The sequence below is a fragment of the Flavobacterium gossypii genome (assembly GCF_014138495.1).
GTDB lineage: Bacteria > Bacteroidota > Bacteroidia > Flavobacteriales > Flavobacteriaceae > Flavobacterium > Flavobacterium endophyticum.
Genome location: NZ_JACJIS010000001.1, coordinates 1,776,920 through 1,834,590, shown reverse-complemented (window position 1 = coordinate 1,834,590; position 57,671 = coordinate 1,776,920). Strand labels below are relative to the sequence as shown.

The window sequence follows — 57,671 nt, the reverse complement described above, 5'->3', positions numbered from 1 at the left end:
ATACGTTTGGCTGGCGCTTGTAGAGGCATTATCCAACAAGCTTACCGTGTTTCCTTTTAAGTTAAGAACAAGTGTTTTTTCTTCAACGCCATCATCAACTTCTTCACCGTTTACAATTTTTATTTTCTTATCTTCATACGTCATGGTGATGGTTCCTTTTGAAAAATCCAACAAAGCCAAAGCGCTGCCTGAAATTTCTTCTACTTGGAAATACAATCCTTTAAAATGGTTTTTAAAAACGTTATTGTTTACCAAGTTGCCGCTAGACGCAATCAATTTATTATAGAAAAAATCTTTGTTTAAGTTCAGCTTCATGCTTGGAAGCTCTCTTACTATATCACCGCCTTCTTCTTCTGGCTGGATCACATGTTCTAACGGACTGAAAGCAAATTGATCGTTCTGGCTTAAATCTGAAGAATCGTTTAATCTTGCTCCTTTGACACTGTTAAAAACAGCATTTTGATCAGAATAGAATTTCTGCGCATCAACAAAACCGCCATTTGGATCAAAATCTCTTAAATAATAGCCATTTTCATAAACGCCCAGTTTTATTTTATTGGCGATGTTTCCGTAAACAGAATCAAGCTCATACTTGTTGCTACCATCAGTTTCTGTCTTAAGGAAAGTAGTATAATAAGGTATGTTCAAGACTACTGATTTTATCTTTGCCGAGGAAGGTACATCCCTAAATTTAGGGTTTTCGCTTTTTAGCTCTACTTGCGTAACAAAATTTGCTGTAGTTTTTCCGAAAATACCACTATCAAATACGCCTAATGGATTTACAGAAAGATTATTTGTTTGGACAGCGCCTGTTTTTTGATTGAATGCAACAATTGAAGAAGCGTCATTTTTTATGAATCCAAAATGATCATTATCATCCACAATGTCCGCACCTATGGAATTGTATTCGCTGTCGCAAGAAAGCAGAAATCCAAGGCCCATGACAAGAAAAAGAACCTTCTTAAAGATTGAATTATTAAGCATATTTTTAGTAATGTTTTTTATAAAACTTGATTTCTATAGAAATTAGTATAAGCTTCTGCAAACTTATCTTTCGGGGCGAAAGGTAAAAAAGGTTTTCCCGATGATTCTATAAATTTTGTTAAACTTGGAGACAGGTCATCCGAAGCAATAATGACAGCGTCTGAGTGCATAACAGAAGCCTTGATTATGTTCTCGTAATTTGGCTCCGCCAAGTGCTCGATCGATTCATTTGGAATACCGTCAAAAGCTACTTTTTTCATCATTTCCATATCCAAGTTTCCTTCAAAACCTTGGCTGTAAACCGATGTGACTATTTTTGTTTCAGAAAACAAAGCCTCATCTTTATAATAATGCTTCATATAAATTGGAAGCATGCCAGCCAGCCAGCCATGAACGTGGATAATATCCGGAACCCAGTTTAGTTTTTTTACCGTCTCAACCACTCCTTTTGCAAAAAAGATCGCTCTTTCGTCGTTATCCGGATACAAAACTCCTTCTTCGTCCGTAAAAGTAGCTTTGCGCTTGAAATACTCGTCATTATCGATAAAATAAACCTGGATTCTTTCTTTCGGTATAGAAGCTACCTTAATAATCAGCGGCATGTCCAAATCATTTACCACCAGATTCATTCCAGAAAGACGTATAACTTCATGCAGCTGATGCCTTCTTTCATTTATGTTTCCATATCGTGGCATAAAAATCCTAATCTGCCCCCCTTGATCATTGATCATTTTCGGAACGTCATATGACATTATAGATACTTCATTTTCAGCCAAGTAAGGTACTACCTCAGATGATACATACAATATCCTCTTATCCTCCATATTGTTTTGAACTTTATTTATTGCATATAAAAACATGCAAAATTACAAAAATTTATGCAGTTATTAACAAAAATGGTAAGTTTGCACTCAATTTAATCTTAAGCTGATGCTCATTTTCAACAGACAAGAAGATCTCAAAAACCATTTAAAGTCGGTTGCCAAAGAAAATACGACAATCGGGTTTGTTCCAACAATGGGCGCACTGCACCAAGGACACTTGTCACTGATTGAAAAATCACTTGGCGAAAACCCAGTAACGGTGGTCAGTATTTTTGTAAATCCTACCCAATTCAATAATGCTGAAGATTTAGAAAAATATCCTAGGACTTTAGAAAAAGACACTCAAAAAATCGAAAACGTCAGCAAAGAGGTTTTGGTTTTTGCTCCTAGCGTTGAGGATATCTACAACGGGAATACCGTATCTGCCTCTTTCAATTTCGACGGATTAGAAAACCAGATGGAAGGCGAGCACCGACCAGGACATTTTGACGGTGTCGGCACAATTGTCAAGCGCCTTTTTGAAATCGTACATCCTACCAATGCCTATTTTGGAGAAAAAGATTTTCAGCAACTGCAGATCGTAAAAAAAATGGTCGAAAAGCATCAAATGCCCGTGAATGTTATAGGCTGCCCTATATTCAGAGAACAAAACGGACTAGCCATGAGCTCTCGAAATGAAAGACTTTCTGCACAACAAAGAGAAGATGCTTCCCTGATATACAAGACCTTAAAAACTGCCAAAGAAAAGTTTGGCACGGAAAGTGCAAAAGAAGTTACTAACTGGGTTGAAAGCGTTTTTAAAAAAAATCCAGAGTTCAAGCTGGAGTATTTTCAGATTGCAGACGAAGACCAATTACTGCCGATACAAGAAAAAGATAACAGTAAAAAATACCGCGCTTTCATTGCTGTTTTTATTAACAGCATCCGCTTGATAGATAATATTTCATTAAATTAAAAAATAATTACCTTTGCACCATGCAAATTCAAGTTGTTAAGTCCAAGATTCACCGTGTTACGGTAACTGGAGCAGATTTAAACTACATTGGAAGTATCACGATCGACGAAGCGTTGATGGAAGCCTCCAATATTGTTGAAGGAGAAAAAGTTTCTATTGTAAACATCAATAATGGCGCGCGACTAGAAACTTACGCGATCAAAGGAAACAGAAACAGCGGCGAGATTACCCTAAATGGCCCTGCGGCGAGAATGGTACAAAAAGGCGACATCATCATCATCATTTCCTACGGAATTTTAGATTTTGAAGAAGCCAAGACTTTCAAACCGACGCTCGTTTTCCCTAATGAAAAGGATAACTCCTTAACCTAAAAGTCTTTTGAAGAAAAAAATCAGCAAAATACTATCCATCCTGCTCCCAATTCTATTGGGAGTTTTTTTGACTATATATACCTATAATTCATTTACTCCCGAACAATTGGAGGAAATGAAGAGCTACTTCCGAAATGCCGATTACACTTATATTTTTATCGCCCTGATTTTCGGATTCATCAGCCATGCTGCCAGAGCCTATCGCTGGAGATTTATGCTAGAACACATGGGATACCATTCTCCGTTCAAGAATAATTTCATGGCCGTTTGGATTGCTTACTTTATGAACATGACGATACCAAGATCAGGAGAAGTTTCCAGAGCTTTGGTATTAAAAAAATACGAAGACATTCCCTTTGACAAGGCTTTCGGGAGCATTATTGCCGAAAGAGTCGTCGACTTTATTATCCTTTTGTTATTCATCGCGACGGCCGTCTTATTGCAGTTTGAAGTCTTAAAAACCTTCCTTTTAAATACGATTCCTGTAGAAAAATTATTGATTTACGGAATTGTGGCTTTTGTGATTTTCCTTTCCGCCATTCTTCTTTTTGTCTACTCAAAATCCAAATGGATCCTGATGATCAAAGGAAAAATTTCTGGATTGACAGAAGGCCTCTTGAGTGTTTGGAGAATGGAGAAAAAGTGGTCCTTCTTGTTTTATACCGCTATCATCTGGATTGGCTATGTATTAACGTTCTATACTGCTATTTTTGCTTTACAAGAAACAAGCGGCATCAGTTTTGGCGTTGTGGTAACCGCTTTCGTAATCGGAAGCTTGGCTATTTCTTTCTCAAACGGAGGTTTTGGCGTTTTTCCTGTACTAATTGCTGGTATTTTAGCGTTATACGGAATTCCAAAAGAAGCGGGAACTGCTTTCGGTTGGATTATCTGGACGTCGCAAACCGTACAAATAATTATTTTAGGCGGACTTTCGTTTTTGCTTTTGCCGATCCTCAATAGGAAAAAATAAATTATTATCTTGCTTTCCTATTTAGAGACCTCTTGTCTCTATGCTAACTAACCAAAAACCCTCGCAATGAAAAACTTCATAACTGCTGCTTTTTGCATTTTTTCTTTTAGCCTATTCGCCCAAAAAAGTGTTGAAGAAGTAAAATCTGAAAAACTAAACGGTACGCGCCAGATCATGATTTCCCTTCCGCCTGCCTATGAAAAAGAACCCGATAGAAAATTTCCGCTCTTAATACTCCTCGATGGAGAATATCTTTTTGATGCCTTCTCAGGCGCTTTGTCCTATGCTAATTATTGGGACGATCTGCCGCCGGTAATCATCGTCGGAATCAGCCAAAACAAAAACGGCGAACGTTTCAACGACAGTCAATTCGATAAAGAAACTGGATTGCCAGAAGAAGGCGGTTCCCGTTTCTACGAATTTATTGGCTCTGAATTGATTCCTGCATTAGAAAAAAAATACAGGATCGCTCCTTTCAGGGTTATTGCCGGACATGACACTACCGCTGGATTTTTGAATTTTTATCTTTACAAAGACCAGCCTGTTTTTAATGCCTATATTTCCTTAAGCCCTGAATTTGCTCCAGAAATGGAAACCCGAATTGCGGAGCGCCTTGCTACATTCAAACAGCCGATTTTCTATTACCAAGCAACAGCCGATGGCGATTTGAAAAAAATGCAGAAAAAAATCAAAGAACTTGATGAAAACATCAGAAAGATGAGCAACCCGAACGTCAATTATCGCTTTGACGAATTCAAAAATGCTACGCATTATTCTTTAGTGCTTCCTGCAGTTCCAAATGCGCTGTACCAGATATTCTCTGCCTACCAACCTATTTCTACTGTAGAATTCCAAGAAAAAATTGCAACGCTTCCAAGCGGTTATGCTGATTATTTGGCTAATAAATATGAAATCATCGAAAAATCTTTAGGAATAAAGATGCCGATTCGTGTTAATGACTTTAAGGCAATTGAAGCCGCTATTCTAAAAAACAAAGCCTATGCTGAGTTTGAAAAATTATCTGCCATGGCTAGAAAAAGCTACCCAAAAGCAATGCTTGCCGATTATGAGATGGGCATGATGTATGAGCACACTGGAGATTTCAAACGTGCTTTCAAATCGTACCAAAACGCTTACACAAAAAATGAAATTGGCGACTTGACAAAAGACATGATGCTTGAAAAAGCAGATGAAATGAAGAGCAAATAAATATATGTCAAAAATAAAAACGACTTTTTTCTGCCAAAACTGCGGCGCCCAATATTCAAAGTGGCAAGGCCAATGCAATTCCTGCAAGGAATGGAATACGATTGCCGAAGAAATAATCCAAAAAGAAGACAAGAAAGATTGGAAAAGCACGCCTTCGCCTGATTCAAAAAGAGTTACGAAGCCGTTAAAAATCCATGAAATCGACAGCACCGAAGAAGTCCGCATGGACACTAGAGACGGAGAACTAAACCGTGTTCTAGGTGGCGGTATTGTTCCTGGTTCTTTAATTCTTTTAGGAGGCGAACCTGGAATCGGAAAAAGTACGTTGCTTTTGCAAATTTCTCTAAAATTACCCTATCGAACATTGTACGTTTCCGGAGAAGAAAGCCAGAAGCAGATAAAAATGCGTGCCGAAAGAATCAATCCGTTGAGTGATAACTGCTATATCCTTACCGAAACAAAAACGCAAAATATTTTCAAGCAGATTGAAGCCATCGAGCCAGAAATCGTCATTATCGATTCCATACAAACGCTTCATACCGATTATATTGAGTCTTCTGCCGGAAGCATTTCACAGATTCGGGAAACCACTGCCGAACTGATCAAATTTGCCAAAGAAACCAATATTCCGGTCATCTTGATCGGACATATTACGAAAGACGGAAACATTGCGGGACCAAAAATCCTAGAACATATGGTTGATACTGTCTTGCAGTTTGAAGGCGACAGGAATCATATCTACAGAATCTTGCGTTCGCTAAAAAACCGTTTCGGTTCTACGGCAGAATTAGGAATCTACGAAATGCAAGGCTCCGGCTTAAGGGAGGTCTCAAATCCGTCTGAAATCTTGATTTCCCATAAAGAAGAAGAACTTTCGGGAACTGCAATCGCGACAACGCTTGAAGGCATGCGTCCATTGATGATTGAAATCCAAGCCCTAGTCAGCACCGCCGTTTATGGAACGCCACAACGAAGCACCACGGGCTACAATGCCAAGCGACTGAACATGATTTTGGCCGTATTGGAAAAAAGAGCTGGCTTCCGCTTAGGCGCCAAAGATGTTTTCTTGAACGTTACCGGAGGTATTTCTGTAGATGATCCTGCTATTGACTTGGCTGTCGTGGCCGCGATTCTTTCTTCCAATGAAGATATTCCTGTCGGAAAAGATTTCTGTTTTGCTGGCGAAGTCGGGCTTTCAGGAGAAATTCGTCCCGTCAATCGCGTTGACCAAAGAATCCAAGAAGCAGAAAAATTAGGCTTTTCTACCATTTTCGTTTCAAAATACAATAAGATTACGCTCAAAAATACGTTTATAAAAATCCGTCTAGTTTCAAAAATCGAAGACGTAGTAAGCGAATTATTTGGCTAGCGTAGTAGTGAGGAATGCTGTTAATTACCGCTATTTAACTATTGGTTTTCCATTAATCGTTATATTTGTTTTTTAAACCAACCACAAATCCTCAATGAGATCCAGAAAACAAAAAGCAATCCTCGCTGCAAAAATCATAGGCGTGCTTTTTGTGCTTTCCATAGGCACATTTTTTATTTTTAGAAATTCCATACTGCAAAAAGCTGTCGCAAAAGTTTCTGACAAGATGGAACGAGATTACGACAGCAATTTTTCCATTAAAAAAGCATCGTTCGAAGGTTTTTCGGGAGTTGCTCTAGAGAATGTACTTCTGGTTCCGAAAAACGCGGACACTTTGCTGAATGTCGAAAGCATCAAGACCAATATCAACTTTTGGCGCCTACTGACTGGCGATGTGCAATTAGGAACGCTTCATGTCAAAAACGGTTTTGTTCAGCTGGTTAAAAACGAAAAAGGCCGCAATTTCGACGCTTTCTTGAAACGAAAATCCAACGAAGACACCACGAATGTAGAGACAAATTATGCCGAAAAAGCCTACCGACTCTTAAACCAAGCCTTGAATCTGATTCCCACCGACATGAATCTGGAAAACATTTCGCTCCGCATGGACGACATGGGCAGAAAGGTAAAACTAGATTTGAAAAAACTACATCTGGAAGACAAAGAACTAGAGACTACTATCGGCGTCACGGCAGATAATTTTAAGCAGAACTGGAAAATCAAGGGCTTTGCCGATCCAAGGAATAAAAAGACTGACTTGCGATTTTTTAATGTAGATACGGGCAAAATCCGAATTCCTTATGTCGATGAACGTTTCAACATGAAAGCGGGCTTCGATTCGATTCGCCTTAATGTTTCTAATATCGAAATGGACGGTGGCGAATTGCATATTGACGGCTTTACTTCTATCGCAAACTTTACCGTAAATCATCCAAAAATTGCCAATAAGGATGTTGTCATTAAAAAGGCAAATTTCAATTACAACCTGCTTTTTGGAGAAGATTTTATTGCGATTGACAGCACTTCTTCGGTTACGCTGAACAAGATGAAATTCACGCCATATGTTTTTTATCAGAAAGTAAAAGAAGACAAAAATCAGATTTATGCCCTGAAAGTGAAAATTCCGAAAATGAAGGCACAAGATTTTATCGTTTCCCTGCCTGAAGGACTTTTTTCCAATTTTGAAGGTATGGAAGCTGAAGGAAACTTCAGTTACAACCTAGAATTCCTGTACAACAAAAACAAGCCAAGAGAATTGGTTTTTGACAGCCAGCTGAAAAAAGAAGATTTGAAAATCACCAAATACGGCGAAGCCAACCTCAACAAGTTGAATAGCGATTTTGCGTATCGCGCCATCATAAATGGAGTTCGTCAGCGACAGATAGAAGTTGGAATGTCAAACCCAAACTACACACCTTTGGACCAGATTTCGCCTTATATCCGAAAAGCAGTGCTGACTTCAGAAGATCCGTCCTTTTTCTCGCATCGCGGTTTTATCAATGAAGCGTTCAAACAGTCGATTATCAAAAACATCAAGACCAAACGTTTTTCGCGCGGGGCAAGTACCATCAGCATGCAGTTAATCAAGAACGTTTTCTTGACAAGAGAAAAAACGCTTTCGCGCAAGCTGGAAGAAATTCTGTTGGTGTATATCTTGGAAAACAATCGAATTGCCAGCAAAGAAAGAATGCTGGAAGTTTATTTCAACATTATCGAATGGGGACCAAATGTATATGGAATCGGAGAAGCCGCCTATTTCTATTTCGGAAAACATCCGTCGCAATTGAACTTGAACGAATCCTTGTTTTTGGCAAGCATCGTTCCAAGGCCACGAGGATTTATGTGGCAATTTGACAACCAAGGAAAACTGAAATCTTTTGCCGAAAAGCGAAACGAATACATGACCAACCTGATGATTCGCCGTGGATTGCTGACGCAAGACGATACGCTCCAAAAACATTTCCCTGTAGAAATTACTGGTCCGGCTCGTTCCTTTTTGAGAATAAAAGCACCCGATTCGACCGCTGTAGATTCTATGGCCATTGATGAGGAATTTGATTTTTAGCTATTTAAAAGCTTTTAGAAATTCTTCTTTATAATTAGGAGAGATTTCGATTTCCGAGCCGTCTTCCAGCGTCACATAACCGCCTGTCCCTTTATGATAGGATTTTACAGCGTTGATGTTGATGATGTGCGACTTATGGACACGTACAAACGGAAAAGGAAGGATTTCGGTAAAATGCTTTAAAAAGCGACAGACCATTTTTTTCTGTCCGTTTGCCAGATACAAATCGGTAAAATTTCCGTTGCCGCGAAGCCTTACGATTTCTTCCATCTTCACGACTTCAAAGCCTTCTAAGGTAGGAAGAATCACTTGCTGTTTCTCGGGTTTGGTTTCTTTGAAATTTTCAACGATAATCTTATTTCGGTTAAAAATTTCATGGTTTACGATATGTTGCTGTACTTTGTTTACCGCGGTAATCAATTCTTCAATGCTGATGGGCTTTAACAGATAATAAGCCGCGCTTTGGTTCAAAGCTTTTAGGGAATATTCTGAAAAAGCGGTCACAAAAATCGTCTCGAACTGTAAGTCTTTACAGGCTTCTAAAACATCAAACGCATTTCCAAACGGCATTTCCACATCGAGAAAAACCAATTGCGGCTGCACTTCATGAAGCAACGGAACGGCTTCCTTAAAATTTTGGGCTTCACCAACAACCTCAATCTGCGGACAATATTTCTGCAGGTAGTTTTTCAACACTTCCCGTGCCGCCGTTTCATCTTCGACTATGACGCTTTTTATTTTTTGCAATACCATCAGATTCTGTCTATTAATGGAAAATTGATTTCGACTCGTGTTCCTGTCTCTGGGCTTTCTTTCTCTGAAATTTCGAAAGTGATGTTCTTTTTATACAGCTCGTTCAAAAGGCTGATTCGTTCTCGCGTATTGGTCACGCCACGGGATTCATGCACTTTTTGATTTGTAGTTTTTAATTCCTGGCTTTTCTTGAGTCCGATTCCGTTATCGTCAATCGTTACTTTGATCAAATTGTTCTTGAGCTTGAAATCTAGTTTTAAAAATCCTTTTCCTTCCTTATAGCGGAGGCCATGCCAAATTGCATTTTCCAGGTGTGGCTGCAACAGCATGTTGGGAACAAAAACCGCATCGCCATCTAACGCTTCATCAATGGTAATCTCATAATCAAATTTTTCATTGAAACGCAAATGTTCTAAGTCTAAATATTTTTTTAGTTGCTCTACCTCGTTATTCAGCGAAACAAAATCTTTGTTGGAATTCTCCATCATATTTCGCATCAGATTGGAATACGATGTCAGATATTTATTGGCTTCGAGCTCGTTATTTTCAGAAATAAATTGGTTTACAGAATTAAGACTGTTAAAAATAAAATGTGGATTCATTTCTCTTCGTAACGACTGCAAGGCAATTTTCTTGTTTTTGGTCTTGATGGAATACAAGGCTTTTACGATAAAAACAAAAAGCAAAATCATTAGCAAAACAGAACCCAAGAGAAAATAATTAAACGTATTTTTCTTGCTGATTAATTCATCTTTCAAAGCCTTTTCTTTTTCCAAATGTTTGATCCGGTCTTCTGTTACCTGAAAAACTTTAGAATCAACTAAGGAATTATCTGATTTAATGAGGGTTTCAAAGTTCTCAAAAAAATTCTCATACAATTCGATACTTTTATCGCCATTCCCTTTGGCATTGTATTCTTTTATCAACTGTTCCAAGCTGTTTTTAGCCAAGAGCGTCTTGCCATTTTGGATCGCAAGTTCATATGCATTTTTTAATACCGAAATTCCTTTTTCGGCATCCTGCTGCTTAAAATAGACTGTCGCCAGTTCTTGCATCTGAAGAATCTGGGTTTCGGAATCGTTCTTTTCTTTCGCTTCGTTGATAAGCTTTTTATTGATTTCAATGGCTTTGTCAAATTCATTTTCCGAAGCATATACCTTGGCGATTTCACTCTTAATCTTGATGGCTTCTTCTGGCTTATGTCTTACATTTTCTAGCGCTTTCTTATAATTTTCAACCGCTGCTTTGGCATCATTCCTGTCAATACTATTTTTGGCCATCTGCTGATAGGCTTCGGCCGTTTCTTCTTTTTTACCTTCTTTTTCTAACAAATCAATATTAGATAAAATATAATCTGATTTTTGCTCTGGAGTACTGTTTTTTAACCGTTCCGCATCATTATAATTTATCCTTTCTGCAACCTTGTCTGTAGCAGTCTGGCTTGCCGATTCATAACTTACAATAGCATCTTCAGTTTTGTTTTGCGATTCTTGAGCTTTGGCGATACCACGGCTGATATTGGCCGTTTCTTTTTTCTTATTGCGTTTGGCATAAATATCACGGGCTTTTTTCAGATATTCTTCTGCCTTTGCATATTCTCCTTTTGCCGAAAGCTGCTTCGCTAAAGCCTCATATTTTTGAGCTGTCAGCAAGTCATTTTCATCTTGCGACAAGGATTTTTTCACCTCAGCTGCTGCCTGATTGACACTGTACTTTTTAACGTCCATTTTGCCTTTCTTTTTAATAGTGTCTTGAGCCGTAACGATTTGGATACCGAACAGCAAAACAAAAAAGAACAAAGCATTTCTTATTTTCATCATTACGTATTTTCTGCAATGTAAAGTAAAATAATTCTAACCTCTTATCCTATTCCTTTCACCAATTGAAAAGCCCGTTTCACCATTTGTGGAAAAACTGAATTGACGTACGAGATAATTTTACCCTACAAATCAATAAAACCTTTATTATGAAAACAAGAATTATTTCCGTTGCAGTCTTTCTCGCAGGATGTTATATCTCTGTGGGAATTATAAATAACCGTTCTATAGTAGAGAACGATAAAACTCCTGAGACTAAAAAACTCGCTTCACTTCCAGAAGGTAAAGAAGAAGAAAAACCGTGTGTCTTTATGACGGTTATGGGCGAACAGCCGTCGGAAGGGTATGCAAAAGTAAAACGAGATGCGAAAATCGACGACAAAATTGTCCAAGGCGAATTGTGGCTTATCAAAGCTCAAAACAAAGACGGTGGCTGGGGCGCAGGTTCGCATGCAAGACAAAATGTAATGGATCCACATGCCGTGAGTTCTGATCCGGCAACAACGGCAATGACGGCTATGGCATTGTATCGTTGCGGCTACAACTTAGAATCTGGAAAATACAGCGAGACCTTAAGAAAGAGCCTGAATTATCTTCTTTCAGAAATCGAAAAGACGAAAAACAATCCCAATTTCATAACCGAAGTCCGCGGCACACAAATACAAAACAAGTTAGGAGAAAACATTGATGCTGTCCTGACACTTCAATTTCTGAATCAGGTGTATCCTTTGCTAAAAGAGGAAGCTTTAAAAACTCAGGTAAAAGAGGCCATCCAAATCTGCGTGAACAAAATTGAGAAGTCGTATGACGAGAACGGAAAAGTAAAAGGAGCGGGTTGGGCTGGCGTATTACAGTCATCTTTTGCCAGCTCGAGCCTTGAAAATGCGGCAAAAAATAAAGATGTGAAAGTCGATTCTGAAAAGCTGAAAAAATCTCGCGAATACCAAAAAAGCAATTACAACGCAGAAAGCGAAAGCGTAAAAACGGAAGACGGAGCTGGAGTTATGTTATATGCAGTGAGTAGTTCGGTACGTGGCAGCGCCAAAGAATCACAGGAAGCCAATGCCATTATCAATAAAGCCAAAAGCGAAGGAAAACTAGACCGTAATGCTGTATTGAATAAAGAAAATCTCAAAAAAGCAGGCGTTTCTGAAGAACAAGCCGAAGTATATGACGTGGCTGATAAAGTATACAAATCCGCAAAAGTAAAAGCGATGGACAAAAACGTGATAAGCGGTTTTGGAAATAACGGCGGCGAAGAATTCTTGAGCTTCTTACAAACCGGAGAATCCATGATTGTCAATCAAGATGACGAATGGAAAAAATGGTACGATGACGTGAGCGGCAGAATCATCAGCATCCAAAACAGCGACGGAAGCTGGAACGGGCATCACTGCATCACCAGTCCTGTATTCTGCACGGCAGCCTGCCTGATGATTCTTACTATTGAAAACGATATCAAAAACTTACAATAATCTAAAAAATAACAAATTATGAAAACGAAAATCCTATTTGCATCGCTCCTTTTGGCTTCAACATTCTGTTTTGGAAGCTGTGATTTCTTTAAAAAAAATCCGAAAGAGCAAGACCCGGAAACCGGACCTGAACCTGGACCTGAATTGGCTATGGCCGCTCCAGAAGACGACGGCAATACAAAAATTCAAGTGGCCTTGCTGCTAGATACTTCCAACAGCATGGACGGTTTGATTGACCAAGCAAAATCAAGGCTTTGGAATATCGTCAATACCTTGACAACGCTAAAATATGAAGGCAAAAATCCAAAAATAGAAATTGCGCTGTATGAATACGGAAACGACGGATTGTCTTCATCTTCAAATTATATCCGCCAAGTAACACCGCTTTCTACCGATTTAGACCTTATCTCGGAAAAATTATTTTCATTGCGAACTAACGGAGGTTCTGAATATTGCGGTGCCGTAATTCAAGATGCTACCAAGCAGTTGGAATGGGGAAAAGGAAAAGTAAACATGAAATTGCTTTATATTGCCGGAAACGAACCTTTCAACCAAGGCGATATTAGCTATAAGGAAGCCATCAGCGACGCTTTGAAGAATGACATTTATGTCAATACGATTTTCTGCGGCGGATCGATGGAAGGCATCAACACCATGTGGAAAGACGGAGCCGAGCGAGGACAAGGCAAATACTTCAATATTGATTCTGACGAGAAAGTACGCTATATCGTGACTCCTTATGACGACAGGATTTACAAATGCAACGAACGCTTGAATTCGACATACGTCGGCTACGGAAAGCAAGGCTATGAAAAGAAAGAAATGCAGGCTATGCAAGATAAAAATGCTGAATCTGTTTCTTCTTCCAACTATGCAGAACGTGCTGTCAGCAAATCAAAAGCCGTTTATAAAAACGACTCTTGGGATTTGGTCGACCGCGTAAAAGAAGACAAAACGGCTTTGCAGAAAATCAAAAAAGAAGAACTTCCGAAAGAATTGCAGAATAAATCTCAAGAAGAGATAAAAGCCATCGTAGATCAGAAAACCAAAGAGAGAGAAACGATACAGAAAGAGATAGCACAGCTGGCAAAACAGCGCCAGGACTATATCGATACCGAAAATAAAAAAGGAAAAAAACAAGATGATTTAGGAAATGCTATTGCTTCATCGATTTTAGATTTTGCAAAAATAAAAGGCTATACATCTGAAAAATAAGCTTTAATCCCAATAAGCCTCATAGAAATTTCTCTGTGAGGCTTATTTATTTTCCTTTCGTCCCAACCTTTTGCTTCTTTTCGCTCTCTTATAAAGAAAAGACTAATCTTTAAATTTCTATTATGAAAAAGTTTCTCATTTTGTTATTGATGTTCCAAGCATCATTATACGCCCAAAAGCCTGTGTTCACGACAGCAAAAGTAAAAGCGGCAACGGTTTACTTCAATGCGGCAGAAATCTCCCAAACAGCCAGTGTAAACCTTCCGGCTGGAACTCATGAAATCGTGGTGAAAAACGTGGCCAACTGGGTCAATGAAAATTCAATCCAAATTGGAACGTCGCCTACATTAACGGTGCTGTCTGTTCAATTCACAGACAATTATATCTCTGAATATGAAATCGACACCAATTCTCCTTCGGTAAAAAAAGTAAAAGACAGCATCCTTATCGTTAAAAAAGAAATTGTGAAAATTGTTAATGCTAAAGTCTCCGAAGGAAAAACCATCGACCTATTGGACAAAAACCAGCAGGTTTCTGGACAAAATTCTGGACTAAATGTAACGGAATTGATGAAAATGGTAGACTACTACAAAGCAAAAAGAACAGAACTGAGCAACAGCATCAATCTCTTGTCAGAAAAAGAACAGAAACTTAACGAAACACTCCAGAAATTGAATGACAAACTGGAAATCAACAACAAAAATGAAGAAAAAATATCCTCTGGAAAATTAGTCTTGCAGGTCATGAACGAAGTTGCAGGAAATGTGCCTTTAGAAATTTCGTATCTGACCAACAGTGCGACTTGGTCTCCTTTTTATGACTTGAGAGCTAATAGCGTTGCATCGCCGATTGAAATGATGTACAAAGCACAAGTCGTACAAAATACAGGAATCGATTGGAAAAATGTAAAACTGACTTTATCATCGGGAGTTCCGAATCAAAACAATCAAGCTCCTTTATTGCAAGCCTGGTTCTTGAGATATGGATATGAGCAAGAATATAAACAAAATGATGACGTTAGGAGCAATGAATTGCAGGAAGTAGTCGTACAAGCTATTAATACCCGAAAAGATAAAGCATTAGCTAAAGCATCTATCTCAAACTTTACGACCATTTCAGAAAATCAATTAAATATTTCATTTGATATTGACATTCCATACGATATCTTATCCAATGGCAAAAAACACAGCGTTGCCTTGAAAGAAATAAAACTGCCAGCAACGTATAAATATTATGCGGCTCCGACAGTGGACAAAGAAGCTTTTTTGCTGGCAGAAATCAGCGACTATTCAAAATACAACCTGCTGAAAGGCGAGGCGAATATTATTTTTGAAGGAATGTATGTCGGAAAAACTTTTGTCGATCCAAACCAGACTTCAGACACCTTGAACTTGAGCATGGGAAGAGATAAAAAGATTTCTATCAAACGTGAAAAGGTAGTAGACAAATCGGGGACAAAATTTCTGTCTTCAAACAAGATGCAGACCTTTACGTTTGAAACGACCGTAAGAAACAACAAAAAAGAAGCTGTCCAATTGATGCTCAAGGATCAATATCCGTTAAGCACCGACAAGGAAATCGAAATCGAATTAAAACAGAGCGACAATGCAAAAGTCAATGCCGAAACCGGAATTCTTACTTGGGATTTAAATCTGAAGCCAAACGAAACCAAGAAAATACGAATCAGCTATACCGTCAAATACCCTAAAAATAAAATCATCGATAATCTTTAAAAAAGGAAGCCTCATTACAATAATGAGGCTTTTTTATTAAAAAAATACTTATAATTCAAAAATGTAAACATTTCATTATGAGTATTTTCAAAAATTATTTTATAAATTTACTTCCTAACCTAATTGCTATAGAAATGAAAACAACTTTACAATCATTAGTATTACTATTCTCAAGCCTAGCATTTTCGCAGACTATAGGAATAGTTCCTTTTGCAACGGGATTCACGAATCCTATTGAAATTGCCCATGCTGGAGATTCCAGATTGTTTGTGGTAGAACAGGCCGGAATTATCAAAATCGTCAGTTCAAGCGGAACCATAAACGCTACTCCTTTTCTTAATATTTCGAGCCTAGTGAGCTGTTGCGGAGAAAGAGGCCTTTTAGGCTTGGCCTTCCACCCTAATTATGCTACCAACGGCTTTTTTTATGTCAATTATACCAATACTGGCGGAAGTACCGTAATCGCCAGATATTCTGTAAGTGCTAATCCTGATGTCGCGAATACGACAGGCACTATCTTGATGACAATTGCTCAGCCTTTTTCCAATCATAACGGAGGTACCATAAAATTTGGTCCTGATGGCTATTTGTATATCGGTATGGGTGATGGCGGAAGCGGTGGCGATCCTGGAAACAGAGCACAAAACATCAACGAACTTTTAGGAAAAATGTTGAGAATCGATGTGAATTCTGGTTCCCCTTACGGAATCCCTCCTACAAATCCTTATGCCGGAGCGACAGCTGGAGCAGATGAAATCTGGGCCATCGGACTTCGTAATCCTTGGAAATTTTCGTTCAACAGACTTAACGGTGATTTATGGATTGCCGATGTAGGACAGGATCAAGTTGAGGAAATAAACAAAGTAAGTCCTACAGCTGCTGGACTAAACTACGGCTGGAGATGCTATGAAGGCAACAATGTGTACAACAATGCTGGCTGCGCTCCCATGTCAACAATGACTTTTCCTGTGGCTCAATATACGCATGCATCAACTGGAGGCTGTTCGATTACTGGTGGTTATGTCTATACTGGAAGCACCTATCCTGCCATGCAGAACAAATATTTCTTTGCTGATTACTGTGTAAATAGAATTGGAATGGTGAGTACCACAGGAACAATAACCTATTCTGCCAATTTTTCTGGATCGAACTCTTTTACTTCTTTCGGAGAAAATTCAAGCGGCGAATTGTTCGTGACCGGAACGTCTCAAGACATTGTATATAGAGTTATAGATACGGCATTAGGAACTGATGATTTTGCACAAAATGGATTCTCAATGTATCCAAATCCTGCAGATTCAGAGCTTTTCTTGTCTAGTGCTAACGAAAACATCCTTCAGAAAATCTCTATTATTGATTTATCAGGAAAGCTTTTGTTGGAACAGAAATTAGAAAACACGCCTATCAATACGATCAATATAGCTTCGCTAAAAACAGGTATTTATGTTGTTACTATAGAAGATGTTTCTGGAAACCGATTCACTTCAAAATTGGGAAAAAAATAATCTGTGACTTAACCTATATTAGCAAAATCGTGGCTTCTTCTTAAAAACAAGAAGCCACGATTTTATTTTTGCCTAAGGTGCTGGATTCGGCCGAATGGCTTGGATTTCGTCAATAGCTTTTAGCACTTCCTCAGAAAGTACGGTAGTTGCAGAATTAATATTTTCTTCCAGCTGTTTTAAATTAGTCGCTCCGATAATTGTAGCGGTCACAAACTGCTGCTGACGGATAAACGCCAAAGACATTTCCGTCAAGGTCAGTCCAAATCGTGTGGCAGTTTCTTGATAGAGTTTTGTAGCTTCTTTTGTTTGTTGTGAATTGTATCGCGTAAAATTCGGAAATAGGTTCAGTCTTGCTTGCGGATGTTCTTCTCCTCTAAGGAATTTTCCAGACAGGGTACCAAAAGCCAACGGCGAATAGGCCAAAAGACCGACATTTTCACGGTAAGCGGTTTCAGAAAGTCCGACCTCAAAAGTACGGTTCAGCAAAGAATACGGATTTTGGATCGTCGAAATTCTCGGCAGGTTATGTTTTTTGCTTTCTTCCAAAAAACGCATTACGCCCCAAGGCGTCTCGTTGGAAACACCAATCGCTCGAATTTTTCCATCTTGAATTAATTCTTGTAACGTTTCTAAAACAAACTGTATGTTATCTTCCCAGGCATCTTCTTGAATCTTGAATCCGCGCTGTCCGAACATATTTGATTTGCGCTCCGGCCAATGCAATTGGTACAAATCGATATAATCCGTATGGAGTCGTTTTAGGCTTTTTTCAACAGAGAGCTTTAAGGTTTCAGGCGTATAGGCCATGTCTTCTCGCACATAAGGCATTCCTCTATTCGGGCCTGCAATTTTTGTAGCCAGAACTATATCGTTTCTTCTTCCTGATTTCTGCAGCCAGCTCCCGATAATTCGTTCTGTCTCGCCTGTCGTTTTTTCGCGTGCAGGAACAGGATACATTTCGGCTGTATCAATAAAATTAATGCCTTTGTCAAGCGCAAAATCCAATTGAGAATGTCCCTGTGCTTCTGTATTTTGTTGCCCGAAAGTCATCGTTCCGAGGCAGATTTCGCTGACTTTTAGGTCGGTATTGGGAAGAGTATTATAGTTCATTGAAAGTACTAAGTTGCTCGTTTTTGAGGCGCTAAGGTACAAAGTTTTGAGGGATTAAGAGATTGAGGCACTAAGGTTCTGAAGTGCTAAGGTTTGGGCTGTCCGTTAAATTAAAAAAGACCCAAAACAAATGTCCTGAGTCTTTATATTATAAACAAAAAGCTTTATCACTTAAATATCTAAGGCTTTAGCGCCTTAGTACCTCAGCAACTTAGCTCCTTATTTCTACAATTCATTCAACATCTTAGAAATCTCGTCCAATTTTGGAGTCAAGATAATCTCGATTCTTCTGTTCTTCGCTTTTCCTTCTGCTGTTTCATTTGAAGCTAACGGAGCATATTCACCACGTCCTGCAGCTGTAAGGTTCTTTTTGTCGATGGCTTTGTTTTCTGCCAAGATGTTTACGATAGCCGTAGCACGTTTTGTAGACAAGTCCCAGTTGTCTGTAATTTGTCCGGTTCCGCCATAAGGAACGTTATCGGTGTGACCTTCAATCAAGACAGAAATGTCTGGATTTACGCCCAACACTTTACCTACTTCTACAACAGCTCTTCTACCTTCAGTTCCAACAGACCAACTTCCTGAACCAAAAAGGAGTTTGTTTTCCATAGAAACATATACTTTTCCGTTTTTTTGTTCCACAGTCAAGCCTTTTCCTTCAAAGCTGTTCAATGCTTTCGAAAGCGTTTCTTTCAGCTTTCTCATGCTTTCTTCTTTGGCAGCAATCATTCCTTCTAATTCATCAACTCTAGAAGAACGTTCCTGCAATTCGGCTTGCAATTTGTTTAATCTTTCTTGCTCGGCTGCCAATGCTTTTTCTTTAGCTTCCAGCTGCGCCAATAGCTCGCGATTTTTCTTCATGTTGGTATCTAAGGCATCACCGCTGTTTTTTTCAAGAGCAGCGTATGATGATTTCAACGTATTCAAGTTTGCGCTGGCTGCCGCATAATCTGCTGCAAGTTTGTCTCTTTCTGCTTTCAGCTTTTCTAATTGCGACTTCAAGTCTTTGCTTTCGATGTCTAGCTGGTTTTTCGCTTTCGTAAGATCTTGGTTCTCGTCAGAAAGATTTCGGTTTTCTTTTTTCAGGTTGGCGTATTTGTCTTCCAGTTCTTTGTAAACTTTCGACGAAACACACGAAGTGGTTAATGCCAGGGCTAATACTCCTAACGTTACTTTTTTAATCATGATTTTGAATTGGTTTTTATTTATTTCTAGTTTTTAGGGAATCTACTCTATTTCTACTAAAACAGGACAGTGGTCCGAATGTTTGGCATCGGGCAAGATTACAGATCGCTTTAGCCTGTTTTCTATAGCACGGCTGGCAAGAATATAATCGATTCTCCAACCTTTGTTATTGTTTCTGGCATTGGCCCTGTAGCTCCACCACGTGTAATGATGCGGATCTTTATTGAAGTGGCGGAACGAATCGATGAATCCGTTTTTCATAAAAAGATCCAACCAAGAACGCTCTTCTGGAAGAAATCCTGACACTTTTGCATTTCGAATCGGATCATGGATATCAATGGCTTCGTGGCAGATATTATAATCGCCACAAATCAAAAGATTGGGAACTTCTTTTTTGAGCTCATTGATATAATTCTGGAAATCATCCATATACATAAATTTATGATCGAGCCTCAAAATATTCGTGCCCGAAGGAAGATACAGGCTCATCACCGAAAAATCGTCATAGTCAACGCGAAGGTTCCTGCCTTCAAAATCCATGTGCTCGATTCCCGTGCCAAAAACTACATTGTTCGGCTTTGTCTTGCATAAAACGGCTACGCCGCTATAGCCTTTCTTTTGTGCCGGAAACCAATAATTATAAGGATAGCCTGCTTTTTCAAATTCGTCTAACGGAATCTGGTCTGGCGTTGCTTTAATTTCTTGAAGACAAATAATGTCCGGACTCGCATGTTCCAGCCATTCTAGGAAGCCTTTTGCAATGGCTGCCCTTATTCCATTGACATTGTAGGAGATAATTCTCATGGTTGCTTTATGTTTTGACTTTTTCAAAAGTAAGTAAAAAAGATTATATCCGTGGGCAAAATCTCTGCGATAGTATGGCGAAAAAAATGACCGTGTTAAAGCAATTTTGCTATCTTTGTTTTTTTACGCACAAAAACAAACAATAAATGGGTTTAGTTACCGCTAAAGAAGTTGCAAAAGCAATAAACACTGATAAATATGGGGTTTTGGGAACTTTTTCAGGCTGGCTGCTAATGAAAATACTCAAGATTTCCACTTTAAATAAAATTTACGACAGGAACAAGCATTTAAGAGATGTAGAGTTCCTGAATGCTATATTGGACGAGTTTCAGATTAAGTTTGAGATTCCTGAAGAAGATTTGAAACGCCTTCCGAAAGACGGCGCCTACATTACGATTTCAAACCATCCGCTTGGCGGCATCGACGGCATCCTGCTTTTGAAACTGATGCTCGAAAGAGAACCCAACTTCAAGATCATTGCGAATTTCCTTTTGCACAGAATCGATCCGATGAAACCGTATATTATGCCCGTTAATCCTTTTGAAACGCATAAGGATGCCAAATCGAGCGTAATCGGAATCAAGGAAACCTTGCGCCATTTAAGCGACGGAAAGCCGTTGGGAATGTTTCCTGCCGGAGAAGTTTCTACATATAAAGACGGAAAATTAGTCGTCGACAAACCTTGGGAAGAAGGCGCAATCAAGCTGATCAAAAAAGCGAAAGTTCCTGTAATCCCGATTTATTTTCATGCCAAAAACAGCAAGCTTTTTTACTTCCTGTCCAAGCTTGATGATACGTTGCGAACGGCAAAGCTTCCCTCCGAATTGCTTACGCAGAAAGACCGCGTAATCAAGGTTAGAATCGGAAAGCCAATTTCAGTAACCGAGCAGAACGAATACGAAAAAATAGAAGAATACTCAGAGTTCTTGAGAAAAAAGACCTATATGCTGGCCAATCCTTTTGAAAAGGAAACTAAGTTGCTGGATACGTCAAACTTAAAGATTCCGAGAAGCCCGAAACAGATTGCGATGCCTGCCAACCACGAGCAGATTGTCAATGAAGTAAATGCTTTAAGAAAGACTGACTGCCGATTGCTGCAAAGCAAAAACTATGAAGTATTTTTTACCGAAGCCAATAACATCCCAAATATTCTGCATGAGTTAGGACGTTTGAGAGAAATTACCTTTCGGGAAGTAGGAGAAGGAACCAATCAGTCCTTAGACTTAGACCAATTCGACAAATACTACCACCACATGTTTTTGTGGGATGATGAGACCAAGCAGATTGCTGGTGCCTATCGAATGGGATTGGGTGCTGAAATCTTTCCGAAGTACGGCATTGACGGTTTCTACCTTCAGGAGCTTTTTAGATTTGAACCAGAATTGTACGACATGATGAGCAAGTCCATTGAAATGGGCCGTGCTTTCATCACCAAAGAATACCAACAAAAACCAATGCCTTTGTTCTTATTGTGGAAAGGGATTGTTCATACGACCTTACGTTATCCGGAACATAAATTCTTGATTGGAGGCGTGAGCATCAGCAACCAGTTTTCTGATTTCTCAAAATCGCTAATGATCGAATTCATGAAGTCGCATTATTACGATCCGTATATTGCGCAATACGTACATCCTAAAAAAGAATTTAAGGTAAAGCTGAAAGATGCCGACAAAGATTTTATCTTCGACGAAGCCGAAGCCGACCTAATCAAATTCGATAAGATAATTGATGAATTAGAACCAGGAAGCCTTCGCTTGCCGGTATTGATCAAAAAATACATCAAGCAGAATGCACGCGTAGTTGCTTTTAATGTGGATCCGCTGTTTAACAATGCTGTCGACGGATTAATGTACATCCGAATTGCCGATATACCGGAAAGCACCATGAAACCGGTCATGGAAGAATTTCAGGCAGAGCTCGAAAGGAAACTCGCTGAAAAAGGAGAAAACATATAAAAACAAAAAACCAAGACAGTGTCTTGGTTTTTTTATCTTGTAAAAACTGGAATTATCTTAAAACCAAGGTCTTCTTCCTACTTGGTATGTATTGTAAAAATCAGCATCTGATTTTGTCAAGTAGATGATTCCTTCGATAAAAGGAATAATACCTGCAATACCGCAAGTTACGATTGAGATTACGATTTGGATGATTCCCTCTTTGGTGTATCCTAAAATAAATTTATGGATTCCTAAAGAGCCTATAAGCAAAGCCAAAATGCCCGCAACGATTTTTTTATTATCTTGTCCTAAAGCGTCTTGAGCTCCTTGAGAAAATTCTCTAGCAGTTTCTTTAAATTCATTTTCAATTTCTGACATGTTTTTTTGGTATTTGTTGGTTTATGTAGTAAAATTAACAAAATAATTGAAATAGAAGTACAAATTTTTAAAATTTACAAAACCGTCTCGTCCATAGGCTCCCACAACTCAATCTTGTTCCCTTCCAAGTCCAAAATCCAGCCAAAATTTCCATAATCATAGCTTTCCATCTCGCCAATTACTTGAACGCCTTCTTCTTTTAATTTTGCCAATAATTCTTGTAGCTTCTCTACCCTGAAATTCTGCATAAACTGCTTTTCAGAAGGGCTAAAATAGTTGGTATCGCTTTTAAACGGCGACCATTGTGTCGAACAATCTTCCCCTTTTTCGTTTTTCCATCGGAAGGTACAGCCATAATCGTTCGTGTCTAATCCCAAGTGTTTTCTATACCAATCTCTTAGTGCTTTCGGGTCTTCTGATTTAAAGAAAAAACCTCCAATTCCCGTAACGCGCTTCTGCTCTTTTACTTCTGGAGTTTCGCCAAAATACAGCTGCTTGATTTTGTCTACGATAGTCTGCGCCAGCTTTTCATGGCTTTCAAAAGTCCATCCGGCGATGTGAGGCGACAAGATAACTTTATCCGATTCCAAAAGATACTGGAACGCATCTGGAACTTTATCTTCTTCAAACAGCGTCTCAAAAGACAGCTTTTCATATTCCAATACATCGAGTCCGGCACCTAATATTTTTCCTGACTTCAACGCTTCGACCAAATCGGCTGTGACAACATTTTTCCCTCTTGAGGTATTAATCAGCCAAAATGGCTTTGCAAAAGCGTTGATAAAGGCTGCATTGACCAACTTATCCGTTTCTGGAGTCCACGGAATGTGCAGGCTCAAGACATCTGCTTTTTCTTGGAGTTCTTGCAGAGAAACTTGCCTTGCGTTGGCATCGCCTACATTTTCCAAGATATCATAACATAATACTTCCGCATCAAAGCCGCGTAGCTTTTTGGCGAAGGATTTGCCCATGTTTCCGTAACCGATGATTCCAACGGTTTTTCCGTCTAGCTCATGTCCGCGATTTTTCTCGCGGTTCCAATGTCCGGAACGAATTTCTTGATCGGCTTGGTTCAGCTTATTAAAAAGCGACAATAGCATCCCTAAAGAATGTTCTGCTACGGCATTGCGGTTTCCTTCGGGAGCAGCGATTAGGCGTATGTTTTTTGTTGCGGCATAATCGCAGTCGATGCTTTCGAGTCCGGCCCCGACTCTGGCAATAAATTGCAGGTTGGGTGCTTTGTTTAAAAAGTTCTTATCAATCTTAAACCGGCTTCGGATTACGATGCCGTGGTAGTCTTGAATCTTGGCTTCGATTTCTTCTTTTGAGGATTTGAAATCTTCATGGTTGGTGAAGCCTGCTTCTTGAAGCTGGTTCATGAGCAATGGATTATTGCTATCGATGTGCAGTATTTTTATGTCTTTCGGTATCATGCTTTGATGGAATTTCTTTCAAAGTTAAAAAATAATTCGCGACCCGACGCTCGCATTAGCGATTGAAGCGGCATCCTTTTCAAACTCTTTGAGTTTGGAAAGATAGAGCGGAAAGCGCGACCCTTGGGGAATGCCCAAATCTAAAATCCGAGGATAAGTTTTGCTATGGAAAAATAAATCAATATTCCGCAAATATCGTTGCTGGTGGTAATAAAAGGGCCTGTTGCCAAAGCGGGATCGATTCCGAATTTGTTCAGCAATAAAGGGATAAATGTTCCGATAAGCGAAGCGATAATGATTACGGAAATCAGCGCAATCGTCACGATAATACCGATGATGAATTCTACGTTTAAGAGAAAGTGGCTTCCGATGAATAGTATCGAAGCGAGAATAACACCGTTCAAAAGGCTCAAGGAAATTTCTTTGATAAGTCGGTTGAAAAGCGAACCGCTCAAGGTGTTATTGGCAAGACCCTGTACGATAATCGCAGAGGATTGTACGCCAACGTTTCCTGCCATCGCGGCAATCAGCGGCGTAAAGAAAAAGAGGTTGCCGTGTTCCAGCATCGCGCCTTCAAAAAGACCGAGCACCCTTACGGTTATAAAACCGCCCAAAAGTGCCAGGACAAGCCACGGAAGTCGGGCTTTGGTCAGTTCTATGATGCTGTCATCCGCTTCAACGTCTTGTGAGATACCGGCCGCCAACTGGTAATCTTTGTCGGCTTCGTCCTTGATGACGTCGACGATATCGTCGATGGTAATTCTTCCGACCAAGCGCCCCAGCTCATCGACTACAGGAATGGCTTCCAAGTCATATTTTTGCATGATACGGGCCACCTCAACGTCTTCAGTATCAACACGGACGTAATCTACCTTAGGGATGTATACTTCACTGATCGGTGTTTTGGTAGAGGTCGTCAAAAGATCTTTGAGCGACAGTCTTCCTTTCAGTCGGTTTTCGTCGTCAACGACATAAATAGAGTGTACTCTGGAAATATTTTCTGCCTGGATGCGCATTTCTTTGACGCAGGTGAGTACGTTCCAGTTTTCGTTTACTTTTACGAGCTCTTTTCCCATCAAACCTCCAGCAGTATCTTCATCATAGCGCAAAAGGTCGACGATGTCTTTGGCATGCTCGACATCGATAAGTTCTGAGATTACCTCGTTTTTGATGTCAGTAGAAAGCTCAGCGATGATGTCTGCCGCGTCATCGGTATCCAGCTCATCGAGCTCTTCGGCAATTTCTTTAGGCGAAAGCCTGCTTAGGATATTTTCTCGCAGGTCGTCTTCCAGTTCCAGAAGAATCTCTGCGGTTTTTTCACTATCAAGAATCTTGAAGATATAGGTAGCCTCATCAAAATCCAATTCGTCAAGGATTTCGGCAATATCAGCGTGGTGCATATCGTTGAGCAGGGTTTCCAGTTGCTGGTCGTTTTTGCTCAAGATTAATTCTTCAATCTGAAGAATAAGCTCCTTACTGATTTTAAACTGCATCGGCTTCTATTTTTTGGGTTATTGCTATGAATTGCTGTACATCCAGCTGTTCCGGACGGAGGTCAAAGATAGTATCTTCTCTCAAATTATCCGAAAGATTTAGAGATTTTAAGCTGTTTCGCAATGTTTTTCTTCGCTGCTGAAAACCTGTTTTTACTACATTAAAAAAGAGCTTTTCGCTGCACGGCAAAGTGAAGTTTTCTTTTCTTTTTAATCGTAACACGCCTGATTTGACTTTCGGAGGCGGATTGAATACGTTTTCATGTACCGTAAAAAGGTATTCGGCATCATAAAACGCTTGTACCAAAACAGACAGTATGCCATAGGTTTTCGAGCCTTTTTTCTCGCAGATTCTTTCGGCTACTTCTTTTTGGAACATGCCTGAAAACTCGGGAATCTGGTTGCGCAGCTCCAAAGCCCTAAACACAATCTGCGATGAGATATTATACGGAAAGTTCCCGATTATCGCGAACTGCTTTCCTTCAAAAACCTCATTGATATTGTATTTCAGAAAGTCTTTAGAAATGATATGGTTGTGGAGCTTCGGGTAATTCGCATTAAGATAGTCTACCGATTCGGTATCTATTTCAATTACGTACGTATTTATCGGCTTTTCGAGCAGGTATTTGGTCAGCACGCCCATTCCCGGACCGATTTCCAAAACATCTTCATAGCCTTCAAAATGGAGGGTGTCTGCAATTTTCTTTGCTATATTTTCATCCGTAAGGAAATGTTGTCCAAGATGTTTCTTGGCTTTTACTTTATCCATTTTGATTTGTGATTTATGATTTATGATTTAGGCCGACTAAACGGTCTTGTGCTCGCTGATGAATTCCAGCTCGGTTCTGAAAGAAAGCATCTTGTCGCCGAATAGTTTTTGGCTTTCTTGGCGCAGTATGGGCGCATCTTCCAGATAGTATTTTTCTAGTTTTTCTCGTGAGTCTGTCCAAAACTGAACCGAATAGGTCTTCCCGCCCATTTCTTCTTCCACCAAGACTTTCACAAGATGAGCCGACACAAATTTGCCTGTCGCCAAAACGGCCGGAATATGAGTGCGCTGCATCCAGTTCAGCCATTCGTCATGAACTGATTCATGAATATTTGTAGTTACGTTGTATATGATCATTTCTTTGGAGTATTAGATTTTAGACTTCTTATTCGACGAATAGATTAGATAATTCGTAATTCAACAATTACAAATTAGCATCACCGCGCAGCTGCCTGAATTTTTTCCTTGCTTCTACAAAATAAATGCTGTCTTCATGATTAAAGAGCACCTGCTCATAAAGTGCTTTGGCTTTTTCTATGTCTTTTAGCTGCTTGTTATAGATTTCAGCCGAGAAATAAAGCGCCTCGTCAATATAGATTCCGTCCTTATAATTGTCGATTATAATCTGGTATTGGCTTAGGGCGGCATTAAAGTCTCCTAGCTTTTCATACGTCTGGCCGATGCGGAGCAAGGTTTCATCCTCAATATCTTGGCCTTTGTATTCTTTTAAGATGGATTGGAATTGCTCCAACGCTTCTTTGTTTTTGTTTTGGTACAGCAGATAATCGCCTCTCGCAAATTTCTTTAATCCTACTTGGGTCGAATCGGCTACGGTATTATCATTAATCAAAAGAAATAGTTCTAAAGCATCGTTTGCAATCAATTGTGTCGAAGCTGATTTCAGCTCTCGAAACTGCTTTAAGGCCCATTCAAAATCAGTCTTGAAATAGCTGGTCTTGGCGGCTTTTAAGCTGGCTTCGTGTCCGACCGCGTCGTTTTTCAAGTCTTCTTCGATTTGCGAATAGTAGATCAGCGCTTGGTTGAATTTTTCTTCATACAATAAAATATCCGCCAGTTCCATCTTTACGTCGGCCGTCTGGTATTTGCTCAAGGGCAGTTCGAGCGTACGTTTCAATATGGCTTTTCCTTCTTCTGGGTTTTTCAGATTAAAGGTTGCGAAATGCGCCTGCAGCAATTGCAGCGACAGCGTATAAGGACTCACGCCGTATTTTTTTACGAGCAAATCCAATTCGCTTTTCAAGGCAGGATAGTCTTTTTCGGGAGCCTTTTTTATCTTCGCTTCCATCAGGTAATAGTGCGCCGTAATCTGCAAATCTAGATCCTGCGTATTTTCCAAAACAAAGGCAAAAATCTCCCTTGCGGTTTCTTCTTCGTTTTCTTCCATCGCCAATTCGGCAAGGTTTACGATGTTCGAAAAAGATTCCGGATCGCGCCTATAGATTGCTTTTTCTTGGATAAAGGCTTTAGAATAGTCTTTTTGCTGTACAAAAAACCAACTCAAGAACTGGTTCCAAAAAATATCTTGGTTTTTCTGGGCACGTACCAAAAGTGCTTTGCGCAATGAGGTATTGAATGATTCTTCGGCCTCTTCGGTCATAAAACGCGACAGCTGGTTTTGAATCATAATCGTGCTGTTTGGGTTGGCAAAGGCTTCATCCAAAAACATTTCGATCATCTGGTCGGTATTGCCCTGCTGTCCGTAAAGCACGGCCATCTGGTAGTTGAAATTGAATTTCGGCTCGAGCTTTATTCCTAACTTATAGGCTTCGAGCGCATAATGCAGCAAGACCTTTTTCTCAAAAGTATTGGCTATCGTATACACATTCGACGGATTCTCATTGATCTTGTCAATCGCCTGCTCGTAGTATTTTTTAGCTTTTGCTGCATCTTTTCGCAATTGATAGTTGTAGCCAAGCTCGACCAAAAGCGACGGCTGCTTGAACTTTTCAAAACGTTCTTGGATGCGCTTTTCAGCATTGTCATATTGCTGCAGCTGCTGGTAGGACTCGACTATCTTTTGAAAATAGAAGCTATTCCCCGGCTGATTTTTTAGCAGGTCGTCAAAGCTGATGATGGCTTTCTCAAATTCTCCTTTGTCAAAATAATTCATAGCCAGCTGCTCGTTTTGTCCAAAAACAAACAGCGACAGGAATAAATTCAATACGAGGAAAATCTTTTTCATCTTAGTGTAATGCAAAAGGATATAACAATGTACTAATATAACAATTTTAGAACTGAATTAGTACATTGCTACAGTAAACTATTGGTTAATTGTTCCTTAATTTATAATATCAAATCCAGTATACGGACGCAATACTTCTGGAATCACGATACCTTCTGGAGTCTGATAGTTCTCAAGGATGCCTGCCAAAACGCGCGGCAATGCCAGCGAGCTTCCGTTCAAGGTATGTGCCAGATGGTTTTTGCCGTCTTTGTCTTTGAAACGCAGTTTCAATCGGTTGGACTGGAAGGTCTCGAAGTTAGACACCGAGCTGATTTCCAGCCAGCGGTCCTGTGCTGTAGAGAACACTTCAAAATCATAGGTCATCGCAGAAGCAAAGCCCATATCGCCGCCGCAAAGGCGAAGGATTCGGTACGGAAGCTTTAATTCGTTCAAGATGGTTCTCACATGCTCAACCATGCCTTCTAAAGCTTCATACGATTTGTCTGGGTGTTCTACTCTCACGATTTCCACCTTGTCGAATTGGTGCAGACGGTTCAGGCCGCGCACGTGTGCTCCGTAAGAACCGGCTTCTCTCCTGAAGCAAGGCGTATACGCTGTTGCGAGGATCGGAAGTTCGTTTTCCTGCAAAAGCACGTCGCGGAATAAGTTCGTTACCGGAACCTCAGCCGTCGGGATCATATATAAGTTGTCTGTCGCATCATGGTACATCTGTCCTTCTTTGTCTGGCAGCTGTCCCGTTCCGTATGCCGAAGCTTCGTTCACAAAATGCGGCACTTGAAATTCTTGGTAGCCTGCTTCGGTATTTTTATCTAAGAAATAGGTAATCAAGGCGCGCTGCAATTTGGCTCCTTTTCCTTTGTAGACTGGAAAACCGGCACCGGTAATCTTATTTCCTAATTCAAAATCAATGATATCATATTTTTTCACCAGTTCCCAGTGCGGTAATGCCTCGCCGTGCAAGTCTGGAATGTCTCCTTCTTGCAGGGTCGTTACGTTGTCTTCTGGAGTCTTTCCTTCTGGTACAAGATCGGCAGGAAGATTTGGCAACAGATACAGCTGCTCGGTAAGCTCTTCGGTATATACATCCAGCTTATCAGACAGTTCTTTGCTTTTTTCTTTTAATGAAACGGTTTTGGCTTTCAGTATTTCAGCCTTGGCTTTTTCGCCGCTTTTCATTAATTCGCCGATGTCTTTGGATAGCTTGTTCGATTCCGACAAAACATTGTCCATTTCAGCCTGTGTCGCTCTTCTTTTTTCATCGAGCTGCACGGCTAGTTCAACAATACTCTTGGCATCCATGTTTCTTTTTGCCAAAGCTTTGAGGACTTTCTCCTGGTTTTCTCTAATAAACGCTATCTGTAACATTATCTTGGTTTTTATAAGGTAGCAAATTTAATGAAAAAAGGTTGACAGTTGCAATGTTGGCAATTAACAAAGCATAAAGTTTCAAAAAGAGGCTAGACCCTAATAAATTAACATTTCGTGTGTTATTTTATTAATTACATTTGGAAAATTTTTCTTGATTATGAAAAAAATCTACTTGCTATTCGCACTATTTTTGTCTGCTTTTGGCTTTGCCCAAAACACTTCCTCTCCCAACAGCCATATTGCTGAAGCTGAGCGCAAAGCCGCCGCTAAGAAAATAAACTTTAGGACCAATCCGAATACGGAAAATTATGACGTGACCTACCATAGGCTCAAGTTTGAAGTATATCCTGATGCCTATTACGTTATTGGCGACGTGACGACTTATTTTAGAGCAAAACAAAATATGAGCACGGTAACTTTTGACCTGTCAGACGAACTGGTCGTAAGTTCTGTAAAGCAGCGAAATGTTCCGTTGACATTTACGCAAGGCGGAACCAATGAATTGGTCATCAACCTTCCGGCCGTACAAAACACAAACGTTTTGGATTCGCTAACAATCGTTTATGAAGGCGCACCGCCTGCCGACAGCGATGGCTTCAACACCTATACGCATGCCGGAAATCCTGGGCTTTACACACTATCTGAGCCTTTCGGCGTCAGAGACTGGTGGCCATGCAAGCAGGACTTGAACGACAAGGTCGAAAGCCTTGATGTTTATATAAAATCAGCCACACAATACACAAGCGTTTCAAACGGACTACAGGTCAGCGCAGTAAATAACGGCGACGGCTCAAAAACGACGCACTTCCACCACAGCTACCCGATTCCGGCTTATCTTATAGCAATAGCAGTGACTAATTACACGATTTTCACCCAACAGGCCGGAACTGCACCGCACACCTTTCCTATCGTAAACTATATCTATCCGGAAGGGCAGACGGCAACACAGAACGACTTGGCCGTAACGGTGCCGATCATGAATTTGTTTGAGCAACTGTTTGAGACCTATCCTTTTGCCAATGAAAAATACGGGCATGCCCAATGCGCTCTTGGCGGCGGAATGGAACACACCACCGTTTCCTTTATGGGAGGCTTTGACCGAGGACTAATTGCCCACGAATTAGGCCACCAATGGTTCGGAGACAAGATTACCTGCGGCAGCTGGAAAGACATCTGGCTGAACGAAGGATTCGCGACCTATCTGTCTGGGCTTGTCATCCAAGATATGGATGGAGCTGGCGCTTTCAGATCATGGAAAAGCGGCTTGGTAAACAATATTACTTCGCAGCCGGGAGGCGCCGTATATCTTACGGATGACGAAGCCGAAGACGGCGACCGAATTTTCAGCAGCCGATTGTCGTATGACAAAGGAGGCATGGTCGTTCATATGCTTCGCTTTAAACTAGGCGATGCTGCCTTTTTCCAAGGCGTGAAAAATTACTTGGCCGACCCGAACTTGGCGTATGGCTATGCAACCACCAACGATTTAAAAGCTCATCTGGCAGCGGCTTCTGGAATGAATCTGGACGAATTCTTTAATGACTGGGTCTACGGACAAGGCTATCCTACGTATACGATTACTGCCAGAAACTTTTCTCCTGGCGTAGCGCGTTTTGTAGTCAACCAGACACAATCGCATCCTTCTGTTTCCTTCTTTGAAATGCCGGTTCCGGTAAGAGTAACAGGCGCTGGAGGACAGTCGTTAGACTTGGTATTAGATAATACTGCCAACAACCAGACGATCGACAAATTAGTACCGTTTGCGATTACAGGCGTTTCCTTCAATCCAAATATTGATATCATTGCCAGAAACAGCACGATGACTTTAGGTAATGGAGAATTTGCTTTGGCAGAAGGCGTAAAATTATACCCGAACCCGACTTCTCATACCTTGCAATTGCAGCTTCCGGACAATGTAGTTCTTGAAAAAGCCATTTTCTACAATGCCTTAGGTCAGATTGTAAAAGAAGGAACTTCTGAAATGTCTTGGGATGTTTCTAGCCTGCCAACAGGCGTCAATTTTATCAAGATAGTGACAGATGCCGGCACAAAACAGATGAAGTTCATCAAGGCGTAATACGCCAATCATAGATATAAAAAAGCAGAAGTCGTCAAAACGCTTCTGCTTTTTTTATTGTAGAAAAATACGCTAGGCAATGGCTTTGATACGGCTGACCATAAAGGCAATCAATACCCCAAAGATTCCGATAAACGCAAACGAAAACTGCAGTCCGTAGGCTTCGGCAATATAGCCGATAACGGGCGGTCCCATCAAAAAGCCTAAAAAGCTGACGCTCGAAACAATCGTAAGCGCCTCGCCCGGAGCCACCGTCGTGTTTTTTCCGGCGATGCTGTAGACGGTCGGCACGATGGTCGAAACGCCAAGTCCCACGAGCATAAAAGCTAATGTAGACGAAACCAAGTACGGCAAAAAGACCGAAGTAAACAGCCCGATCGAAATCAGCAAGCCGCTTACCTGCAATACTCTTTTTCTTCCGTACTTAAAAATCAGCCTGTCGCCCAAGAATCGGCCGGAAGCCATCATGATCATAAAAGACGTATAGCCCAAAATCACCAGCGGACCGGGCGCTTTCACGACTTCTTTAAAATAGACGCCACTCCAGTCAAACATCACGCCTTCGCTTGCCATACAGCAGAAGCCGATGACGCCCAGCCAGATCAGCACGCTGTCGGGCTTGGCAAAAAGCTTTTTCTTCTCCTTGTTTTTCTTTTCCTTCGCCTTGATGAGAAATTTATAATTGGCGCCCATCAGTACAAAAACGATGACGGCCGTGATCGCAAAATGCTGCAACGGCGACAGCTTTAAGGCCAGCATGGCAATACCAATCAAGGCACCCGTAAAGCCTGCCGTGCTCCATGCACCATGAAAAGACGACATGATCGTCCTTTTAAAAAGTTCTTCGGTATACACGCCCTGCGTGTTCACGGCAATATTGCTCAGGTTTCCGAAGATACCGAACAAGAAAAGTCCGGCCGAAAGATGCCACGGCTTTGTCGCCAGTCCTAGGTTGGTAAGGGCAAGCGCATAAAAGGCAAGCGAAAAGAGCAGTATCCTATGGCTGCCGTATTTGGTAACGAGCTTGCCCGAAAAAGGCATGATAACGAGCTGACCAAAAGGCAGCGCAAAAAGAATAGAACCCAAATCGCTTTCGCTCAAGTGGAGCGAAGCCTTGATGTCTGGGATGCGGCTTGCCCAAGTGGCAAAGCACAGTCCCATCGCAAAATAAAAAAGCGAGACCGCCCAGCGTATTCGTTTCAGGTACGACTCCTTGGCGTGTTTGTAGCCCTTGAGCTTCGGGCGGGTATTGAATCTGTTGATAAATCTAAATTCCATAAAAGGCAATAATTAGCGCGGCATGCAATAAAGCAGCAAATGTCCGATATTTCTATTAGGCAAGAAACTGTTCTAGCTTTTTTTGCTTTCGTACACTTCCGGATTCACCACTTTCGGCAGGCGTTCGTTGCGGATTCCCGCAATCGCGTTTTTGGCCGCCAAGATGGCCATGTTGTTGCGGGTTTCTTCGGTAGACGAGCCGATGTGCGGCAGCACCGCCACGTTCGGCAGGCTCAACAGTACATTGTCCTTGTCCATCGGTTCCGGATTGGTCACGTCGAGTCCGGCTCCCCAGATGGTCTTTTGCTGCAGGGCTTCCAGCAAGTCTTCTTCGTTGTGGATGGCGCCTCGGGCCGTATTCACGAAAATAGCATTGGGCTTCATCTTGCCAAAAGTCTCCTTATTAAAAAGCCCTTTGGTCTCTTCGGTAAGATTCGCGTGCACCGAAATCACGTCGCTCTGCGCCAGCAACTCTTCAAACGATACTTTTTTGGCCTGCAGCTTTTCTTCCGCTTCCGCATTCTGGCTGCGGTTGTGATAGAGAATGTCCATCTCAAAAGCGCCCTTGCACGACTTGGCCATCTCAAAGCCGATCTTGCCGAGCCCGAAAACGCCCAAGGTCTTCCCTTGCAGGTCGAGTCCGATGTTGGCCATAGGCTCGAAAAAATCCCAGTCGCCGTTCAGGATTCTCTTGTGGTGGAAAAAAGCCTTGCGCGCCGTGTTCTGCATCAGCAGGAAAGCGATATCGGCAGTCGCCTTGCTCAATACATCTGGCGTATGCCCGATCGGAATGCCGAGCCGCGTGGCTTCGGGAACATCTACATTGTCATAGCCTACGGCAAATAGCGAAACGGCTTTGAGGTGGCTGCATTCCTTTAAGAAATCGGCATTGATGGTAGAGCGGCCTGCCGTGAGCAGCGCATCGGCCTGCTTGCAATGGTCGATAAGTTCCTGCTGGGTCAGCTCGCGCTTTTCTTCCCATTGGGTAATCTCGATTCCCGCCTCGCGGAAAAGGCGCAGTCCGGCCTCGGGAATTATTCTGGTGATAAAGACTTTCATTTCTTATGGTTTTGGGTGTGGTTCTGTGTTCTCGGCTTGGGCAGCCTTACGATTAACAAATTTGTTTATCGAGATCTTTCGTTAGGTCTTATCTTAAATCTAAAATCCTAAATCAACAATCCTAAATCCTAATTACCAACTGCTCGCATCATCCAACAACTGCATCGCTTCTGCATCGAGCCTAAGGTTCGGCGCCAAGATAATGCTCTCCAACTGGCTTGTGCTCGTCGCGCTCACGATAGGCGCGGTAACCGAGGGCTTGTGCAGCAGCCAAGCGAGGGCTACTGCGGCAGGCGTGGCTTTGTGGTGTTTGGACACTTCGTCGAGGGCGGCTAGTATTTTCAGGCCGCGCTCGTCAAAATACTTGTCCATATCGCCGCCTCTCGGGCTTTTGGCTAGATCGGCCTTGGTTCTGTATTTTCCGGTCAGGAAGCCGCTTTCGAGCGAGAAATAGGTAATCACGCCGAGGTTGTTTTCTAAAGCAAGGGCTTCGTAATTGGTTTCGTATTTTTCTCTGGCATAGAGGTTATAATGCGGCTGCAGGGTCTGGTAGCGCGGCAGTCCTTTGGCGGCGCTGGCTTCGAGCGAAGCCTTGATGCGTTCTGGCGTCATGTTGGAGGTTCCGATCCAGCGGATCTTTCCGTCTTTTTCTAATTGGGCATAGGCCTCGAGTGTTTCTTCAACGGGCGTTTCCACATCGTCGAAGTGCGTCTGGTACAGGTCGAGATAGTCGGTATTGAGCCGCTGCAGCGAGTCTTCAATGGCTTTAAGGATATAGGCTTTTTTGAGTCCTTTTTTGCCGTCGCCCATATCCGAACCTACTTTGGTGGTCAGGACAATGTCGTGGCGGTTTTTCTTTTCCTTGAGCCATTTGCCGATAATGCGTTCGGATTCGCCGCCCGTATTTCCGGGAGCCCAGCGCGAATACACATCGGCCGTGTCTATAAAATTGAATCCGGCTTCGGTAAAGCCGTTCAGTATCTCAAATGATTTTTTCTCATCCAGCGTCCAGCCAAAAACGTTTCCTCCAAACGCAATCGGGTAGATATAGAGATCTGTGTTTCCTAGTTGTTGTTTTTTCATGGTTATAGTTGATAGTTCTTATAATTGATAGTTGATAGTTGATAGTTTATAGTTGATAGTTCTTAATTCAAAATTCTACTAGCTTCTTGCCTCCATCACTCTCCACCGCCGCTTCAATAATCCGCATCACATTTACGCCGTCTTGGGCGGTAACGGGTTCTTGGGCACCGTTGGCAATGGCTTCGTACAGTCCGTCAAAGAATTCAAAGTAGTTGCCGGGCAGCGTCGGCACGATCTCGCGGATGACTACGCTGTTGACTTCGGTATGCAGCAGTCCGGCCTTATAGTCGGGCTCGATGCCCCATTGTTCGCGGTTGGGCTTTTTGCCAAGCTTCAGCTCGTCTTCCTGCACGTCGCCGCGGCTTTTCAAAAAAGAGCCTTTCTTGCCGTGAATGATATAGGACGGCAGGGCTTCGCGCACAAAAAAGCCGGCTTTCAACCGTACGCGGAAGCGCGGGTAATACAGCAGCAGGTCGAAATAATCGTCTACGATAGAATGGTCTCGTGTCACGCGGATATCGGCATAGAGCGCTTCCGGAAAACCGAACAGGGTCAGCGCTTGGTCGATGATGTGCGAGCCTAGGTCTTTTAGTATTCCGGCTCCGGCATTGGCAGTTTCTTTATGGATCTTAGGACTCAGGTTCGGATTGTAGCGGTCAAAATGGATTTCTGCTTCTACGATCTCCCCCAAGATGTCGCGGTCCAAGACCTGCTTGACGGTCTTGAAGTCGCTGTCCCATCGGCGGTTCTGGAAAACGGCGAGCTTTAGGCCGTGCTCTTTGGCAAGTGCCTTGAGTTCCTCGGCTTCGGCTACCGTGGTCGTAAAGGCTTTTTCGACCAGCACGTTCTTTCCGGCCAGCAGGGCCTGCTTGGCATAGTCGAAGTGGGTTTCTACAGGGGTGTTGACAATCACGAGGTCGAGGGTAGCGTCTTGCAGCAAGGCTTCGAGCGAATCGTAGCTTCGGGCCTCGGGATAGTCTTCGTGCAACAGCTTTTTGCTGCGCTCCCACGAGCCGGCCAATTCAAAGCCGGGGTGCAGCGCGAGGAAGGGCGCATGGAATACTTTGCCTGACATTCCGTAGGAAAGCAGGGCGGTTTTTATCTTTTTCATCCGTAGTGGTTTTGGTGCGAAGGGCGCCGAGGCGCTGTTTTTGGTTTCGGCCGTCGGCAGGGTGCCTCGGGATTCGAAAAAGTAAAGTTACGGACATCTTATAAAGTAGGAATCGGGATTGGAAAGATTAACAAACATTTAAAATATTGAAAAGTGAATAATCCCGCCGTAAGTAAATAGAAAACACTATTTTTGTTCGCAATTATTGAATCTAAAACTACAAAATGGAAATAGTTATTAAGCTCTCGCAGTTTTTGTTGAGTTTATCCTTGCTGATCGTGCTTCATGAAATGGGGCATTTTATCCCGGCCAAATTATTCAAGACGAGGGTAGAGAAATTCTATCTTTTCTTTGACGTCAAATTTTCGCTCCTGAAGAAAAAAATCGGCGAAACGGAATACGGGATCGGCTGGCTGCCGCTGGGCGGCTACGTAAAGATCTCGGGGATGATCGACGAAAGCATGGACAAGGAGCAGATGGCCCTCCCGCCACAGCCGTGGGAATTCCGTTCTAAGCCGGCTTGGCAGCGTTTGATTATTATGCTGGGCGGCGTTACCGTAAATTTTGTCTTGGCTATCATTATCTACATCGGCATGGCCTATGTCTATGGCAATACGTATATCGCGAATTCTGAAGTAAAGGACGGTATCTGGGTAACCAGCCCGGTCGGAGAAAAAATCGGATTCAAGACAGGAGACAAGATCTTGGCGATTGACGGCAAGAAGGTCGAGAAGTTCGACGACGTACAGTACAACGTGAATTTTGCGAAGACAGCGACGATCAATAGAGATGGTGTGACGCAGGAACTCAAGCTTCCGGTAGACTTGTTGGCTACGGTGATGAAAGAGGAAAAGAGCTATCTGAAATTGCGTATTCCGTTTACGGTAAGCAGCATTGCAGAGAATTCGCCCAATATAAACACGCTTGAAAAAGGAGACGTAATCTTGAGCATCAACGGCCAAAAGATGCGTTATGCCGACGAGATCGTGGCCTTTAACGAGGCAAACCCTGGAAAGACGTTTGACGCGGTGATTTTTAGAAAAGAAAAGGAAGAGCACGTCAAGCTGACGGTTGGCAAAGACGGCAAACTGGGCGTCGTGCAAGGCGGCCTTAAGGCAGAAAACTTAGAAAAATTAGGCTACTATAAAATCAGCCGCGAGACGTTTTCTTTTGCAGAATCGTTTCCGGCCGGAATCCAGAGAAGCAAAGACGAGCTGGGACGCTACTTTACGCAGCTAAAGGCGATCGTCAATCCAGATACGGGCGCTTATAAGGGCGTAGGCGGTTTCTATGCCATCTTTAATGTTTTTCCGAGCGTATGGAGCTGGGAGTATTTCTGGACCATCACGGCCTTCTTATCGATCATGCTGGGCGTAATGAACTTGTTGCCGATTCCGGCACTGGATGGCGGCCACGTGATGTTTTTATTGTTTGAAATGATTACCAGAAGAAAACCGAGCGAAAAATTCCTAGAGCGCGCCCAAGTGGTTGGCTTCTTTATACTTATAGCACTGGTACTGTTTGCTAATGGCAACGACATTTATAAGGCTATTGTGAAATAGAAAAAAAATTGAAAAATTTATTTGTTTTTATTTGCAAGAAATAAATTTCGCCTTATATTTGCACCGCTTTAAAAGGCAATACGCCTTCCTCCTTAGCTCAGTTGGTTAGAGCATCTGACTGTTAATCAGAGGGTCCTTGGTTCGAGCCCAAGAGGGGGAGCAGAAAAGAGTAACATGAAAATGTTGCTCTTTTTTTATTTGTGGTAAATCCTATATTCTACCAGGATTCCAAATGTTTATCTGACAATTTATCTACATCTTCAAAAACATCTAATTCCTGCTCAAAAGGCATACAGTTAGGTGTACCAATTCATTTAAAAAGGTGTACCAATTTCAAACACAAAAAAAGCAATGAACAATAATAAACTATCCATATTGTTTTTGCTTCAAAAAGCAAGAATAAATAAGCAAGGTAAATGCCCTATTAGGTGCAGAATATCCTTTTTAAGTAATAGATATGAATTTTCAATTGGATTATTTATAAATCCTAAACATTGGCACAGTAAGCTACAAATAGCTAAACCACCCAATGATGAAAACACATTTATCAATACTGAACTGAGCCTGATTAAGAATAAAATTAATCAGGCTTTTTTATTGCTCCAAGTTCAAGAAAATACTTTTACTGCTGATGACATATTCAACCAATACAAAGGCAAGCCAGCCAAAAAAAACATTGGTATAGTTTCATACTACAATGACTATCTGAATAAATACCGAAAACTAATTGGTATTGAAATCAGGCAAAGCACTTGGAATAAGTTTTCATATATTTTAAATGATTTGAAAGACTTTATCAGAGCAAAATACCAGAAGAATGAAATGCTATTAAAAGATTTGGATTATCATTTCATTGTTGAATTTGAATACTATTTAAAGACTGTAAAAATTCAGAAGCAAGTTACTATTAACAAAGCATTGCAAAGGTTCAAAAAGGTAGTAAAAATTGCTTTAATTGAAAAGCTAATAGACTCCAATCCTTTTGTGGAACATAAACCTAAAAGGGTTATTACAAATGTGGTTTACTTATCCACAGAAGAACTTGACAAATTAGAAAAACACACATTTTCTCAAATTAGACTGGAACAAGTTAGAGATATGTTTATATTCTGTTGCTATACTGGGTTAGCTTACAATGAAATGGCAAAACTGGAATCCAAGCATATAGAAATTGGATTTGATGACATGAAATGGATTAAGATGATTAGAGATAAAACAAATAAAACCATTTCAATTCCTATGCTTCCTAAAGCATTGTCAATATTAGAAAAATACCAGGACTACCAAAATCTACTACCTGTGATTAGCAACCAGAAATTCAATTCCTATATCAAGGAAATTGCTGAAATCATTGGAATTGAAAAGAATCTAAGCCATCATACAGCAAGAAAGACTTTTGCAACAACTGTACTGCTTTATAATGATGTACCTATGGAAATTGTATCTGAACTATTGGGACATTCTAAAATTTCTACAACACAAGAGCATTATGCTAAAGTGGTTCAGAAGAAAGTGAGTGAGCATATTTCAAATTTAGGCAGGAAGCTGGAGAAATGACTATGAATTAACTATGTTGTAATTACTTTTGCAACATAGTTAATTTTTAATTTATGCAAAACATACCTTTTGAGCCATTTGATGATTTAGAAATAAATTTTAAAGAAATAAATCATTCTGATTTTGAAAAATATTCTTTTGATGCTGTTGAGAAAACAATTATTTTTCCAGATGAAGAAGGGTATATTTCAGAGAAATTAAGGGAGTGTGTAGATTTGAAAATAAAAGATACAACAATAATTAATGCTGGTGTTGGTCAAGGAAAAACAAAGGCAATTTTAGATTTTATAGGATGGTATCTTGAAGAAAATAGGACTCATAATGAGAAGTATAAAATAGTAATTGTAACTCCATTTAAATCATTAAACCAAGAATACATAAAAAAGATTGTTGAATCAACTAACAATAAAGATATATTTTTTGAATATCAAGTTTTGAGTAGTATTGAAAGTAATGAGTTAGACTTTGAAGATTATTTTAATAAGTCAATTCAGATAATTTCCATAAAAGGTTTACTTGGAAACCCTGGAGAAAAAGAATTTAAGCAATCTGATGTTAAAAGAAGTTATTTTGATTATCTCATCAAAAAGAGTGAAGAAAAAGGAGAGAAAATAGTATTCTTTTTTGATGAATTACATGAATCCTTAGATAGTTTTACTGTTGAATTGTTGCCAAATTTATTTAAATGGAAATCAATTATACACAAAATTATAGTAGCAAGTGCCACATTTTCTGAATCTTCCAAAGTTCCCCTTAAGTTTTTTGCCGAGCTGACTGAAAAGAGGATTAAAATTATAGAAAGCCAAAGAATTCAAAATCAAAATAATCTTAGTGATTTATTTCTATGCTTTTATAATAGACCTACTTATGATGTATCAGATTCATATTTAAATGAATTATTTAAGCATATTATTAATATTAATGGGCTAACCTCTGTAAATATACTTTGCTATACTAAAGAAATTGCAAAACAAATTTTTGAATCACAAATAGGAAATCTAATTAGAAGCAAATTTGGAAATTTAAATCTTTGTATAGAAAATCCCAAAGGCAAACTATTTGATTCCAAATCATGTAATATTGGAACCACATTTAAAACTGGAATTAGTATTGAAAGAGAAAATTCAGGATTAGTGATTTTATTACCTCCAAGTTATTCCAATGATACAAATAATTTATTTGTTTTTTCAGATAGAGTAAATGCAATAACTCAAGCCATAGCAAGAGTTAGAAATAAATCAAAAATATTTGTTGTAACTCCACCACCAAAAAAGATTTTAATTTCTGAAAATCAAAATAAAAACTACATAAAAAAATTATCCTTGGGTTATTTGGATTTTAATATACCTGAAAACCAAAAAAAATATCATAGTCCATCTGAGCAAGACAATCTTCTTAACACCTTTTATCAAAGTATTAAAGATGGAATTGAGAAAGAGATAAAAGAAGTTTCTAATTTGGATGATGATATTAAAGGAGTTTTCAACTCTTATGATTGGTACAAACTTAAAGAAGGAGATGCCTATTTAAGAAGTAAATATTATTCCTATGGAAAAGATTTACCAACTTATGTTTATTGGGCAGCTTGTAATAATCAGTTTGTGAACTGTAAATTGAAAGCTATAATAAAAAAGCAACCCTTATCATTTACTGAGGGAAGTATTCAACAAGAATTAGATATATATTTTCCAAATAAAGACATCAATGAGAAATCATTTATTGATACCAGTGATAAAGTGTTATACGGGATGTTGAGGAATGAATTATTTTCAAATAATGTATACTTAAAAAAAATAGGTCAAAAGGAAAGTAAAAAGATTACTCCTCTCAGAAATGCAATGTTTGAGCAACAAATTATACATTTTTTACAAAGAAAGAAAACACCTTACTTTTTTGAGCCTGAACATGGATGTAGTTATAGTCTGAGTAATGGAGATAAGCCAAAGGATGTGATTATTGAGAAAGAAAAGTATATTAGAATTTGTATCTCTCAATGTGAAGAAGTGCTTGAGAAATCAAACAATCTGCCAGAAAAAGAGATGAGAATTATTAGTGCATATAATGATTTTTTCCTTTTCAAAAGTATATTGCTCAATGAATATGCTATTAAAAACAAGAAGCAAGTTTATTTGCTTCCTACAGACAGCAATTTTGAATTTAAAAATATCCACTCAATAAAATTAAAAACAATTTTCACAACTCTCATGAAAGAGGATATTGGTTTCAGAATCTTTAATACAAAAGACATTTTAGAGAATAAATCAATGTTTTCATTATTAAGAAAAGTATTTTTTAAAACTAAATTGACAACAACTAATGAGGGTAAATTTTTAAAAATAGAGAAAGAGCATTCATTAGAATATTTTGACCATAGATTAAATTTAGTGTATGATGTTTCAGAACCTTTTGTATATTATCCATTACCACCATCAACAGAATTTTTTACTATTGAATTAGAAGAAAATGAAGATGGTTCAATTAAACAATCAAATGAGCTAATTAATATTAAAGTTGTTCCCATTACTCAAAATAGATAATATCCATTTTCTACTTCATAATATATAATATATAGCGGTAAAATTTGGATATTTTCCTTAAACCAATCTCCACAAGAGGTTGGTTTTTTTATGCCTTTTAAATACCAGGAAATGAAAAGAATATTAACCACAAAAAATAAATTATGCAATTAAGACAATCAGAAAGAAGAAAAGCCAAGATAAAAATGGCTCTTCAAGGAAGTTCAGGAAGTGGCAAGACCATGAGTGCCTTATTGTTGGCTAATGGTCTAACCAATGGCAACTATAGTAAAGTGGCTGTAATAGATAGTGAAAATGGAAGTGCTGATTTGTATGCTCATTTGGGGCAATACAATGTATTATCATTGAAACCTCCATTTACACCAGAAAATTACATTAAAGCTATTGAAGTATGTGAGAAAGCAGGAATGGAAGTAATTATTATTGATTCCATTTCCCAATCTTGGGAAGAATTATTGGATTATCACAGTTCATTAGCTGGAAATTCATTTACCAATTGGGCAAAAGTTACACCAAGACAAAATGCTTTTATTGATAAAATATTACAGGCAGATGCTCATGTAATTGCTACAATGAGAACCAAGCAAGATTATGTTTTGAATCAGAAAGATGGAAAGTTTATTCCTGAAAAAGTTGGATTGAAAGCAGTTCAGAGAAATGATTTAGACTATGAATTCACTTTGGTTTTTGATATTGATATAAAACATTTTGCAGTTTCAAGTAAAGACAGAACAGGTTTGTTTATGGGTAAACCAGAATTTGTAATCAATCCCCATACTGGTAAAAAGATTTTAGATTGGTGTAATAGTGGAACTAATCTGCAAGATGCCAGAGAGAAAATCAAAACTACCAAAACAGTTGAGGAATTGAAAGTTTTGTACAACCAATACAGCAATTGGAGAGAAGAATTGGAGTATGATTTCAAACTTCAAAAAGACACTATCAATGCAAAAGAATTATTGTTAAACCCTAAAACATTCAGCACAAATGGACACACTCATCATTGAATCAAAAGTAAACCAGGATTTTAAATTAGAGCATTTAAAACAAACACCTGTTTTCAACCTTAGTAGCAATATTCCTTTGTTTCCTGGTACTTTATAACCTGAAAGCAATATCACTACAAGCCTTACAATATTTCCAAGCAAACCCTTTATTGAAGCTAATACACAAGAAATCAATTTATATAATCTAAAAAATGATTGTGTAATTCCTGTTTTCAGTAAGGATAATGAAAGGACTATTGCACACCAGGAGTTTATTGAAATAGCACAAAATTGTGCTTCAAAGGCATTTCCACATCACAGCTTTGATACTCCTGAAATTAGACGTTTCTCATTAAATAAAAGGTAGAACACCAGGAGCTATTCATAAGAATGCAAGTGATTTATTGGAACATGAAAGAACCCAATATTTTGAAAGAATGGCTTTTATACTTTTCTTCATAGAAATATGACTGCTTTTGATTTTACTCAAGACATTCATAAAGCACTAATTGGTAATTCAGATTACCATTGGTTTTTGAGTTGTGGCAACACCTATTTGTTAGGTGTTGCTATTTTAATAATTAAAATTTATGACTAAATTTGAAATTAAATGACAATAGCATCTGTATATTTGTGACAAAATATTTTGTCTTTTAAATTATTCTAACTCTAAAATTTTATTTATGGAAAATAAAACAGTAAGATTTATTGACTTATTTGCTGGCTTAGGAGGGATTAGATTGGGATTTGAAAAAGCTTTTGAAAATTTAGGGATTAAGACAGAATGTGTAATGACTTCAGAAATAAAACCTCATGCCATTTCTTGTTTAGAAAAAAATTTCACTCATGATTATTTTGTTGGAGATATTTTTAAAGTGGAAAACAGTGCTATACCAGATTTTGACTTTCTGCTTGGTGGATTTCCATGCCAGCCATTTAGTGCTGGAGGAAAAAGACAAGGTTTTATCGATACAAGGGGCACACTTTTTTTTGAAATTGAGAGAATCCTTGAAGAGAAAAAGCCTTATGGTTTCATACTTGAAAATGTAGAGGGACTTGTTAAGCATGATTCTGAATTTAAGACCGATGAAATAGGAAGAACTCTAAAAACCATACTTAATGTATTGGAAAACAAACTCAAATACAAAGTTTCTTGGAAAGTTTTTGATTCTCTTGACTTTGGAATACCTCAATCCAGAAAGAGAATATTCATAGTAGGGACAAAAGATTCTAAAATTGATTTAGGAAACCATGTACCAGTATATAAAAATCTAGGAAGCATATTAGAAAGAGGTTTAGAAACCATAGATAGTCCGCTTATTGATAAGCTTCTTAGTCATTTTGATATTGATAATTTGGTAGGGAAATCGATTAAGGATAAAAGAGGTGGAGATAGTAATATACATAGTTGGGATATTGAGATAAAAGGTGAAGTAAATAAAACTCAGCATATAATACTCAATAAATTATTCAAAGAAAGAAGAAAAAAACATTGGGCTGAAAAAATTGGAATTGACTGGATGGATGGTATGGCCCTTACTTTAGAGCAAATTAACTCATTCATTTTTCTACCTGAGAATGAACTCTTTTTTTTATTAGAAGACTTGACTAAAAAAGGATATTTAAGGTTTGAACATCCAAAAAAACTTGTTAAAGAAGAAACATCTAATGGTTTTAAAACTTACAGAGAATATGATGAAAGTAAACCTAAAGGATACAATATTGTTACTGGTAAGCTAAGTTTTGAAATAAATAAAATTCTTGACCCAAATGATATAGCACCCACTCTTGTAGCAACTGATGTATCCAGATTAGCTGTACCTGATGGCAAAGGACTTAGAAGGCTTTCAATAAGAGAGGGTTTAAGGCTATTTGGATATCCTGAATGGTACAAAATTGACTGTAAGATTGATGATGCATTTGATTTATTAGGAAATACTGTAGCTGTTCCAGTTGTTGAATTTGTTTCTAATAAATTAGGGGATAAATTTTTACATGACACAAAGAAAGGAAAAACAGAGTTAGTCATTCAAGACTAACTCTGTAATTTTTATTCAAAAATACTTTCAAGAATTTCATCTAACAAATGTAATGTACTTTGATTTATTACATAATCACTTGAATCATATATCCTTCTTAAATCAGCCTGTCTTCCTACCCATCCAAAACCATCACAATAGTTAATCATCTTTATTTGGGCATTTCTGTGATTAACATTATGCCTCATTAAATCAGCATAAAAATTAGATAATTGGTCAGCCCTTTTAGATTGTCCACTTCCTGTTGTTATATTGTATGATGCCTCAATTAGCACTCTCGCATTTTCAACATTAGGAATTATTATATCAATATTTTTATTTAATAAAGGAAATTCTTTTTGGGTCTCATATCTGAGGGCTGAATTATTTGCTTGAATGTATATGTCAATTTTATTTGTTATAAGGGATTCAACATGACTGCCAACTCTATTAGAATATTTATCTTGGATTTCATTGTCATTTAATATTCTTTCAACATAACTCCTATCTCTCAAGTTATTGATAAAGTCATTATCAGTTAGTTTAAAATTAGCCATATAATACAAAGGTATATGCACTCCAATTTCTGAATCTCTACCATTTACAAAGAAGTTTACCAATAAAGTTCTAAAGGCTACATCATCAATAAATTTTTTAGAAATAGCCTTTATGCTCCATTCACTTGTAAATTCATTGTTGAGAAGCCTAAACCTTACTAATGACACAACCCTTTTAAGTCTTTCTTCAGATAATCCAATTAATGAAACAAGACTTTTAAGCCTTGTTACTGGAGCTATACCATGGTCATTATTTAATAAGAATTCTGTTAATCCCTCAGGAGTATTAAAACCATTTGCGGATTCAGTAATAAGTCCACTAAGATTTTCAATGCTATTCATGAAATTATTATCAAACTCATCATCAAGCATAAATGACATTGAGTTTACCCATTGATTAAAAGGAATTTTCATTTTTAATATTTTTGTAAATATAAGAAAAATCAAGGTATTTTAACATTTTATTTGATTAGAAAGCTTTTGTACTTGAAACTCTGTGAAAAATATAACACCAGAGCAAAGAATGAACAAACTTTGAACAACTATTTCAAGCATAATCCAGTTTACTTAAACAGAAATAAAATTTTTAAAAATTTTTAAGAGCTCAAATCCCCATGACTTGATAGCCCAGACCAGTCTTCAGAATCAATATCCCCCTACCATTTATTTTCAGTCACATTTTTTACACCAGGAATAATATAATACTAAAAAATATTGCTGACTTGTTTTCAACCCCATCACTTTGAAACTTGGATAGTAAAATTGTTGTTCATTCTGATATGTAATCATTCATAAAATATTGTATTCAATCATCTCCTGGTACTCTTGATTTATAAATCAAATTCTTTTGAATGATATAGTTTGAATTAGCCAAATTCCAATTCCTTTTCAACCCCAAGCCACCCCTAAAAACCCTCACTGATATAGGGCAATGACAATCATTGCCCTAATAGCTGTTTTGTAAATCATTAATAAAAATTCAAGGTGATAGCTGTAATTTTTATTGTGGATATAAAAATGGCTTTAGCAAAATCAACTCAAAAACTCAAAAATGGTAACAATTATTAATTACAAAGAAAGACAAACAGAGGATGGAAAAATATTCTTTGTTTTAGAAGCTCAAGGTGGTATTGAAATGATACAAAGCAAGGTTACAGGCAATTTTTATGCAACAGCCAAAAAAGCATTCATCCCTGCAACATTTGATGAAGTTACTTGCAAAGCCCTTGTTGGAACTCAAATGCAAGGAGAAATCATCAAGGAAGAATGTGAACCTTATGAATATGTAAACAAAGAATCAGGAGAGGTTATTATGTTATCCCACAGATATGTTTACACATCAGAAGATATGAGAAAACCACAGGGACCTTTGTATGAAAATTTGAAAGCTAATCCAAATGTATTTTCTACAAATGGCAAGCACAAATTAGAACATGCTTAAAAATATTGGAAATGACCTGTTTTGTGTTGAATTGATTTTCAGCATAAGGCAGGTATCTCTTTTTTAAATTATTTTTTATGGAAGTAGCAGAAATTAAGGTTTCCTATTCAACCAATCAAGTTGATAAAGTCAAGCTGACTGACTGTACAAGAGTCTTTAAATTTATTTTATCAAAATGGGATTTGGATATTATTGAATTTCAAGAAGAATGTAAAATTATATTGGTCAACAGAGCCAATTTTGTATTAGGCATTTATGACCTGTCTAAAGGTGGAATTACTGGAACTGTTGTAGATGTTAGAGTAATATTAAGTGTTGCTTTAAAATGTAATGCTTCAGGTATTATCCTGGTTCATAATCATCCAAGTGGAAATTTAAAGCCAAGTGAAGCAGATAGAAAAATTACCAGGAAGTTAAAAGAATCATGTAATTTATTAGAAATTAGTTTAATTGACCATTTGATTATTACCAGACATAGTTTTTTCAGTTTTGCTCAAGATGGTTTAATGTAAAAAACTACATATTTTCCCAAATCTTATATATAGAAAAGGAAAATATGTAGTTTTTCAACAGATATTATTCCTTTGGAATCCTGGTGTTTTGAAATAATAAAGAATGTGAATGTGGTCAAAATCAGTCTATTTTGATTATAATTTCAATACTTGATTTCAGTACACATAATAATTAATAGCCAAAACTTTAATTCGAAGATGATTTAAAGTTTAAGAGTTCAGATGCTTCAATACCTAACTTTTCAGCAATTTGATAAAGCAGATAGCTTGATGGATTTGTATTTCCTGCTTCAATCCTGTTCATATTAGACCTCTCAATATCACAGAGGTTGCCAAGTTCAGTTTGGGAGATGTTTTTTTCTTCTCTTAACTGTCTTATTCTTTTCCCCAATAATATTTGAAAACTCTTTTTATCCAACTTTTTAAGTTTAATAATCAAAAGTTGTCATATTTGATAAAAATATTGCTATCAAATTTGATAACATATATATTTGTAAATAAAAAAGTCAAACAATGAAATATAAAAATCCAAATAGAATTTCTGAAATAATCGGAAAAACACTATTCTACTTATTTGTCATCATTTCAACTTTTGTGACTATCTCTTTTAACCTTTCAAGACTAAAAGGTAGTTCAGAAGTATCAATAATCATTGGTTCTGTTTTGGGTAATATTCTAGCAGTTGTCCTGATTTACTATTTTTGGCGATTATTATTTAGACCTATTTATGGTTTAAGAAAAAACATTAATCTTTATTACAATAACCAATTATCAGATAAAGAGTTCAAGAAAAAATGGATAATTAGCCTTATATGCAGTCTGATTTTTGGAATATTATTTATTGTAGGGTCTTTTGGTTTTTCATTTCTATTGATGATACCTCAATACATTTTATTAAAGGAATCAAGAATTAAAACATACCAAATTCCTCCACGTTTTAATTTAGAAAACTCTTTACTACCTTCTTTAAGAGCATTCAAGAGCTTTTATGATTTTAAAAAACTTACTATAAAAGAAGTTGTCATTATTTCAATTGGTTTTGGATTAGTAGTTTCAATTCTTTCTGGTTCATTATTTTGTAAAACAAAATATTACAGGCTCTACAAGGGTAAATCAGTTGAAGTGTCTAAAGATATTTCAACTTTTGAATTATGTGGATTCAATTACTTATTAGCTATTGCTTGCTTTATTTTGTTTGCAGGGTTAGGCTATTTTTATTTGAACAACAAAAGAAAGGCTACTGAAAACGGATAAGAAAAGTGTATTACTCTGTCATATATGAAGAAAATCAAAAGGGCTATCTATTGAATACTTTTTATTATAAGCTACATTCATTAGAGTTGGTAAAATCTATTTTGGATGATTTTAGTGAAAATGACTATATATTTTCCGGTAAGGTTTTTATCCTTGAAGATAAATTCAAATTCAAGAAAACATACAATATACTTTCTCATAAAAAGAATATTCTTTCAACAGATGAATACAAAATATTATTTCAAATTGAACTTGAAAACAGTTTCCTATACCATATTGAAACAAGTTCAGAGTTTTTTGATTTTGGCAAATTACCAAGAATTGAGGATGATGCTGCGCAATATATTTCCAAGAACCTTGATGAAGGAATCAATATAGAACTTAATTAATAACCAATAAATTTAAATTATGAGAAAAACCATTTTACTTTTGATGCTATCAGTATTAACCTTTAGTTGTAGTGATGATGACACAACCACTCCAAATGAAATTTTAAACCCAAAAGAATATAAAGTACAGTTTTGGGGTAGTAGCTCACCCGAAGTCCAATACCCACTTACAGTAACTTATTATAAAGATAACCAAAGTGGTTCATTAGTGACAGAGCAAATAACTTCACAAACTAACACTGATGTCATCGAATCCCATAACTTAACTTCTTATGATAAACTTGGTTTCAAGCTTACTGTGGGAAATGGAGGTCAGGCTTCTGTAAACACAGTAATTATTACTGATGTTGAAACTGACCAAGTCATTTTTGAGAATTATACTTTACAGATTGATACTGGTCAAACTTTTATATATGATATATCCGACCAAGATTATACTCTGCAATAGTTTTCTAAACCACCTAAAAACAAGGTGGTTTTTTATATCACAAATCAAGATGAAACAACTTGACTTACCCTTTAAAATAGGCATGCAATATGAAAACTGGCAGTTTGAGCTGGATACTCTTGATGACAGGTTAGGAGGCTATCACAATTATAAGTATGTAGGTAAACAACTTAATTCTTTTCTGAACTTTACTACACATAAAACTGAATTGATTTTTAATGGAGATATTTTAACTGCTATAATAATTACTATCAAGCATTCTGATATTTACCAGCTAAACAGCATTATTCAAATCCTGGCATTAGATGCTTCCAAAGAAATTATTATAGATGAAAACAGTAGAAAATTTAAAATATGGAGAGTTATATATTACACTACTTTTAAAGCCAATAGAAAGGAAATAATTGTGATTTATGGAAAGTCAAGATTTGTTCAAAAACATTTACCCTTACTATTATAATCTATGGAAAAGGCACATAATTAGGCATACATATCAATTTAAAAAGACTGCATTATGATTTTATTAGTTTATAATCCTCCTTAGCTCAGTTGGTTAGAGCATCTGACTGTTAATCAGAGGGTCCTTGGTTCGAGCCCAAGAGGGGGAGCAGAAAAGAAAAAGACGATCAGAAATGGTCGTCTTTTTTGTTTTCTATATTTTCTATAAAATTGTTCTTAACTGAAACTAGATACTCAAAAAACATATATTTTCAATACTTTTGATTCATATCGTTACATGAAAACTTTTATAGAAAATATGAAGAAAAACAATCTAAAGATTCTAAAAAAATTTCTTTTTTACATCTTGTTATTAGCGAATGCCAATTCTTTTTCACAGAACTTATTGTTAAATCCAAGTTTTGACGGCGTATACGGAACTAATGCGGAATATGCTGGCTGTGCTCCCAATTATTTTTACAATCCTAACTGGAATGGCAATCCTTCTTCGGTTATCAATTTTTCTAAAAGCACATCCATTTCCAGAACCTCTCCAAGTAGTCAAAAAGTAGTAATCCAAAGTATTTCCGGATACTCCTATTTTGCTCAAGAATTTATGGTAAAAGGCGAGAGAACATTAAAAGCAAGTATTTGGATAAAACCAGAAATAGTGCCCATAGGGTCTCCAAAACAAAAAGTAGATTTAATTATACGATCTGATGTACCTAGTTTTCAACATATCGTTTCTAAAGAATTTGAACTGGAAAACAACAATCAGTGGCAAAAGATAGAAGTAGTTGGCAATACAAATTGTTTAATCAATGGAAATAACGAAAATAAATTTTATTTCTTCTTAAACTTTAAAACATCTGGCACCCTGTATTTAGATGACGCCAGTGTTACTGACGAAACCAATTTAATAGACAGCACAACAAATCTAATCTCAAATCCAAATTTTGAAGGAAACTATGGCACCTCTGGTGAATTTCTTGGTTGCGCTTCTCCCTATTTTTTCAATCCCAACTGGGGCACTTCTTCTTCGGATGTAGTTTTCTCAAAAGACACTGATAATTCGATATCAGGACGAGCTTGTCAAAAGGTTGTCATAAATTCCATAAATGAATACTGTTACTTTCTTCAAGGACTATATGTCCAACCCAACAGAAAGCTGAAAGCAAGTATCTGGATTAAGCCCACAAGTAATAACTTTGAGGTAGAATTTGCTTTAAGATCAAGAAGCCTACATAATCCATTTATCACGAATAAAACCTTTAATGTTGTTCCTAACGAATGGCAAAAAATTGAAATTTTTGGAGATACAAAAAATTTGGTTTCCTTAAGTCATTCACACAACCTTGATTTTTTTATAAATTTTAAATCTACCGGCACCGTTTATTTAGAAAATGCGAGTGTAACAGACGTTACGGGTTTAACATTAGAAAACATTGAAAACGGATTAGAAAACATTTTAAAAAATGGTGATTTTGAATACGGCTATAATAATGAAGGTCTTTCTCAAAGCTACGACTATAATCCAACTTGGAGTGGAAATTCAGCTTCTTTTGCCCTTTCAGAAGATAATTGCAGCCCGTATAACGGCTTAAGCTGTCAAAAGATTACTGTCAGTTCTAAACCTTCCATTTTTCATTATTTTCAGAGATTTGAAGCAAAAGGAAGCAAGATATACAAAGCTTCAATTTGGGTAAAATCTCCAGATAATGTCGAAATTGATTTTACGTTAAGATCAACATTACTTCATACTCCACGAATTTCTTCAGCAAAAACTTTAAGAGTTTCCGATCAATGGCAAAAAATTGAAATAATTGGCGGCCTAGGAAGCAATGTTGATGAAGATCAAAATCATGAATTAGATTTTTTTGTGGACTTCAGAAACACGGGCACCTTATATATTGATAACGCTAGCGTAGTAGATGTCACTGACATTATTAAACAAAAAAATGTTTCCGCTTCTACATTAGGCCATGCTATCCCTCGATCATTTTTCGGCATGCACATTAATAAATTAGGTTCAGATGAAGATGTGATACATAATCCAAATGCGCATCAAGTATGGCCTCCAGTAAATTTTGGTATGCTAAGAATGTGGGATACCGGTACAAAATGGTCTGACCTTGAGCCTTCCGATAATCAATTAAATTGGGACAGACTTGATTTATATGTTAACAAGAGAAACGACAATGATCCTGGCTGTGAAATTATTTATACTCTTGGAATGTCTCCTAATTGGGCTTCAAATAGTACCATTCCTTTTGCTGATTATATTCCTTCAGCGTATCAATCGGTATCGGGAAATATGCTCTCTCAATGGGAGGACTACGTCCAGGAAATTGGGGAAAGGTATAATAACAAAATTAAGTACTGGGAAATTTGGAATGAGGTTGAAGTGTTTTTTAATCAAGGTAATGGTAATGACAATAGCGGAATAACATTAAACAAACTTGCTGAATCGGCATATACTATTTTAAAAGAAATAAACCCAAACAATATCATATTATCGCCTAATTTCACTACATCTACCGGAGCTAGCGATTTTCTTTTTAAATGTAACGGCAATTATTACTTTGATGTGTTTTCATTTCATAAATATACAGGGGCTAATCCCGAAAGCGATATCGGAATATTTTTTGGCTATAGAAATTTATTAGATAATTACGGACTCAACAACATCCCTATCTGGAATACAGAAGGTTCAAATACCGAAGGCTTTGACGGTCCTTGCGCTAGCGGCGATGTAGCTTGCCAAAAAAGAAGAATTGGCGCCGTTTCAAGAGCCTATATTGTTCAATGGCTTTATGATGTCAAAAATTTCAACTGGTATTTTTGGGAACCGTATATATCTTCTACTGAAAACTGGGTCAATTCCGGCACTACACTAAGCTCATCAAATTCCGGCACAAATTCTGTCCTAACAATTGCAGGAACTGCTTATGGCCATCTTACCGATTGGCTTGTTGGAAAAAGCATACAGGATAAATCAATAGATCATCTCGGAAACTGGGTAGTGAAAATTTTTAATCCTTCCACCAACAGTTCCGAATACATTTTATGGAATGAAAAAAACCAAGCAAATTCATATAGTATAAATCAGGATTGGGGAATTGGCTTCAAAAAAGATTTATACGGAAATACAGAAGTAGTTTCTACAAATACGATCATGATTGATTCTGCGCCCATTTTATTGCTTTCAGAACTTGATCAAGACAGAAATATCTCAAAGGTTACAAAAGAAACTCCAAAAGAAACCCTCACTGTATTCCCAAATCCAGCCGATAATTTTCTAAACGTCTATTCTTCTCAAGAAAACACTATACTGCAAGGAAACTTATTCGATTTAACTGGAAAACTAATAGTAAAAAACATTCAATTAAATGAAGGAATCACCACTATAGACATAAAAGGGATTCAAAAGGGTGTTTATATATTAAAGGCAGTAAATTCACAGAACGTAGTTTTTACGAAGAAAGTCATTATTAAATAATATAGATTCTAGCCCAAGAGGAAGACAGAAAAGAGAAGACGATCATTTCTGATCGTCTTTTTTGTTTTTACATAATTTCGTGATAGATCTTCTAAATAAGAAGAAGCATCCCTGTTTTTTTAAATATACTAAAATGGAATTAATTAATAGAGTAATTAAAAATTACATACTATTATAATAATTAATCTTTTTAAAAAAAGCGCCTCATATAGGCGCTTTTTTTAAAAAGATTTAGTCAATTTAAGAACTAAACTGGTGTAATCCGTTTTACCTTTGTCTGGCATCTTATAATCAGACAATGAAATAATTCTAGAATTTTCATTTGCAGGTTGGTTGTTTAATTTTGTTGTTGGCTTATTCGAAAATTCTAAAGACAATTGATTAGTTTTTACTACTTGATTTTTTTTGTCTTTTTCCATATTTATTCTTTTAATAGTCCACACTCTTTTAGGGAATGAATTGCCTGAGTTTCCAGCGTAGGTAATGCTTGTAAAGATTTAGCCACTTTTGGCTTAATTGTCATCAAATCTCTTACAATAATTTTACCGTTATTTTTTCTCTCTGTAAAGTTAGTAAAAAAATTCAAATACTTACGAGGAGCAACTCCATCAAAGATTAATATCCTTACTTTATCCTTACTAGTCTCATCTTCAGTAATTGCATCATCATGTAATGTTATTCCTAAACTCTTCTTATACGGCTCTATATAATATACTTCTTTAATACCTGCAACTATTACATGTCTAGCACAATTATGACATGGATAAGTTGTCGTAAATAATTTACCATTTACCATTTTAGTACCTGAAATTTGACTTCCTGATATAATTGCGTGCATTTCAGCATGTACAGACCGCGAAAATTCAATAAGGTCTTTAATCTTAGAGTTTCTTAATTTTGAACTAAAAGAATTGACTTTAAAAACGTCCCTTTTACCATCAACCCCATTAAAGAAAATATTTAATTCTGCATCTTCTTGTAAAGTCTCCATTATACTTTGAACAAGTAGATCTTTTTGTTCATCATTACTACAGATTCCACTTTGATTACATCTAAAATCAAGCAAATCTCCTTCTCTGTATAAATTCCCTCCAAATTTTGGAACATCATTCCAACCAGTTGATAGCAATTCACCACTCTCACTTGTAATAGCTGCCCCAACTTGCCTTGATAAACAAGCTGAATTTCCAGAAGCTGATTTAGCAGCATACATTGCTGTTTCTTCTGGAGTTGGAGTTACTATTGCACTTTCAAATATTAAATGAAGGTATCGTTTAATTTTATCATCTAGTTTATTTAAATTCTCCTTTGAAACTCTTAAAAAGAAATCTCCTTCTGTAAATGTTCCTCTAACATTTTGTCCATTTTTATTATTATCATATTCATCAATATCAATAATATCTTTTATTTCTGATTGTGATAGGTTTTTATTTTTTAAATTATCTCTTCTCTCCGCTTGAGGTGAAAATATACTAAACTCATAAAAATTATCCGTATAGATTTGACGAAGCAATAGCAATTCTTCTTTATTTTTTATGGAATTAAAAATAAAGCATTTTCTTCTACTTATAAAGTCTTCAGCTTCAGGCAAAGCCCCATCATCCTTTTTTGTAATTTCATCTACACGATTATTGTAAATATCCATAATTGCAAGTTCTACTAGAACAGAATTATTATTGTATTTTTTTCTTATTGCATTTCCTTCATCAATTTTATACATTAATTCTGAAAATTCTTTAGTTTTTTCTTGGATCTGTGAATATAGATTAATTTTATATTTATCAATATAATCACTTAATTTTAAAATTTCAACGTCATAATTATATGTTTCTCTAAGTGTTGCCGCTAATGATGCGATAACTTCGTCCTTCATTGAGCCAATTGGTGAACAAATTCCGAGAAATAATTCTTCTGTAAAAGTGTTTTTCACTTTTTCTCGTGTTGTTTTTCCTTTTACATTTTCATTTTGATATATGACTTCTAATTTGGTTTGCTCCATTTGTTGTTTTATTGGTGTTTAGCAAACATACTATAAATATATAAATAATTCATTATCAAGTAAATTTATGTATTTTTGATACAAATGGAAAGACTATGGAGCCAAAAAAATTTTCTATGAGTAAACTAGAAACAGCTAGAATAAATCCTAGAGATTTTGGTGCTCATCTAAGAGATGATACGGAAGAACCCTTTAACAATAGGCCTAAATCTGTTCGTTGGCTAGATGCAGTTAGTACATATCATAAAACTGGAAGCATCTCTAAGGCAATAATCTATCTAGAAAATTCATTTTCTAATCGTCAGAAAAACAAAAAGAATATCACTGAAGTAGAAAATTTAGTCAGTTCGCTCTATTCTTATGCTAGCGACCATTCAAATCTAAAATACACCTATTATAACCACAAACATACAATGGAAATCTACTTATCTGAAAAGGTAAAAACAACAGGCTGGATTTGGATTATTAATAAAACTGACTATGGCGGTTACTCAGGTTATATTGTAGTTAACGATTCCGACAGCCATAATTGGGAAAAACAATTAAGATTTCCATTAATACAAAATTATATTGCAAAGCATATTTTTAAGTGTGAATCTAATTTAGTAGAAGTTGGAATAATTAATTATTATGAAGGAAAACATCATAAGATTAGTTATAATAAAAGAGATATAAAATCTGCCAAAAAAGAATTAAAATTTTTAGGAACAGAAATCTCATCCTTTCTTTAATTTAATACTACTATTAATAAAAACATCTACTTGTAAAAGAACACTAACACCATATCCTAAAACCTTTTCCATTTCTCACTTATAATTAATACTTTGCATAAAATTTACCACAACCACCTATGCAATTACCCCATTCCAAAGAGCTTCCAATTGGCAAACTCGCAGGTTCATTTGGCAGCACATCCGCTACATACAAATTTTATTGGCTGCTGGCTGTAATTGAATTAGTCGAAGAAAGAAACAATAAAATACTTAAGCGAGATCTTTTTGCAAGTATGATCGCTAATGCATGGTATACGGTAAATTACTTCCATGTTTCGTTTGGAAAACAAGACTTGATTCAAAAAGCAGTAGAAGATATCCTAAAGATTGAAAACCTTACAGTAGATATTAAAAAAGAAAAACTTACCCAAAAACTTCAAGATACCAAAAACAAGGCTACTGCCACAATACTATCCCATTTTAATAAAAATGTCCCACATTGGTTTTTATCCCCTTGGTTTCCAAAATCAAAGATCGAGACTCATACCGCCCAAAAGAAAAGAATTTATGAATCTTCTCAAAAACTAGAAAATGATTGTCTTTATGCCTTATATGAAGACTATATTATCATAAATCCAATTTGGACTGGCTACCTGCAAACAAACGCCAAAATAATCAAAGACTTCTGTTATTGGAATCTTTCACTTTTTCTTCAGTCCCGAAATCCAAACGTACCCGCTATCCCAAATAAACTCATCCGACCTATACTAAGGAGCTCATTGAGCAGACAGAGAAGCCAATACTGGGATATTGTTTTTGCAGAGCTTGGCACTATAGATTGTATTTTCACTAATACAAGATTAGGCAAAGATAATTTTGTTCTCGATCATTTTGTCCCTCATGCCTTTGTCTCGCATAATCTCCTGTGGAATCTTATCCCTATTGAAAAGCATTTCAATACTATTAAGAGCGATAGATTACCCTTACTCGAAAAGCATTTCGATAAATTCTTTGCCCTTCAAAAGACTGCTTATGAAATTATGAGGCACAATCCAAAATCACAGAAATTACTAGAAGACTATCTAACAATTTTTCCGGAGCTTGAAAATACTGGAGATTTCAGATATGATAAATTTAAAGAAAGCCTACAACCTTTGATAAGCATTGCAGGAAACAATGGCTTTTCATATCTCATTGGCTAATAAAAAACATTTAAAAACAAATA

Annotated in this window: 49 protein-coding genes, 2 tRNA genes and 2 pseudogenes (1 of these 53 cut by a window edge); 31 read left to right on the top strand and 22 right to left on the bottom strand. The window is 37.8% G+C overall.

What is annotated here, in order from left to right:
* Together GGR22_RS08350 and GGR22_RS08345 are read right to left on the bottom strand one after the other, a co-directional pair.
* A protein-coding gene (locus GGR22_RS08350) for a DUF4270 domain-containing protein (RefSeq protein WP_182493268.1) crosses the window boundary here: on the bottom strand, positions 1-984 show its 5' portion. The gene continues 633 nt to the left of window position 1, outside the view; the window shows 984 of its 1,617 coding nt (coding positions 1-984); the start codon lies at positions 982-984; its stop codon lies off the left edge, out of view.
* 17 nt (positions 985-1,001) lie between these two features.
* The gene (locus GGR22_RS08345; protein ID WP_121376267.1) at positions 1,002-1,808 is read right to left on the bottom strand and encodes a glycogen/starch synthase; all 807 of its coding nucleotides are present in this window, start codon (positions 1,806-1,808) and stop codon (positions 1,002-1,004) included.
* A gap of 106 nt (positions 1,809-1,914) precedes the next feature.
* Between GGR22_RS08345 and panC the strand changes: the two genes are divergently transcribed.
* The 6 genes from panC (at position 1,915) to GGR22_RS08315 (ending at position 8,747) form a co-directional block, all read left to right on the top strand.
* Positions 1,915-2,763, top strand: a complete 849-nt coding sequence (panC, locus tag GGR22_RS08340; RefSeq protein WP_182493267.1) for a pantoate--beta-alanine ligase — start codon at positions 1,915-1,917, stop codon at positions 2,761-2,763.
* 20 nt (positions 2,764-2,783) lie between these two features.
* The gene (gene panD, locus GGR22_RS08335) at positions 2,784-3,134 is read left to right on the top strand and encodes an aspartate 1-decarboxylase (protein ID WP_121375875.1); all 351 of its coding nucleotides are present in this window, start codon (positions 2,784-2,786) and stop codon (positions 3,132-3,134) included.
* A gap of 7 nt (positions 3,135-3,141) precedes the next feature.
* Positions 3,142-4,104, top strand: coding sequence for a lysylphosphatidylglycerol synthase transmembrane domain-containing protein (locus tag GGR22_RS08330; RefSeq protein ID WP_182493266.1), 963 nt, complete (start codon positions 3,142-3,144; stop codon positions 4,102-4,104).
* Positions 4,105-4,170: 66 nt separating this feature from the next.
* The gene (locus GGR22_RS08325; protein ID WP_121375873.1) at positions 4,171-5,313 is read left to right on the top strand and encodes an alpha/beta hydrolase; all 1,143 of its coding nucleotides are present in this window, start codon (positions 4,171-4,173) and stop codon (positions 5,311-5,313) included.
* A gap of 4 nt (positions 5,314-5,317) precedes the next feature.
* Entirely contained in the window at positions 5,318-6,682 is a 1,365-nt protein-coding gene (gene radA / locus GGR22_RS08320) for a DNA repair protein RadA (RefSeq protein WP_182493265.1), read from the top strand.
* Positions 6,683-6,776: 94 nt separating this feature from the next.
* A complete protein-coding gene (locus GGR22_RS08315) occupies positions 6,777-8,747 on the top strand; it encodes a transglycosylase domain-containing protein (RefSeq protein WP_182493264.1) in 1,971 nt (656 codons plus the stop codon).
* Here the strand turns inward: GGR22_RS08315 and GGR22_RS08310 are convergent, their stop codons facing one another.
* Entirely contained in the window at positions 8,748-9,500 is a 753-nt protein-coding gene (locus GGR22_RS08310; protein ID WP_182493263.1) for a LytR/AlgR family response regulator transcription factor, read from the bottom strand.
* Entirely contained in the window at positions 9,500-11,320 is a 1,821-nt protein-coding gene (locus GGR22_RS08305; RefSeq protein WP_246336930.1) for a tetratricopeptide repeat-containing sensor histidine kinase, read from the bottom strand. The genes GGR22_RS08310 and GGR22_RS08305 overlap by 1 nt, the downstream gene beginning before the upstream one ends.
* 146 nt (positions 11,321-11,466) lie before the next feature.
* On the opposite strand from GGR22_RS08305, the gene GGR22_RS08300 reads away from it, so the two are divergent.
* The 4 genes from GGR22_RS08300 to GGR22_RS08285 all read left to right on the top strand — a co-directional run bounded on the left by GGR22_RS08300 (position 11,467) and on the right by GGR22_RS08285 (position 17,245).
* Positions 11,467-12,792, top strand: a complete 1,326-nt coding sequence (locus tag GGR22_RS08300; protein ID WP_182493262.1) for a prenyltransferase/squalene oxidase repeat-containing protein — start codon at positions 11,467-11,469, stop codon at positions 12,790-12,792.
* An 18-nt stretch (positions 12,793-12,810) separates the two neighbouring features.
* Entirely contained in the window at positions 12,811-14,007 is a 1,197-nt protein-coding gene (locus tag GGR22_RS08295) for a VWA domain-containing protein (protein WP_182493261.1), read from the top strand.
* Between the two features lie 122 nt (positions 14,008-14,129).
* Positions 14,130-15,740: a DUF4139 domain-containing protein gene (locus tag GGR22_RS08290; protein WP_182493260.1), complete on the top strand. Its 1,611-nt coding sequence runs from the start codon at positions 14,130-14,132 to the stop codon at positions 15,738-15,740.
* Between the two features lie 134 nt (positions 15,741-15,874).
* On the top strand, positions 15,875-17,245 hold the full coding sequence (locus GGR22_RS08285) for a PQQ-dependent sugar dehydrogenase (protein ID WP_182493259.1): 1,371 nt from the start codon (positions 15,875-15,877) through the stop codon (positions 17,243-17,245).
* A gap of 72 nt (positions 17,246-17,317) precedes the next feature.
* Here GGR22_RS08285 and GGR22_RS08280 read toward each other — a convergent pair whose 3' ends face one another.
* The 3 genes from GGR22_RS08280 to GGR22_RS08270 form a co-directional block, all read right to left on the bottom strand.
* Entirely contained in the window at positions 17,318-18,355 is a 1,038-nt protein-coding gene (locus GGR22_RS08280) for an NADP(H)-dependent aldo-keto reductase (RefSeq protein ID WP_182493258.1), read from the bottom strand.
* 225 nt (positions 18,356-18,580) lie between these two features.
* Positions 18,581-19,540: an OmpA family protein gene (locus GGR22_RS08275; RefSeq protein WP_182493257.1), complete on the bottom strand. Its 960-nt coding sequence runs from the start codon at positions 19,538-19,540 to the stop codon at positions 18,581-18,583.
* Positions 19,541-19,582: 42 nt separating this feature from the next.
* A complete protein-coding gene (locus GGR22_RS08270) occupies positions 19,583-20,344 on the bottom strand; it encodes an exodeoxyribonuclease III (protein WP_121375862.1) in 762 nt (253 codons plus the stop codon).
* Between the two features lie 146 nt (positions 20,345-20,490).
* Here GGR22_RS08270 and GGR22_RS08265 point away from each other — a divergent pair, with 146 nt between their 5' ends.
* Positions 20,491-22,299, top strand: a complete 1,809-nt coding sequence (locus tag GGR22_RS08265) for a GNAT family N-acyltransferase (protein WP_121375861.1) — start codon at positions 20,491-20,493, stop codon at positions 22,297-22,299.
* 57 nt (positions 22,300-22,356) lie between these two features.
* Here GGR22_RS08265 and GGR22_RS08260 read toward each other — a convergent pair whose 3' ends face one another.
* The 7 genes and pseudogenes from GGR22_RS08260 to serS form a co-directional block, all read right to left on the bottom strand.
* Positions 22,357-22,659 (bottom strand): TM2 domain-containing protein, encoded by a 303-nt coding sequence (locus GGR22_RS08260; protein ID WP_121375860.1) that lies wholly within the window; start codon positions 22,657-22,659, stop codon positions 22,357-22,359.
* Positions 22,660-23,135: 476 nt separating this feature from the next.
* A pseudogene (locus GGR22_RS08255) lies at positions 23,136-24,092 on the bottom strand (2-hydroxyacid dehydrogenase); the annotation flags it as partial.
* A 140-nt stretch (positions 24,093-24,232) separates the two neighbouring features.
* Positions 24,233-25,585 (bottom strand): magnesium transporter, encoded by a 1,353-nt coding sequence (gene mgtE / locus GGR22_RS08250; protein ID WP_121375859.1) that lies wholly within the window; start codon positions 25,583-25,585, stop codon positions 24,233-24,235.
* The gene (gene rsmA, locus GGR22_RS08245) at positions 25,575-26,354 is read right to left on the bottom strand and encodes a 16S rRNA (adenine(1518)-N(6)/adenine(1519)-N(6))-dimethyltransferase RsmA (protein WP_121375858.1); all 780 of its coding nucleotides are present in this window, start codon (positions 26,352-26,354) and stop codon (positions 25,575-25,577) included. The genes mgtE and rsmA overlap by 11 nt, the downstream gene beginning before the upstream one ends.
* 36 nt (positions 26,355-26,390) lie before the next feature.
* Positions 26,391-26,711 carry a DUF4286 family protein gene (locus GGR22_RS08240; RefSeq protein WP_121375857.1) on the bottom strand — a complete coding sequence of 107 codons (321 nt, stop codon included), beginning with the start codon at positions 26,709-26,711 and terminating at the stop codon, positions 26,391-26,393.
* 67 nt (positions 26,712-26,778) lie between these two features.
* Positions 26,779-28,557 carry a tetratricopeptide repeat protein gene (locus tag GGR22_RS08235; protein WP_182493256.1) on the bottom strand — a complete coding sequence of 593 codons (1,779 nt, stop codon included), beginning with the start codon at positions 28,555-28,557 and terminating at the stop codon, positions 26,779-26,781.
* Positions 28,558-28,653: 96 nt separating this feature from the next.
* Positions 28,654-29,925, bottom strand: coding sequence for a serine--tRNA ligase (gene serS / locus GGR22_RS08230; RefSeq protein ID WP_182493255.1), 1,272 nt, complete (start codon positions 29,923-29,925; stop codon positions 28,654-28,656).
* 160 nt (positions 29,926-30,085) lie between these two features.
* Between serS and GGR22_RS08225 the strand changes: the two genes are divergently transcribed.
* A complete protein-coding gene (locus GGR22_RS08225) occupies positions 30,086-32,005 on the top strand; it encodes a M1 family aminopeptidase (RefSeq protein WP_182493254.1) in 1,920 nt (639 codons plus the stop codon).
* 72 nt (positions 32,006-32,077) lie between these two features.
* On the opposite strand, the gene GGR22_RS08220 is transcribed toward GGR22_RS08225, so the two are convergent.
* The 4 genes from GGR22_RS08220 to GGR22_RS08205 form a co-directional block, all read right to left on the bottom strand.
* Positions 32,078-33,283, bottom strand: a complete 1,206-nt coding sequence (locus GGR22_RS08220) for an MFS transporter (protein ID WP_182493253.1) — start codon at positions 33,281-33,283, stop codon at positions 32,078-32,080.
* A 72-nt stretch (positions 33,284-33,355) separates the two neighbouring features.
* Positions 33,356-34,342, bottom strand: a complete 987-nt coding sequence (locus tag GGR22_RS08215) for a 2-hydroxyacid dehydrogenase (RefSeq protein ID WP_182493252.1) — start codon at positions 34,340-34,342, stop codon at positions 33,356-33,358.
* Between the two features lie 132 nt (positions 34,343-34,474).
* The gene (locus GGR22_RS08210) at positions 34,475-35,425 is read right to left on the bottom strand and encodes an aldo/keto reductase (protein WP_182493251.1); all 951 of its coding nucleotides are present in this window, start codon (positions 35,423-35,425) and stop codon (positions 34,475-34,477) included.
* A 67-nt stretch (positions 35,426-35,492) separates the two neighbouring features.
* On the bottom strand, positions 35,493-36,536 hold the full coding sequence (locus GGR22_RS08205; RefSeq protein ID WP_182493250.1) for a Gfo/Idh/MocA family oxidoreductase: 1,044 nt from the start codon (positions 36,534-36,536) through the stop codon (positions 35,493-35,495).
* 224 nt (positions 36,537-36,760) lie between these two features.
* Here GGR22_RS08205 and rseP point away from each other — a divergent pair, with 224 nt between their 5' ends.
* From rseP to dcm, 9 genes and pseudogenes are all read left to right on the top strand, one after another.
* Positions 36,761-38,098 carry an RIP metalloprotease RseP gene (gene rseP / locus GGR22_RS08200; RefSeq protein WP_121375849.1) on the top strand — a complete coding sequence of 446 codons (1,338 nt, stop codon included), beginning with the start codon at positions 36,761-36,763 and terminating at the stop codon, positions 38,096-38,098.
* Between the two features lie 86 nt (positions 38,099-38,184).
* Positions 38,185-38,258, top strand: a tRNA-Asn gene (locus GGR22_RS08195).
* 191 nt (positions 38,259-38,449) lie between these two features.
* Positions 38,450-39,655, top strand: a complete 1,206-nt coding sequence (locus GGR22_RS08190) for a site-specific integrase (protein ID WP_182493249.1) — start codon at positions 38,450-38,452, stop codon at positions 39,653-39,655.
* Between the two features lie 53 nt (positions 39,656-39,708).
* Entirely contained in the window at positions 39,709-42,192 is a 2,484-nt protein-coding gene (locus tag GGR22_RS08185; protein ID WP_182493248.1) for a DEAD/DEAH box helicase family protein, read from the top strand.
* Positions 42,193-42,335: 143 nt separating this feature from the next.
* On the top strand, positions 42,336-43,199 hold the full coding sequence (locus GGR22_RS08180) for an AAA family ATPase (RefSeq protein WP_182493247.1): 864 nt from the start codon (positions 42,336-42,338) through the stop codon (positions 43,197-43,199).
* Between the two features lie 109 nt (positions 43,200-43,308).
* Entirely contained in the window at positions 43,309-43,545 is a 237-nt protein-coding gene (locus GGR22_RS17175; protein WP_317169787.1) for a DUF3871 family protein, read from the top strand.
* Positions 43,535-43,648: a DUF3871 family protein gene (locus tag GGR22_RS17215; protein ID WP_317169786.1), complete on the top strand. Its 114-nt coding sequence runs from the start codon at positions 43,535-43,537 to the stop codon at positions 43,646-43,648. The genes GGR22_RS17175 and GGR22_RS17215 overlap by 11 nt, the downstream gene beginning before the upstream one ends.
* Positions 43,643-43,776 (top strand): annotated as a pseudogene (locus tag GGR22_RS17220) (hypothetical protein); the annotation flags it as partial. The gene GGR22_RS17215 and the pseudogene GGR22_RS17220, both read left to right, overlap by 6 nt.
* Positions 43,777-43,861: 85 nt before the next feature.
* Positions 43,862-45,217 (top strand): DNA (cytosine-5-)-methyltransferase, encoded by a 1,356-nt coding sequence (gene dcm / locus GGR22_RS08170; RefSeq protein WP_182493246.1) that lies wholly within the window; start codon positions 43,862-43,864, stop codon positions 45,215-45,217.
* An 11-nt stretch (positions 45,218-45,228) separates the two neighbouring features.
* On the opposite strand, the gene GGR22_RS08165 is transcribed toward dcm, so the two are convergent.
* Positions 45,229-46,167, bottom strand: a complete 939-nt coding sequence (locus GGR22_RS08165) for a DpnII family type II restriction endonuclease (RefSeq protein ID WP_182493245.1) — start codon at positions 46,165-46,167, stop codon at positions 45,229-45,231.
* Positions 46,168-46,804: 637 nt separating this feature from the next.
* Here GGR22_RS08165 and GGR22_RS08160 point away from each other — a divergent pair.
* On the top strand, positions 46,805-47,194 hold the full coding sequence (locus GGR22_RS08160) for a hypothetical protein (RefSeq protein ID WP_182493244.1): 390 nt from the start codon (positions 46,805-46,807) through the stop codon (positions 47,192-47,194).
* 77 nt (positions 47,195-47,271) lie between these two features.
* Positions 47,272-47,706, top strand: a complete 435-nt coding sequence (locus GGR22_RS08155; RefSeq protein ID WP_182493243.1) for a JAB domain-containing protein — start codon at positions 47,272-47,274, stop codon at positions 47,704-47,706.
* Between the two features lie 187 nt (positions 47,707-47,893).
* On the opposite strand, the gene GGR22_RS08150 is transcribed toward GGR22_RS08155, so the two are convergent.
* Entirely contained in the window at positions 47,894-48,124 is a 231-nt protein-coding gene (locus tag GGR22_RS08150; protein WP_246336929.1) for a helix-turn-helix domain-containing protein, read from the bottom strand.
* Positions 48,125-48,219: 95 nt separating this feature from the next.
* On the opposite strand from GGR22_RS08150, the gene GGR22_RS08145 reads away from it, so the two are divergent.
* The 6 genes from GGR22_RS08145 to GGR22_RS08120 all read left to right on the top strand — a co-directional run bounded on the left by GGR22_RS08145 (position 48,220) and on the right by GGR22_RS08120 (position 53,734).
* Complete coding sequence (locus tag GGR22_RS08145; protein ID WP_182493242.1) at positions 48,220-48,960, top strand: hypothetical protein; 741 nt, start codon at positions 48,220-48,222, stop codon at positions 48,958-48,960.
* Between the two features lie 50 nt (positions 48,961-49,010).
* Positions 49,011-49,349, top strand: coding sequence for a hypothetical protein (locus tag GGR22_RS08140; RefSeq protein ID WP_182493241.1), 339 nt, complete (start codon positions 49,011-49,013; stop codon positions 49,347-49,349).
* A gap of 19 nt (positions 49,350-49,368) precedes the next feature.
* The gene (locus tag GGR22_RS08135) at positions 49,369-49,797 is read left to right on the top strand and encodes a hypothetical protein (RefSeq protein ID WP_182493240.1); all 429 of its coding nucleotides are present in this window, start codon (positions 49,369-49,371) and stop codon (positions 49,795-49,797) included.
* A 49-nt stretch (positions 49,798-49,846) separates the two neighbouring features.
* Positions 49,847-50,257, top strand: coding sequence for a hypothetical protein (locus GGR22_RS08130; RefSeq protein WP_182493239.1), 411 nt, complete (start codon positions 49,847-49,849; stop codon positions 50,255-50,257).
* Positions 50,258-50,331: 74 nt separating this feature from the next.
* A tRNA-Asn gene (locus GGR22_RS08125) sits at positions 50,332-50,405 on the top strand.
* A 446-nt stretch (positions 50,406-50,851) separates the two neighbouring features.
* Positions 50,852-53,734, top strand: coding sequence for a T9SS type A sorting domain-containing protein (locus GGR22_RS08120; RefSeq protein WP_182493238.1), 2,883 nt, complete (start codon positions 50,852-50,854; stop codon positions 53,732-53,734).
* Between the two features lie 221 nt (positions 53,735-53,955).
* Here the strand turns inward: GGR22_RS08120 and GGR22_RS08115 are convergent, their stop codons facing one another.
* Both GGR22_RS08115 and GGR22_RS08110 read right to left on the bottom strand, forming a co-directional pair.
* On the bottom strand, positions 53,956-54,153 hold the full coding sequence (locus tag GGR22_RS08115; protein ID WP_182493237.1) for a hypothetical protein: 198 nt from the start codon (positions 54,151-54,153) through the stop codon (positions 53,956-53,958).
* A 2-nt stretch (positions 54,154-54,155) separates the two neighbouring features.
* The gene (locus GGR22_RS08110; RefSeq protein ID WP_182493236.1) at positions 54,156-55,733 is read right to left on the bottom strand and encodes an anti-phage dCTP deaminase; all 1,578 of its coding nucleotides are present in this window, start codon (positions 55,731-55,733) and stop codon (positions 54,156-54,158) included.
* Positions 55,734-55,849: 116 nt separating this feature from the next.
* On the opposite strand from GGR22_RS08110, the gene GGR22_RS08105 reads away from it, so the two are divergent.
* Together GGR22_RS08105 and GGR22_RS08100 are read left to right on the top strand one after the other, a co-directional pair.
* Positions 55,850-56,464 (top strand): hypothetical protein, encoded by a 615-nt coding sequence (locus GGR22_RS08105; protein WP_182493235.1) that lies wholly within the window; start codon positions 55,850-55,852, stop codon positions 56,462-56,464.
* 119 nt (positions 56,465-56,583) lie between these two features.
* Entirely contained in the window at positions 56,584-57,648 is a 1,065-nt protein-coding gene (locus GGR22_RS08100; protein ID WP_182493234.1) for an HNH endonuclease domain-containing protein, read from the top strand.
* Positions 57,649-57,671 lie beyond the last annotated feature (23 nt).

Excerpts from the sequence above, each read along its gene's own strand:
- GGR22_RS08235 (WP_182493256.1), bottom strand. The coding sequence starts at position 28,557 with ATGAAAAAGATTTTCCTCGTATTGAATTTATTCCTGTCGCTGTTTGTT.
- GGR22_RS08220 (WP_182493253.1), bottom strand. The coding sequence starts at position 33,283 with ATGGAATTTAGATTTATCAACAGATTCAATACCCGCCCGAAGCTCAAG.
- GGR22_RS08315 (WP_182493264.1), top strand. The coding sequence starts at position 6,777 with ATGAGATCCAGAAAACAAAAAGCAATCCTCGCTGCAAAAATCATAGGC.
- GGR22_RS08105 (WP_182493235.1), top strand. The coding sequence starts at position 55,850 with ATGAGTAAACTAGAAACAGCTAGAATAAATCCTAGAGATTTTGGTGCT.
- GGR22_RS08300 (WP_182493262.1), top strand. The coding sequence starts at position 11,467 with ATGAAAACAAGAATTATTTCCGTTGCAGTCTTTCTCGCAGGATGTTAT.
- GGR22_RS08185 (WP_182493248.1), top strand. The coding sequence starts at position 39,709 with ATGCAAAACATACCTTTTGAGCCATTTGATGATTTAGAAATAAATTTT.
- GGR22_RS08120 (WP_182493238.1), top strand. The coding sequence starts at position 50,852 with ATGGTAAAAGGCGAGAGAACATTAAAAGCAAGTATTTGGATAAAACCA.
- GGR22_RS08305 (WP_246336930.1), bottom strand. The coding sequence starts at position 11,320 with ATGATGAAAATAAGAAATGCTTTGTTCTTTTTTGTTTTGCTGTTCGGT.
- mgtE (WP_121375859.1), bottom strand. The coding sequence starts at position 25,585 with ATGCAGTTTAAAATCAGTAAGGAGCTTATTCTTCAGATTGAAGAATTA.
- GGR22_RS08190 (WP_182493249.1), top strand. The coding sequence starts at position 38,450 with ATGAACAATAATAAACTATCCATATTGTTTTTGCTTCAAAAAGCAAGA.
- serS (WP_182493255.1), bottom strand. The coding sequence starts at position 29,925 with ATGTTACAGATAGCGTTTATTAGAGAAAACCAGGAGAAAGTCCTCAAA.
- GGR22_RS08115 (WP_182493237.1), bottom strand. The coding sequence starts at position 54,153 with ATGGAAAAAGACAAAAAAAATCAAGTAGTAAAAACTAATCAATTGTCT.
- GGR22_RS08210 (WP_182493251.1), bottom strand. The coding sequence starts at position 35,425 with ATGAAAAAACAACAACTAGGAAACACAGATCTCTATATCTACCCGATT.
- rsmA (WP_121375858.1), bottom strand. The coding sequence starts at position 26,354 with ATGGATAAAGTAAAAGCCAAGAAACATCTTGGACAACATTTCCTTACG.
- GGR22_RS08205 (WP_182493250.1), bottom strand. The coding sequence starts at position 36,536 with ATGAAAAAGATAAAAACCGCCCTGCTTTCCTACGGAATGTCAGGCAAA.
- GGR22_RS08275 (WP_182493257.1), bottom strand. The coding sequence starts at position 19,540 with ATGATTAAAAAAGTAACGTTAGGAGTATTAGCCCTGGCATTAACCACT.
- GGR22_RS08290 (WP_182493260.1), top strand. The coding sequence starts at position 14,130 with ATGAAAAAGTTTCTCATTTTGTTATTGATGTTCCAAGCATCATTATAC.
- GGR22_RS08100 (WP_182493234.1), top strand. The coding sequence starts at position 56,584 with ATGCAATTACCCCATTCCAAAGAGCTTCCAATTGGCAAACTCGCAGGT.
- GGR22_RS08280 (WP_182493258.1), bottom strand. The coding sequence starts at position 18,355 with ATGAACTATAATACTCTTCCCAATACCGACCTAAAAGTCAGCGAAATC.
- GGR22_RS08295 (WP_182493261.1), top strand. The coding sequence starts at position 12,811 with ATGAAAACGAAAATCCTATTTGCATCGCTCCTTTTGGCTTCAACATTC.
- GGR22_RS08225 (WP_182493254.1), top strand. The coding sequence starts at position 30,086 with ATGAAAAAAATCTACTTGCTATTCGCACTATTTTTGTCTGCTTTTGGC.
- panD (WP_121375875.1), top strand. The coding sequence starts at position 2,784 with ATGCAAATTCAAGTTGTTAAGTCCAAGATTCACCGTGTTACGGTAACT.
- GGR22_RS08215 (WP_182493252.1), bottom strand. The coding sequence starts at position 34,342 with ATGAAAGTCTTTATCACCAGAATAATTCCCGAGGCCGGACTGCGCCTT.
- GGR22_RS08270 (WP_121375862.1), bottom strand. The coding sequence starts at position 20,344 with ATGAGAATTATCTCCTACAATGTCAATGGAATAAGGGCAGCCATTGCA.
- GGR22_RS08165 (WP_182493245.1), bottom strand. The coding sequence starts at position 46,167 with ATGAAAATTCCTTTTAATCAATGGGTAAACTCAATGTCATTTATGCTT.
- rseP (WP_121375849.1), top strand. The coding sequence starts at position 36,761 with ATGGAAATAGTTATTAAGCTCTCGCAGTTTTTGTTGAGTTTATCCTTG.
- GGR22_RS08285 (WP_182493259.1), top strand. The coding sequence starts at position 15,875 with ATGAAAACAACTTTACAATCATTAGTATTACTATTCTCAAGCCTAGCA.
- GGR22_RS08325 (WP_121375873.1), top strand. The coding sequence starts at position 4,171 with ATGAAAAACTTCATAACTGCTGCTTTTTGCATTTTTTCTTTTAGCCTA.
- GGR22_RS08155 (WP_182493243.1), top strand. The coding sequence starts at position 47,272 with ATGGAAGTAGCAGAAATTAAGGTTTCCTATTCAACCAATCAAGTTGAT.
- GGR22_RS08180 (WP_182493247.1), top strand. The coding sequence starts at position 42,336 with ATGCAATTAAGACAATCAGAAAGAAGAAAAGCCAAGATAAAAATGGCT.
- GGR22_RS08265 (WP_121375861.1), top strand. The coding sequence starts at position 20,491 with ATGGGTTTAGTTACCGCTAAAGAAGTTGCAAAAGCAATAAACACTGAT.
- GGR22_RS08310 (WP_182493263.1), bottom strand. The coding sequence starts at position 9,500 with ATGGTATTGCAAAAAATAAAAAGCGTCATAGTCGAAGATGAAACGGCG.
- radA (WP_182493265.1), top strand. The coding sequence starts at position 5,318 with ATGTCAAAAATAAAAACGACTTTTTTCTGCCAAAACTGCGGCGCCCAA.
- GGR22_RS08260 (WP_121375860.1), bottom strand. The coding sequence starts at position 22,659 with ATGTCAGAAATTGAAAATGAATTTAAAGAAACTGCTAGAGAATTTTCT.
- GGR22_RS08135 (WP_182493240.1), top strand. The coding sequence starts at position 49,369 with ATGAGAAAAACCATTTTACTTTTGATGCTATCAGTATTAACCTTTAGT.
- GGR22_RS08145 (WP_182493242.1), top strand. The coding sequence starts at position 48,220 with ATGAAATATAAAAATCCAAATAGAATTTCTGAAATAATCGGAAAAACA.
- GGR22_RS08160 (WP_182493244.1), top strand. The coding sequence starts at position 46,805 with ATGGTAACAATTATTAATTACAAAGAAAGACAAACAGAGGATGGAAAA.
- GGR22_RS08110 (WP_182493236.1), bottom strand. The coding sequence starts at position 55,733 with ATGGAGCAAACCAAATTAGAAGTCATATATCAAAATGAAAATGTAAAA.
- GGR22_RS08345 (WP_121376267.1), bottom strand. The coding sequence starts at position 1,808 with ATGGAGGATAAGAGGATATTGTATGTATCATCTGAGGTAGTACCTTAC.
- GGR22_RS08130 (WP_182493239.1), top strand. The coding sequence starts at position 49,847 with ATGAAACAACTTGACTTACCCTTTAAAATAGGCATGCAATATGAAAAC.
- dcm (WP_182493246.1), top strand. The coding sequence starts at position 43,862 with ATGGAAAATAAAACAGTAAGATTTATTGACTTATTTGCTGGCTTAGGA.
- GGR22_RS08240 (WP_121375857.1), bottom strand. The coding sequence starts at position 26,711 with ATGATCATATACAACGTAACTACAAATATTCATGAATCAGTTCATGAC.
- panC (WP_182493267.1), top strand. The coding sequence starts at position 1,915 with ATGCTCATTTTCAACAGACAAGAAGATCTCAAAAACCATTTAAAGTCG.